This window comes from Pseudotabrizicola alkalilacus (genome assembly GCF_003443995.1).
Taxonomy (GTDB): domain Bacteria; phylum Pseudomonadota; class Alphaproteobacteria; order Rhodobacterales; family Rhodobacteraceae; genus Pseudotabrizicola; species Pseudotabrizicola alkalilacus.
This window is the reverse complement of sequence record NZ_QWEY01000018.1, coordinates 1-57538: the sequence shown is the minus strand read 5'-3', so window position 1 is coordinate 57538 and position 57538 is coordinate 1. Positions and strand designations below refer to the sequence as shown.

Below are 57538 nucleotides of genomic sequence, written 5' to 3'. Positions count from 1 at the left end.
CCCAGGCGCAGACCAAAGCGCCGGTTTCCACAATCGACAGCCCAAGTGCGCTATGGATGTCCAGATATTCCGCCCGTCCGGCCCTGATCAGATCCAGCTCAAGACTTCCGGGCGGCGCGTCAAATCCTGTGTGCAGGATTGCGCTGTTGGCTTTGGAGGCCCCCGATAGAATATCTGCCCCCTTTTCGATCACCACGACCTTGGCACCCTCACGGGCAAAGCGGCGTGCCACCGCACAGCCCACGACCCCGGCCCCGATAACCGCCACATCAAAGCGCGGCACTTTGGGTTTGATCCGGGGCAAAGGCATGTGCTTTCCAATCAGAGGTCGCCGGGGCAGATAACGAAATCGTCTAGACCCTGATGCCTTCAAAAGCGGGCTGACGGACCGACCAAAACGACGCAAGGATTCATCATTGGGTGACTGCGAGTCCAGACCCAGGATCTAGGTCTGCGCGCCGGCAGGGTGTTCAGAAGTATCAGAAGGTGCCTTATCGGGCCAGAAGCGGACGCCGGGGCGGGCGAGGCCACCGCCAAGCGCAAGCACCGTGCCATCAGCGCGCCAGCAGGCGGCTCCGGTCTGGGTGTCGTCAAATGCAATCGCATTCATCCCCCCGCCAATATGCGGAACAACCTTTACCGCGTGGCCCAAAGCCTCAAGCGCAGGCTTTTGCGGGGCGTAGCCTTCTTCCAGCTCCACCTCCTGGCCCTGGGTCCAGATCCGTGGGGCCTCGACGGCCTCTTGCAGGGTCATGCGGTGGTCGATCAGATTGACGATGGCCTGCATCGCCGAAGGAAAGATGCGCAACCCGCCCGGCAGGCCCAGGGCAAACACCGGCTTGCCATCTTGCAGCACCATCATCGGGGCCATCGAGGTGGGCACCCGTTTGCCCGGCACGATGGAAAGCGCCTTGCCTGGGCGCGGATCGAAGTTTGACATGTAGTTGTTGGGGATGATCCCGGTCCCCGGCACCACGAACCGCGCCCCGAACAGCCCGTTGATGGTGTGGGTGGCGGTGACAATGTTGCCATCCCGGTCAGCGACGGTGATGTGGGTGGTGTCCTGACTTTCGCGACCCGGCGCAAAGGGGGCGGGCTGGCCTGCACCGCTGCGGATCTGCGCGCGGCACGCGGCGGCGTAGGTTTTTGAGGTCAGCCGCGCCACTGGCACATCCACAAAGGCCGGATCGCCGGAAAAGGCGCGGCGGTCGGCAAAGGCGATGCGGATCACCTCGGCCAACAAGTGCAGGCCCTCGGTCGAGCCAACGCCCATCGCCGCCACGTCGTATCCTTCGAGCATGTTGAGCATCTGAGTCACATGCACCCCGGATGAGGCCGGGGGAGGCGGGCCTGCGATCTGGAACCCACGGTAAGTGCCGATGATCGGTGCGCGGTCAACCGGGCAGTAGGCGCGCAGATCGTCCAGTGTCACCCAGCCCGCATCAGGCCCGCCTGTTTGCATGCGTGCCGCCAGTGCTGCCCCCAGCGCGCCACCGTGCAAGGCGGCAGCCCCCTCCTGCTGGATCAGGCGCAGGCTTTGCGCGTAGTCGCCCATCACCATCCGGTCGCCGGGGTTGAGGGCCGCGCCGTCGCGCAGCACCAGCCGCGCCATTTCGGGGTCGCGGCCCAGCTCCGCCTCGGACTCCCTGATCGCGCCTGCCAGATAATGCGTGACCACAAACCCGCGTTCGGCGAGCCGGATTGCAGGTTCCACCACATCGGCGAAGGGCAGCTTGCCAAAGCGCGCGTGCATGTTGCACCAGCCCGCAAGGTTCCCCGGTACGGCAACGGCCGAGGCCCCGCTCAGGTTGCGATTGTCTTTGGCATCCATGTAGTGCGCCGGATCGTCTGAAACCGGCTGATAGATTTCGGGGTGCATCGACGCCGCAGCTGATGACAGCGCATCGATCACCAGATGTTGGCCATCGGCCAGCCGGATATGCGACAGCCCGCCGCCCGCAATGCCGACCATCATCGGTTCAACCACGGTCAAGGCCAACAGGGCGGCCACGGCGGCGTCAATCGCATTGCCCCCGGCGGCCAGCATTTCCGCCCCGGCCGCCGATCCAAGCGGATGGTTGGTCACGACAACGCCCCCGCTGCCACTGGCGGGCGATTTTTCGCAGACAAATGGCAGGTGCGGGCGTGTCATGATGGCTCTCGGGTTGGGACGATGCGTGTTGGGGCATGGCCGGAACCAGAGGCTCCGGCCAGAACAAATGCATGGATCAGGCCAGCTTTGCGAGAACTTTGGCCGAAGCCCCGGACAGATCGCCCAGTTTGACGCCGGTATCGCGCACGCTGGCTTCGCGGTCTTTGCCCCTGATCTGGGTTTCGATCGCTTTGCGGGCCTCGGCTTCCACCTCGTCCGGGGACAGCACGACAACGCCGCTTTCATCCGCCAGCACCGCGTCACCCGGCATCACCACGGTATTGCCGACAGACACCGGCACGTTGATCGCCCCGCCCAGATCGTAAATCCGGGTGGTGATCGGCGAGATACCCCGGCACCACATCGGGAAATCTGATGCCTCGATCTCTTCCAGATCGGTGCAGGGGCCATCGACAACCGCACCGACCGCGCCCGCCGCCTTGGCGCCAACGGTCACGCCGCCGCCCCAGCAGGCGTAGCGGTCATCATGCAGGCGGTCGACAATCACGAAATCACCGGGCCGGATCAGGCTGAGCAGGTGATGCAGCAGGGTGGAATCGGGGCCGGGAATGGCGATGGTCACTGCGGTGCCGACAACGCGGCGACGCGGGATCAGCGGCTGAATCTGACGGCTGAGAAAGCCGAACTGCCGCCAATGGCCCAGAGTTGCGGTTTCGCATTGCGCCAGAAGGCTCAGATGTTCCGCCGGGATCTGCGTTGGCATCGGTTTGATCTTGTAGGTCATGTCAGGTCTTTCGATGGTTAATACAGGAAATTCAGCGCCCGAAGGCTTTGGCAAAGCCGACGCTGCGTTCGACCACCAGCACGATGGCCAGCGAGATCGCGATCAGCAGCACTGCCAGAACGGCGACCATCGGATCTGTCCGTTCATCGACATAGCGATAGATCGCGACCGGCAGGGTTTGCAGACGCGGGCCGACGATGAACAGCGACAGCACGATTTCGTCAAACGACAGGATCGCGGCAATGGAGCTGGAGGCGATGACGCCGGGCATCAGCCGGGGCAGCGTGATCTGCATGAAGGTTTGCAGCGGACGCGCCCCCAGCGTCATCGCGGCCTCTTCCAGATCCGTGCCCAGATTGGACAGGGTGGTTTGCAGAATGCGCACTGAAAACGGCAGCGTCATCACCAGATGCGCCAGCACCAGCCCCGGATAGGTTGCCACCAGCCCGGCAGGGGTGAACACCATCAACAGGCCCAAGCCCAGCATCATCGCAGGCAGCACCAGCGGCGCCAGGATCAGATTGCGGATCAGCGTGCGGCCCGGAAACTCCATCCGCACCAGCGCATAAGCGGCGGGCAGGCCCAAAAGCAGGCTGAGCACCGCCACGATCAGCGCGATGATGGCGCTGTTTTTCAACCCGGCCATAAAGGTGGCGTTGCCCAGAACGGTACTGTACCACTTTAGGCTCCAGCCCGAGGGCGGGAACGACAGATAGCTGTCGGCGCTGAACGAAATCACCAGAATGATCAGCATCGGCAGGAAGATAAAGCCGAAGATGGCGATCACGTAGGCCCGGCCAAGAATGGAAAGCAATCTGGTCATGTCAGCGTGTCCTTGTCATCAGGCGGACCAGAAGTGCGGTCACGAGCATGGCCACCAGAAACAGCCCCAGCATCAGGAAGGACAGTGCCGCGGCGGTCGGCCAGTCGAGCGACATCAGCGCAAGGTCATAGACCTCGGTTGCCAGCAGGAACACGCGCCCGCCCCCCAGCAGCGTTGGCGTGATGAAAGACGATACCGACAGCACAAAGCCGATGGTCAGCCCCGCCACGATGGCGGGCAGGCTTAGCGGCAAGATGATGCGCAGAAACACGATATGGGGCGGCGCGCCCAGCGACATGGCGGCATCGTCCAGCCGACGATCCAGCTTGCCCAGACCCGCCATGATGGTCAGAAACATAAAGGGCATGATGCTTTCCGACAGGCCGATGACAACGCCGAAGTAATTGTTGACGATCCGCAAGGGTGCGGCGATCAGCCCAACGCCGAGCAACAGGTTGTTCAACAGCCCGTCGTCGCCAAGGGTGATCATCCAGCCGAATGACCGCACCACTGCCGAAATCAGCAGTGGCGATGCCGCCAGCACCGTCAGCGGCGTCCGCCAGCGCGATGTCATCCGCGACAGGAACAGCGCCATCGGATAGGCCATCGCCAGCGCCACCAGCGAACAGGTGACGGCCAGACGCAGGGTTCGCCCAAGCAGGTCCAGATAATAGGTGTCGTTGAGGATCTTGATATAAGTGCCCAGACTGACAGCCGGGATGATCGCGCCAAAATCAGACTCGTTCAGCGACATGCGGAACAGCCATAGAATTGGCGCGATGAACGACACCAGCAGCACCAGCAGCACCGGCGCAAGCAGCAGCCATGGCGTCAGGCGATTGCGCCCATCAGATGCGGCAAGGGCGCTCATGATGCAAACAGCCGCATGTCGCTTGGCAGCCAGTCCACGGTGACGCGCGCGTCAAGATGGGCCAGTGCGGCATCTGGGCTGTTCGGGCGCAGCTCTGCAATCAGGGTCTGGCCGCCATCCAGCCTGATCTCGATCTCGATCATACTGCCAACAAAGACGCGGCGGATAACCGTGCCGGAAATTTGGTCAGGCGCAGGTGGCCTCAGGCGGATGGCATGGGGGCGGACCATCGCGGCGACACTGTTTCCGGTGGCACTGTTTTCGGGCACATCGGCAGGAAGCGGTTGCGGCAGGGTCTGTCCGTCGCACGTCAGGACAGGCTGGCCGTCAACGAGGGAAAGTCTGGACGCCAGATTGTTCGCCCGCCCGATGAAGTTTGCAACGAACGGCGTTGCGGCGCGATCATACACGTCGGTCGGGGTGCCGATCTGCTCCAGCCTGCCCGCATTCATCACGGCAATCCGGTCGCACATCGTCAGGGCTTCTTGCTGGTCATGGGTGACGAACAAGGTGGTGATGCCGGTGCGCGTCTGGATGTCGCGGATTTCAAAGCGCATCTCGTCGCGCAGGCGGGCATCAAGGTTTGACAGTGGCTCGTCCAGCAGCAGGATCTCTGGCTCGATCACGATGGCGCGGGCGATGGCGACGCGCTGTTGCTGACCGCCGGACAGCTCTGACGGCCAGCGGCTGCCATAGCTTTCCAGCCGGACGGCGCGCAGGGCTTCGGCAACGCGGGCGCGCTGGTCTTCTTTGCTGACCTTACGCAGCCGCAGCCCGAACGCCACGTTCTGTTCAACGGTCATGTGCGGGAACAGGGCGTAAGACTGGAACACCAGACCCAGATTGCGCTCCCACGGGGGGCGCGACACGATATCCTGCCCGCCGATCATGATCTGGCCCGAGGTGGGGGCCAGCAACCCTGCGAACATGCGCAGGGTTGTGGATTTGCCGCAGCCGGACGGACCGAGAAGGCCAATGAACTCGCCCTTGGCAATATCGAATGACAAAGCGTCCACCGCAGGCCGGGCACCGCCATAATCAAAGGTCAGCCGGTCAATGCGGATATGCGGCGGGGCGGTGTCAGCCAAGGGGGAAGGGCGCAGGGTCATGGGTCCGTCCGTTTCGTTATCAGTTGCCGGCCGAGATGATCTGGCGCTTCCAGATCTGGTTCCACTCTTCGGATTTGGTGGCAGCCCAGGCCCAATCGAGCGGCAGGATCTGCTCCAGCTGGCCAGCTACGGTGCGCGCGGTGGCCTCTGGGCTGACGTCGGCCTTTGCGTTGACCGGGGCATAGAACATTGCTTCGGTAAAGGCGGCCTGAGCTTCGGGCGACAGGGCGTAGTTGATGAACGCCTTGGCGGCGGCCTCATTCTTGGCACCTTTGATCAGGTTGATCGTGTTGATCTGCAGGATGGTGCCTTCCTTGGGCAGAACCACGTCCAGTTTGCCCGCAGATTCATCGGCATAGTATTGCGCGCGGGCGTTCCAGCCCGTCGCCAGTGAAACCGTGCCGTTGATGACCAGTGTGTAGGAATCGGGCTTGGGGTCAAAGGTCTGCACGGCAGGCGCCAGTTCAGCCAGTTTGGCGGCCGATTGCTCCACCGACTGCGTATAGTCTTCGCCCAGCATCGCCGAGGTCATCACCATCAGGCCAGAGCCAAGGATCGAGGGCATCGAGGTCACGGCCAGCTTGCCCGCGTATTGCGGATCCCAGAGCACGGAAAGCGAGTCCGGTTTGGTGGTGATGGCCTCTGTGTTATAAACCAGCACGAGGTTGTCAAAGGTGACGGCGGGACCAAAACCTTCTTGCACGGTCGCCTGTGGCAGCAGGTCGGCCAGGTTCGGAATGTCGGCGACCGAAAGCGGCGCAAGCAGCTCTTCCTTGTTGCCGATCAGCGAGGTCGATACGTCAAAGATCACAACATCCGTCTGCACATCGCTGGCCTGCGAGCGCAGGTTGCCCAGCATCACCGACGACGCGTTTGAGGCAAAATAGTTCACCGTGACGCCCGGAAACTTCTCTTGAAATGGCTTGATGACGGCTTCGGTGTATTTGTCCTGAAAGATGCCGGAATAGGCCGACAGCGTGATTTCGCCCGATACCTCGGTGGGCTGCGCGTGGGCTGTGCTGACCAGCAGGGTCGTGGCGGCGAGGGCGCAAAGAAGGCGTGATGTCATGTTAAAGCAGGCTCCTGTTGGATGAAGGCTCTCCGAAAGACCGGAGTTGCCGTTTCGGGCGAGGTACGGAGTGCCCTGACAACCACGGCGCAGCACGAAACAGGCCCCTTGCGGTGGCTGACCGTGCGCTGGCGAAGGTCGGGCGGATCACGTGCCCCCGGCCGTAGTCGGGGCAAATAGCATTTTCTGCGGGCTTCGGTTGGCCCGGTTGATACCCTGATGCAACGGTTTTCCGCCGGGGATGTCCAATCGAATTTTTTTTACAAGCGCATTAAAAAAACTTTGGATGGGGCTGTGAAGAAGATCATGTAATTCAATGAAATCGCTATGAAGTTTGTTTAATGTCTTTCAGACGCAAGAAGCCGGCCCCAAAAAGGGGCCGGAGGTGGGGAGCGTTATTTTGATACTGGTCGTTGCAGGTCTGGGTGCCTAGTAGCCCCGCTTTGCGTCCGCCAGATCGGCCACGGTGCCCGCGTCCTCAAAGGCGCGGATATTTTTGGCAACGATCTTGCTGCCTGTCGGTGCGTCGATCATCGAGGCGACATGCGGGGTCACCGTGATGCGCGGATGGTCCCAGAACGGATGATCCTTTGGCAGCGGTTCGACATGAAAAACATCCAGCGTCGCCCCCGAGATCTGCCCAGACCCCAGCGCATCAATCAGGTCACTGTCCACCATATGCGACCCACGTGCGGCGTTGATGACGCAAGCCCCGCGCTTGAGCCTGTTGAAGGTGTCGGCGTTCAGAATGCCCAATGTGCTTTCGGTCAGTGGCAGCAGACAGACAAGAATTTCGGTGCCTTCAAGAAAGGCGCCGAAAGCTTCGTCGCCTGAATAGATTGTGACGCCTTCGATGGTCTTGGCAGAGCGCGACCATCCCACCACGTCAAAGCCGATCTGTGCCAGCAACTGCGCGGCGGCGGCACCAAGGTTCCCCAAGCCCATGATCCCGACACGCCGCGCGGGCGCGGGGGGCACGATGATCTGGTCCCACAGATGGGCAGCCTGATTGGCCTGAATCTGCGGCAACTCGCGGTGGTGGCGCAGAACATGCAGCGCGATGTATTCCTTCATCCGCTGTGTCAGATCGGTGCCCACGGTGCGGATGATCGGCACATCCTGAGGCAGTTCCTTGTCCGCGAGCACATGGTCGATCCCCGCGCCCAGCGACACGATGGCCTTCAGATTGCGAAACGGCGTCATGGCCCCGGTGGCTGGCCGCCAGACCACAGAATAGGTGATGGAGTCAGGATCGGGCACCTGGTTGATGGGATAGATATCCCAATCCGGCATCAGATCGCGAAGCATCTTGCACCACCATTCGGTCTTGTCATTGGCGGGCAGGGAAACGGCAATGCTCATCGGGTATCCTTGGGCGTTGTAGCGCGCGTGCAGAGAGGCGCTTGAGAGTTGTCTTTATTCAGCCCACGCGGCACGGCAGCGTCAAAGCAAAAATTCTGGTCTGGTCCATAGAAAGTTTTTATGTGAAAATCATGGCCATGCACGATAGACCTCCCCCATGAACTTCAAACAGCTTGAAGCCTTTTACTGGCTGACCCGTCTTCAAAGCTATCAGCGCGTGGCCGATCATATTGGCCTTACGCAACCAGCTGTTTCTGCGCGTATTTCCGGCCTTGAAGAAAGCTTTGGCGTACAGCTGATTGATCGCTCGCAATCCGAGTTTACCCTGACGGAACAGGGCCACGAAGTCGCCGAATATGCCGAGAATTTCCTGAACCTGAGCGAGACTCTGACCAGCCGGTTGAAGGCCAAGCAAAAAAAACGTTATTCAATTGGTCTGGTTGCAATGGTCAGCCAGACATGGGGTGTCACGTTGCGGCGCAAGATCGCCGCCATGCCCGATGCCCCGCTGGTAGACTTCTATGCCGGGGGAAACGTCGATCTGCGCCCGTTGGTCAAATCGGGTGCGCTCGATATGGCTTTTGTGACCGGCGAAGCGGGCTTGCCGCAAATTCCGAACAGCTTTTCGGTGTTGTACCATGTCGGTTGGGCGGCCCGGCCCGATGTTGTGGGGGAAATCCTGCAGCCCCTGACGCCGGATGAGCTGCGCGAACTTCCTCTGGTTCTGTATCCGCACACTTCGCCCTTGTTCGGCCCGGTGGCAGAGCTGATTGAGGAAACGCGTCGGCGGCCAAGTGCCCGCCACACCGGCAACTCTTTGGCGACGATCTGCGATATGGTCCGTTGCGGCTACGGCGCGTCTGCGGTGCCTTTGGCTGCGCTGGAGAATGACATCGCAACCGGCATGCTGGTCGAGATCCCGACGACGGTGCGATTGGCCCCGCTGGATATCCGCTGCGTTCACGTCAACAAGGCGCGCAAAGTGCAGACCGAGCAGATTTTCCAACTGGCCCGGCAGGCCGCCGAGGAATGGGCGGCCGCGCATCCGCGCTATGTAACGTTTCTGCCGCACTGACCATGGGTCGTGCCGCTGTCAGCTCGGGGACAGACAGGTTTTCAGCAGCGTGATCGGATGGGTGATCTGAACGCCCGCGCGCAGGGCCGTCTGACAGCGACAGGAAAAGCCGGTGGCCAAAATGATCTGATCTGTGCCGGTGACATGCCCGGCCCAGTTTTGCGCAAAAATCTTCGATGAGACCGCCTCATTCCGCACCTCGTGCCCCCAGGTGCCCGCCATGCCGCAACAGCCAGTTTTTGGCAGGCTGACCGTAACGCCGGCCCTGGCAAAGATGTCTGCCCAGAACTCGCCCGTGCCGGGGCGCAGGGTGGCTTCTGTGCAATGGGGCAACAAGGTTGCCCGCTGCCGATTTGCCGGGAGTTGCGGGATCCGGTCCGCGATACCGGCCAGCCACTCCTGCGGCAGCAGCACCTGCGGGCCGGGGGTGCCCAAAGCCTCGTGATAGTCGTCGCCGTAGCTCAGCGTGACGGCAGGTTCTATCCCGACGAGAGTCAGGCCGCTGGCTGAAAGCCGGTCAAGATAGTCCTTTTGCCGCCTCGCGGTGCGGCGAAACGCCGAAAGACGACCCAGCACATGCAGCGGCTTGCCGCTTGGATGATATCGGGCGATCCACGGCTGAAACCCCAGCATGGTGACCAGATCTGCCATATCCAGCACTAACTGCGGCTCGAAGAACCGGGTAAAGGCGTCGGGCACGATCACAACGCTGGTCGCAGGATCGGGCAATGTGGCGCCGACGGTGCGGATACCACGTTGCGCCAGCGCCCGCCGCAGGTTCAGCGCAGGCATCACCGGCAGATGGTGCAGGCCCAACCGCCGCATCAGCGCCGCGCCCGGCCCGGTGACCGCCAGATTGAACAACGGTCGCAACCGCTCTCCGAGCGGAAGCAGCGGCTCCAGTGCCGCCAGCGCGTGATCTGAAGGCGGGCGGCGGTGGCGGCGAAACCAGCTTTCCATGAATTTGACGCGGAACGCGGGCACATCCACCTGCGCCGGGCACCCTCTCGCACAGGCGCGGCAGGACAGGCAGCCATCCAGCGCCGTTTTCACCTCTGCCTCGAATTGCGGATCCGCGCGCCCCTCTGGCCCGCCCTGACGCAACCATTCGCGCACCAGACCGGCGCGGCCCTTGGGCGAATGCCGCCGGTCGCCGGTGGCCTTGTAGGAGGGGCACATTATTTCGGCAGCAGATTGGGCAAAGCAGGCGCCGTTGCCATTGCACGCCAGCGCCGGAGCAAAGGCAGCGCGGGTGGCGGGGGCGATCTGGCGGTCTGCCTGCCCCCGCAGCGCCACACCGTCGATCTGCATCAGCGGCGATTGATCCGGGGTTGCAATCTTGCCGGGGTTCATCTGGTTGCCCGGATCAAAAGCGCGCTTGATCTCTTGCAGAAACGGATACAGCGGGCCGAATACAGCGGGCACAAATTCTGAACGAACCCCTTTGCCGTGTTCGCCCCACAAAAGGCCGCCATGCTTGCGGGCCAGGGTTTGCACAGCCTCGGTGATCTTTCGGATCAACGGCTCTTGTGCAGGGTCGGTCAGATCGAGCGCCGGGCGGACGTGCAAGACCCCGGCATCGACATGGCCGAACATGCCGTAGTCCAGCCCCTCGGCATCCAGAATGGCGCGAAACCCTGCGATGAAGGCTTCAAGTTCTTCGGGCGGAACGGCGCAATCTTCGACAAAGGGCAGGGGGCGTTTGGGCCCGGCGGCTTTGCCCAGCAAGCCCACGGCTTTCTTCCGCATCGCCCATATCCGCCCGACCGCATCCCCGAGCGCCAGCGAATGACCGCGCCGCCCGTTGATCCGGTTGGCAAGCTCGGCCTGCAGACGGGCGATGGCCGCGTCAATCTGTGCCTGACTTTCGCCGGTGAGTTCGACCAGCGTGACACCCTTGGCATCGGTGTCGGGGAAGAATGCCGCCACATCGCGCCAGATCACATCCGCACGGGCCAGCCCCAGAACACGGCTATCAATCGTTTCGACCGATGTGGCCCCCATGGTCGCCAGCACACGGGCATCGCGCAGCGCCGACTGAAAGTCATCGTAAAAGATGTTCACCAGCGCCGACAGTTTCGGGATGGGCAGCACGTTCAGCCGGGCTTCGGCAATCAATGCCAACGTGCCCTCAGCCCCGCAGATCACCGCGCCCGCATCAATCCGGCCATCCGGGCGGCGGATATGAGCCAGATCATAACCTGTCAGGCTGCGGTTCATCTTTGGAAAACGCTCTGCAATCAGATCAGCCTGATCTGTGGCGATCCGGTGCAGGGCCCGCATAATCTCGCCCGCATGCCCCGGCATTCCGGGCAGTGCTTCGGGCGGGTGCGCGCCGGTGTGCATGACTTCGCCGCCGGGCAGAACAGCGGTCACAGCCAGTACATGATCACTGGTCTTGCCATACATGCACGACCCTTGACCACAGGCATCGGTGGAAATCATCCCGCCAATGGTGGCACGGGACGAGGTGGAAAGCTCTGGCGCAAAGAACAGGCCATAGGGGGCAAGGGCCGCGTTCAGGTGATCCTTGATGACGCCGGGTTGCACCCGCACCCAACGCTCGGCCGCATTGATTTCGAGTATCCCGGTCATGTGGCGTGAGCAATCGACCACCAGCCCCGCACCAAGGGATTGCCCGTTGGTGCCGGTGCCGCCACCGCGCGGGCGCAGGACGATCTGGCCAAAGCGGGGATCTGTCAGCAGCCGGGCAATGCGCTGCAGATCCGCCGTGCTGCGGGGAAAGGCAACGGCCTGCGCCAGCACCTGATAGATTGAATTGTCGGTGGCCAGCACCATCCGGTCTGACATCGCATCGGACAGATCCCCTTCGAAACCGGCGTTGCGCAAGGCATTCAGGAAATCCGGGTAAAGGGTCATGTCCGTCTTCTTTGCGATGCCGTCAGGGGCGGCACACGTGCCGCCCCTGCGCTTTGTGGATGCGTCAAGCCGCAAAGCCTTTGGCGACGTGATCGCGGATGAAGCCGGCACCGATCTTGACGAGGCGGTCGCTCAGGGCCTTGCCGGTTTCGGCCGAGCAGTGCACGGGATCGCCGCCCCAGACGCCGTGTGGCGCGCTTTCGATCGCTTCGATGGGGGCTTGCAGACGCGCGCCGTCGTATTTGATCGCGGCAAACCCGGCCACCTCTACGCCCATGGCCTTCTGGCCCTTCGGGGGGGCCTGACGCAGATCGAGGCGCAGGATTTCCGGGTAATAATGCAACCCGATCGAGGTCAGCGGGTCGCCGCCGTGGCCTGAGGATTTCGCCGCCTGTTCGGGGCCGAGAATGTCTTTGAGCAGCTCATAGCTGATCTGCCAAAGGTACATCGACGCCACGAACATCCCGTTTTTTTGCCGCCACTTCAGCGACACATCATTGATTGGCCCGACATTGCCGCCATGCCCGTTAATGACAAGGATCTTGGTCAGACCATGCCGCGCGAGGCTGGCAAACATGTCGTCGAGCAAAGCGGCAAGTGTGGCCTGACTGATGGCAATACCACCGTGCGACGAGCCGAAATAGTCGGCCCCACCAAATGGGATGACCGGCGCGATGAAGGTTGGCACACCTTCGGCACGCGCGGCGCGGGCGATGTCCAGCGCCACACATTCGGCAGCCAGATAGTCGCCCATCGGCGCGTGCGTGCCCTGATCCTCCAGCGAGCCCATTGGCAGCAGGATCACGGCATCCTTGTTCAGATACTGACGCGCTTCTTCGCTGGTCAGTTCGGCGATCTTGATCTTGTCGGTCATCATCAGTGTATTTCCTTAAAGAATGTCGTCTCGGATGCAGGCCTTCAGGCGGCCTTCGCCCATGTCGCGCAGGGGCGGCACTGTTTCGGCGCAGGCAGGCAGCGCATAGGGGCAGCGGCTGCGGAACACACAGCCAGAGGGGGGCGTAAGCGGCGAAGGAATCTCGCCCGTCAGCCGGATACGATTGCTTTCATGCTTTAGGCTGGGCTCCGCCGAAATCAGCGCAGCGGTATAGGGGTGTCTGGGGGCAAAGTGGATCTGGTCGGCAGGCCCCACCTCCATCACCTTGCCCAGATACAGCACCATCACCCGGTCCGAGATATAGCGCACCACCGACAGATCATGGCTGATGAACAGCAACGAGATTCCGGTCATGGCGCGCAAATCGGCCAGCAAGTTCAGCACCTGCGCCTGAATCGAAACATCCAGCGCCGAGACCGCCTCGTCGCAGACAATGAATTTGGGCTCGACCGCCAAAGCGCGGGCAATGCCGATGCGCTGTCGCTGGCCGCCGGAAAACTCATGTGGGCGGCGGTCCAGAAACGCCGGGCTCAGACCGACCATGGTCATCAGTTCGGTCAGCCTGTCGGCGCGGGCAGTGCCCATGTGTAGCTTGTGGGTGTCCAAAGCTTCGGACAACACGGCGCGAATGGTCTTGCGCGGATCAAGACTGGCGTATGGGTCTTGAAAGATGATCTGCATATCCTTGCGCAGGCGGCGCAGATCGGCGTGAGAGATGGTGGAAAGATCCTGCCCGTCAAACCGGACCGTGCCGCTATCCGCCTCGATCAGGCGCAGCACCGCCTTGCCGATGGTGCTTTTGCCCGATCCGCTTTCCCCGACCAGCCCCAGAACCTCGCCCGGCTGCACCGAAAGGCTGACCTCGCGCAAGACCTGCATCATCCGCTTGCCGAACAGCCCCTTGCGGCCGACGGGATAGCTTTTGCTCAGGTTCTGAACCTCCAGCAGCGGGGTCATCGGGCGGCCTCCGATCCGGCTTCGGGCGCCCGGAAGCACCGCACCTGACGGTCGCCATCGGCGCTGTTGAACAGCGGCGGCGGGGCATCGGCACAAGACGGGATCGCAATCGGGCAGCGGTCACGGAAAGCACAGCCGGAGGGGCGGGCATCCGGCAGCGGCGGGGTGCCGCTGATCGCGCGCAGCCGGTCACCCCGCGCCGAGTGCAGTTCTTCATGGGACGAGGGCATGCTTTCCAGCAGCGCCACCGTATAGGGGTGATGCGGGGAGTTCAGCACCTGCGACACCGGGCCTTCCTCGACCACCTGACCCGAATACATTACCGCCACGCGGTCGGCGATTTCGGACACGATGCCAAGGTTGTGGCTGATGAACAGCAGGCTCAGGCCATCTGCATATTCGGTCCGCAGGCGCTGCAGCAATTCGATGATCTCGGCCTGAATGGTCACATCCAGCGCGGTGGTGGGTTCGTCTGCAATCAACAGGCGCGGCTCGCAGGTCAGCGCCATGGCGATCATCACACGCTGGCGCATGCCGCCCGACATCTCATGCGGGTAGCCGTCAAACCGCCGGGCCGGTTCGTTGATGCCGACCAGCTCCAGCAGGTCGATGGCGCGGGTGCGGGCGTCAGCATAGGGCATCGGGCGGTGTGACAGGATCGCCTCGACCATCTGGGCGCCAACCTTGTGGATCGGGTTCAGCGAGGTCATCGGTTCCTGAAAGATCATCGCCACATCATTGCCGCGCACGTCTTCCAGTTCTTTGGCAGTCAAAGTGCCAAGATCGACCATCTGGCCCGATTTGCGGCGCAAGCGCAGCGCCCCGCCGGCCTGATGGATCGCACCGGGCAACAGGCCCATCAGCGCCAGCGAAGACAGGGATTTTCCCGAGCCGCTTTCGCCGACAAGGGCCGTGCATTGGTTCGCCCGCAGGGTCAGTGACACGTCCTGGATCACATCAACCGGCCCGCCGGGGCTCATCAGTTGCAACCGCAGACCGCGGATCGAGGCGACCACATCTGCCGTCTCATCTGACGGGGTTACACGCGCCGCTACCGGCACCGAGGTTTCATCCTTGCCACCGCCCAACGCCCCCTTCGGGTCCAATGTGTCGCGCAGCCGGTCGCAGAAGAAGTTGATGGCGTAGATGGTCAATATCAGCGCCACGCAGGGGATCAGGATGCCCAGCGGATCCTGGTTCATGAACTGCCGCGCGCCCCGGATCATCTGACCCCAGGACGGGGCAGGCGGCACCACACCCAGCCCGAGAAAGGACAGCCCGCTTTCGATGGTGATCGCGGCGGCGGCGGTCAGCGAGTATTGCACCGAGACCGGACCTGCGATGTTGGGCAGAATGGTGCCCAGCACAATCCGGTGCGACGGGGTGCCCAAAGCGCGCGACGCTTCGACAAAGTCCAGCGACGAGACGCGCAGCGCCTCGGAAAAGGCGATCCGGGCAAAAGACGGAAAGTACAGAACGGACAGTACGGCCACCAAGGTTCCCGCGCCGGGGCCGAACAGCGTCACCACCAGCAGCGCCAGCAAGATCGGCGGAAAGCACAGCACCACATCCGACAGGCGCGTCGTGACGAACTCGAAAGGCCCGCGGAAATAGGCGCCAATCAGACCCAGCAGCGTGCCAAAGATGCAGGCCAGCGTGGTGGCCACAAAGGCCACGGTCAGCGATACCTGCCCGCCATAGAGCACCCGTGCCAGCCGGTCGCGCCCGAATTCATCCTGCCCCAGCCAATGCTCCCAGCTTGGCAGTGCCAGCCGGTCACGAACCGAGATCTGGACCGGATCTGCGCCAGTAATCAGCGGAGCGGCAAAGGGAATAAGGATCAGCGCCGCCAGCAGAATGCTGGGCAGGATCATGCGCCGGGGAATGGCAGGCAACAGGCGGGTTTTTTTCGGGACAGGGATTGCGGTCATTTCAGGCGAATCCTCGGATCGAGCAAGGAATACAGGATGTCGATCACCAGATTGATGCCGATAAAGATCGCGGCGACCGTCAGGATGATGGCGCGCACCGTCGGGTAATCGCGCTGCTCGACCGCAGTGACCAGCATTCCGCTCAGTCCGGGCCAGTTGTAGACAAACTCGATCAGCACAGTTGATCCCAGCAAAATCCCCAGTTGCAGACCGACGACGGTAATCACCGGCCCCAGCGCGTTGCGCAGGATGTGGCGGCGCACCACCAGACTGCGGCGCAGGCCCTTTGCTGTGGCGGTACGAACCCAGTCATGCCCGCGCATTTCCAGCACGCTTGCCCGTGTCATCCGAAAGATGATCGTCGCCAGATGCAGTGCGACAGTGGTTGCAGGCAGCACCAGCATTTGCAGGTGCTGCGCAGGGTCTTGGGAAAAGGCGACATAGCCCCCGGCGGGCAGCACCCGTAGAACCTGTGCGAAAAAGTAGATGAACAGCGTGCCGACCACGAAACCGGGGATCGAGGTCAAGAGCGCGTTCACTCCGGAGGCGATGACATCGAAACGACCGCCACCGCGCAAGCCCGCCAACGTGCCCACCGGTATTGCCACAATCAGCGCAAGCACTGCCCCCACGCCGATGATCTCCAGGGTGCGGGGCAGGCGCAGCGCGATTGCATCCGCGATGGACGAGCCATCGACAATGGATGTGCCGAACTCGAACTGCGCCGTATTGATCAGAAAACTGAAGTACTGGGCAAGAATGGGCTTATCCAGCCCCATCTCGATGCGCAGATTCTGGATCGCCTCCTGTGTGGCGCTGCCGCCACCCGTTGACAGCAGCAGCTCTGCGGGGTCACCGGGCACGATCACCAGAAGCGAAAAGATGATCGTGCCCACGACCAGCAGCATCACGATCGCCGCCGCCACACGGCGCAGGAGGAATGCCAGCATCTGCCGCCCCTTAGCCCAGTTGGGTTTCGTCAAGCGCGTAGGCGGATGATCCGTTCAGAAAGCCGGGCAGTGCCTCGAACCCGGTGACCGATTTTTTCATCGCATAGGCCTGCACCCGCCAGTTCAGCGGCACTTGCGGCACTTCCTCGAAATAGGCGGCGGCAAGATCCTGATAAACAGCCTTGCGCTTTTCGGTGTCTACTTCGGTGCGGCCCTGCTCCAACAGCCCGTCAATCCGCGCACTTTTGAAGCCAAACGATTGCAGATAGGACGGGTTGCCCGAATACAGCAGCGACCAGAGCGAGTCAGGGTCGTTGTAGATCCCTGACGTGCCATGCACGGCCAGATCGTATTTGCCTTCCTTGCCTGCGGTGACACGGGTGCCCCAATCTGGCAGATCCAGCGTGGCGTTGATGCCGATCATCGCCAGATACGCTTGTACGACCGATGCGGTGTCCTGATGCATGCCATAGGTCGCAGTGGCCAGAAGGCGGCAGTCGAAGCCGTTCGGATAGCCCGCCTCGGCTAGCAACGCCTTGGCCTTTTCAATGTCATACGTCCACTCATGCGCCGGGTTGGACAGATCAAAGGGGGACCCTTGCGGATTGGGCAGGCCATAGAGCGGCACGCCCCGGCCGGCAAAGGCCGCATCCACCACATCCTGCCGTTCGATCGCATAGCCGACCGCCTGACGCACCTTTGCATCGGCAAACGGGCCTTCGGTCACATTGAACAACAGGAACATATAGGGCCCCAGCGTGCTTTTCATCTGCATCGTGTCCGACGCTTCGACAGCGTCAAACTGGGTCCATGGCAGATATTCGATCAGATCCACGTCGCCCGCCTCCAACGCGGCAAAGCGCAGGTTTTCATCGGCGTATGCGATAAAGCGGATGCCGCCGAAATTGGGCCCGCCTTCATCGTAATAGGCCCCATAGCGCTCCAGCTCGATATAGACGCCCTTTTCGGAGGATTTCATCACAAACGGACCGGCGCCGATGTCGTTGCCATCGGTGCTTTCGGCGGAAATGATCGGGCAGCAATAGCTGGCCATCAGATCCATGAAAATCGCGCTGGGTGAGGACAGGGTGATCTTGACCGTCTTGTCGTCAACGGCTTCGACCGCTGTGATGATGGCCAGATCGCTTTTCAGAAACGCGGTAGAGCCTTCTTTGGTGATCTCGTTCAGGGAAAAGATCACATCGGCCGCCGTAACCGGCTTGCCGTTGTGGAACGTGGCGTTCGCCCGCAGCTTGAACACGGCAACCGTTGGCTCTAGCCACTCATAGCTTTCGGCCAGTTCGGGCAGCAGCTTGCCGGACGCATCATAACCCATCAGCCCCCGGTAGATCATCAGTTTGACGGTGTTTGCCGCCCCGCCGGTATTGTCGAACGGCTTGACCGTGGGGGGGAAGGTGGAAAGCCCGAACTTGAGGACGGCGTCCGTGCCTTGCGCCCAGCTGCCGCGCGGCAATGCCATCGCGGTTATGCCAGCGCCCAGGCTGAGCAAAACGCTGCGGCGCGTGGGCATCATGCTCATCGGAAGGGAAGGTGTCATGGAAACCTCGGTTCTGTTGTGTGGAGATGTCGTGGGCTTGTGCCTCGTCTTGGGGTGGATCGAAGCCTTGTGGGGGAGGGATGTCCAATCGAAAAAACTTTTATGGCGGATAGATTTCTTTACCGCTTCGATTTTCCGTCAGGCTGCATCAGTCTGTTCCCGTGTCAGCAAAGTCAACCTGGGCGTTTGAATTTAGGCATAACTTACATATGGTTGTGGGGCACATCTGATATTGGCGGCAAGCAGCCTTCAACACAGGCGCAAGAGCTATGCGCGGCCCTTGGGCCTGTTGTCGTCAGTGCAGATTTGTGGCGCCGGAAGAGGCAGCGCAAGCATATGTGATGCAAGTTCCGGCTGGCAGAGTGTCGGGCATACGCTGACAGCCGATCAAAATTCTTTACGACTGACAAAAGAATTTTCGATTGGACGCGGCGAAGTCAGTCAGGTGTTGATCCACCTGTCGTCCCCATTGTGCAGCCTGCGCGGAGCAGGCTTCCTGACCGGGGGTCAGCGTCGCCCCTTATACAGAACCGGACATATCTGATGACAGTGACCGTTCGCCTAGCCCTTCGCGACTGGGACTATCTGACCCCCCTGCTTTTGGGCGATGTGACCGACCCCAGAATTGACCTGCAGATCACGCGGGTGGGCACGCTCGTTGATGATCTGGCCACGACTGCAGCCTACGACGGGGCCGAGATTTCCTTTAGCCGCTATGTTCAGGACCGGGCGGCCGGGGGTGATGCGGTTCTGGGCGTGCCGCAGTTTCTGATGCGAGGCTTTCGCCACCGCTGTATCATTACCGCCAAGACCAGCCCCATTACCCGGCTGGAGGATCTGGCGGGCAAAAAGATTGGCGTCACCGGTTGGCAGGACAGCGGCAATACCTGGACACGGGCGGCGCTGGCGGATCTGGGTGTCGGGGTTGAAGATGCCCTGTGGTATGCTGGCCGTCTGACAGAGGCGCACCCCATTACCGACCGTCTGGGCCGCTTTGCCCGACCGGGCCGCATTGAAGCGATGCCCGGAGAACAACCGATGATCGCGGCGCTGCTGGATGGCGGATTGGATGCCGTGTTCACCCCCTTCATGCCGAGTGGATTTTTCCGCCCCGATTCGCCCTTTCGTCATGTGCTGCCGGATTTCCGCAGCGCCGAGATCGCCTATTTTGAACGTGTCGGTTACGTGCCGGGGATGCATATCCTTGGCCTGAAAGCCTGCTTTGCCATAAAAAATCCATGGATTGCCAATGCTTTGAGTGATCTGTTTGATGCGTCGCTTGCGATGTGGCTGGAGAAACGCCGCAAATATGCGGAAACGACTCCGTGGATCATTCAGGATATCGCGATGATGGACGCGGCGCTGGGGGCGGATTGGGCCGCCAGTGGCCTGTCTGCCAACGCTGGCATGGTGAGCGATTTCGTGCACCAATCGCGTGAACAGGCGCTGATTGGCCGCGATCTGACGCTGGCGGACCTCTTTCCCTCTGAGCCAGGCGCAATGCGGGGCTGAGGTTTGATATGCTTTCGCAATCCTCTCAGAAGATGCGACGAGGGCTGCTGGCGGATTCCCACGCCGCATAACGCTCATAGACCAATGCAGCCTGATCAGCATCTGATGGTTGCGCTCAGGCCGCGTGATCATGGTTATGGCCGTGCCTTGAAGTGGTAATGAGAAATTGGTATAAGTAAGGATATTATACATTCTCATTGGGGCTGCCATGCAAGAATCAACTGTTACAATCAAAGGTCAGACCACCCTGCCAAAGGACGTGCGGGCTGCTCTCCAACTGCATCCGGGCGACCGGGTCCGGTACATGATCCTTGATGGCGGAGAGGTCCGGCTGGTACGGAGCCGGCCGGTGACGCAACTGGCAGGTCTGCTGAAAAGCCGGACCGACAGGCAGGCCAGCCTTGACGACATCGACGAAGCGATCGCCAAAGGCGCGGTGGGAAAGTGATGCCCCGAACTGCTGAACGCAGGATTGGCCTCGATACCAATGTGCTGGTGCGGTTTCTGGTGCAGGATGATGCCGGACAGGCCAAGGCTGCTCAGGACCTTATTGCCACGCTTAGCGAAGCCGAGCCTGGCTTTGTCTGCCGTGAAGTTCTGGTGGAATTGGTCTGGGTACTTGAGCGGGCCTATGCCCTGTCGCGCGCGGATATTGCCCTGGCGCTGGACGGCTTGCTTGAGGCCCGCGAGCTGGTGATCGAGACCGCAGATCGAGCCGCGATTGCCGTGGACCGCTATCGAAAGGGTGGTCCCGGCTTTGCTGACCAGATGATCGCTTTGGCAGGGCAGGGGGCGGGATGCCAAACGACGGTTACCTTTGACCGCAAGGCGGCGAGCCTTCCCGGTATGCAAGCGCTGGGGACGGTTTCTGATCATTGAGCAGGGAGATTGCGCGCAATTTCCAGTCTTCGCAGCGCACACAGACAGGCTTGACGGCACATCATTTCGATAATACGTATTAAGACGTCTTAACGCGAGGATGTGTCATGCTTCTGCCTTCCGCCTACGATCCCGGTGTCGTTGCCGCCCTGTCTGGCGTTGACGCCAAACAGATCCGTCATGTGTTCTTTGTTGCCTGTGGCGGATCGTTGTCGATCATGCATCCGGCCAAGTTCATGCTGGATCAGCATCTGGATATGCCGTCTGATGTCTATAATGCGGCCGAGTTTGTCGCACGTGCGCCGCGCAGGCTGGACCAGCAGTCTTTGGTTATCTTGTGTTCGATGACGGGCACGACGAAAGAGACCGCCTCAGCGGCAGCCTATGCACGGACCAAGGGGGCGGTGACGATCGGCCTGACGCTTGACGCGAAATCGCCTATGGGGCAGGCCGTCGATCATGTGGTCGGGTTCGAAGCGCCTTACACGACTGGCGTTCCGATTGATGCCAAAGACAGTAACTACGCGCGGATCTATCAGCTGGTTCTGGGTTTTGTCGCCCTTGCCGGGGGCGAGGATCTGACCCAGCCGCTGATCGACAGCCTGCAAGCCTTGCAGCCTGCCATCGACCGGGCGCATACCACGTTCGCGCCGCAATTTGAAAGCTATGCCCCCGGATTTGCAAAAAAGGATGTCATCTACACCGTGGCCAGCGGCGCAAGCTATGGGGCGGCCTATTCCTTTGCCATCTGTGTTCTGATGGAAATGCAGTGGATCAACAGCCATGCGATTCACGCCAATGAATTTTTCCACGGACCGTTCGAGGTTCTGGACAAGGACAGTACCTTTATCCTGCTGAAGGGCCTCGACAGTACGCGCCCACTGGAAGACCGGGCGGATGAGTTCCTGCATCGCTTTGGTGCCGTTGAGAATATTCTTGTGCTGGATGCAGAAACGCTGGATTTGACCGGCATCGACGCGCAGTTCCGTGGCAATCTTGTGCCCTTGATTTTCTTCGACACGCTATGGCGCTTTGCCTACAAGATTGCGGAGCTGCGCCAGCATGAAATGCTGGAAGGCCGGCGCTATATGAAAAAGCTCGCCTACTAGGCAGGTGCAAGGAAACGGGGCCAGGGGCGGCGGATGGAAGATAACGGGCTGGCAGTGCCACTTTACGAAAAGGTCCGGCGAACCATCGTTTCGGGGATCGAGTCGGGTGAATTCACCCCTGGCAGCTTTCTTCCGCCCGAACCCAGCCTGATGGCCCAGTGCGGGGTCAGCCGGGTGACCCTGCGCCGTGCGATTGGCGATCTTTGTGCCGAGGGCTGGCTTCAGCGGCAACAAGGGCGCGGCACGCTGGTCATGCCGCGCAAAGTGCGTCAGACGCTGGTTTCTTTATCCGGGTTTTCCGAAACGATGGGTGGGCTGGGGCGCAAGGCCAGTCACCGCATTCTGGCGCAGACCGATGAGCCTGACGCTCCGGCAATCGCGGCGCGGTTGAGTGCGCGGACTCTGGTTCGGTTTGACCGGCTGCTGGAAGAAGATGGCCGCCCGATGACACTTGAAGCGCTGTGGTTCGACAGAGAGCGGTTTGCCGAGGTCATTCCCGACGTGGCCGCCGGAGGATCGTTCTTTGGCGCCCTGCGCGAGGTCGCGGGTATCGTGCCGGCGCATACCGAGCGACAGATAGATGTGGGATTTGCCACCGATGCCGAACGTGCCGAGCTGGGCATTTTGCCGGGTCAGCCGGTGTTTCGTGTCGAGAAGCTGGTGACGGACAACGCGGGAAAGCCGCTTGCCCTATCCTGTCTGGTGACGCCCGGCCATCTGGTCAGTTTCACGATGAAAAGCTGAAAGGTTCCCTATGCGGGTTTATGATGCGAAGGCCGTTCATGCGGCGCTTCCCTGGGACTATCTGATTGGCGCGTTGCGTGTGGCGCATCTTGCGCCGATGCCGATCTCGGATGTGGTGTTGCAATCGGACCCCGCGGGAGGGCAGGGTCAGTTCGTGACGCTGCCCGGCTGGGCAGCAGGCGGGCCGGTTGTGGTAAAGATGGTCGGGGTTTTTCCACAGAATGCCACGCTGGACCCGCCGCAGCCCGCAGTGCAAGGTTTGGTGGCGCTGTTTGACGGGGCAACCGGCGCGCCGTTGTTGGTGGCAGACGGGGCGGCGATGACAGCACGCAAAACCGCAGGGGATTCCGCGCTTGGGGCCAGCCTGCTTGCGCGCGAGGATGTCGAGGATCTGCTGATTGTGGGCGCAGGTGCTCTGGCACCGCATTTTGCAGCGGCACATCTTGCGGCGCGACCTTCATTGCGGCGGGTGATGATCTGGAACCGGACTCAGGCACGGGCGCAGGCTGTTGCTGCTGATCTGAGGGCGCAAGGCATGAATGCCATTGTGGCCAAAGATCTGGATGTTGCCGTGACGCAGGCAGATGTGATTTCCTGTGTCACAATGTCGGATCGGGCGCTGGTCAAGGGCGCTTTGCTGCGTCCCGGCGCGCATCTCGATCTCGTCGGTGCCTATCTGCCGACCCTGCGTGAGGCCGACGATGAGGCGTTGTCGCGTGGCGTGATCTTTGTCGACAGCCGCCAGAACATGCAGGGCAGCGGCGATCTTTCGCAGGCGGTTGCGTCTGGTGCCATCACATGGGATGCGGTGCAGGCAGACCTGTTCGGGCTGATCCGTGATGGCCAGCGGGGCCGCGCATCGGCGGATCAGATCACGGTGTTCAAGAACAATGGCGGCGCCCATCTTGATCTGTACACTGCTGCGGCCTTGGCACAGTCTGACCGGGCCTGATCGGGCAGTTGCCGTCCGCGACCGTACCGGGTGCAATGCCGCGTCAGATCCTGTGATCCGCCGGGTCACGCCCTTGATTATTTTGAAAAATCGTGCTTCCTACTGGGGTTGGGTTGTCATGGTTCGCCCCCCGGAATGCAGGAAGGAAGTCGGCAGTGGCCTCGATCCCCAAGGCAACAATTGCCGATGTCGCACGCTCTGCCGGGGTCTCTACCGCGACTGCGGGGCGGGTGCTCGGCGGTTATGGTTACACCAGCGATGAAAAGAAGCAGCAGGTTCTGTCGGCGGCGCAGGCGCTTGGCTACCGGCCAAATGCCCTTGCGCGGAGCCTGATCACAGGCAAGACCAGAACCCTTGGTGTGGTGGCGGGCGATATCCAGAATCCGTTTTATGCCTCAGTGTTGCGTGGCATTTCGAATGTGGCCGAAGCGAACAGTTTTGGCCTGCTGATCACCAACAGCGATGAAAGCCAGTCAAAGGAAATCCTGTCTGTCGAACTTCTGGCGCAAAAGCAGGTGGATGGGCTGATCGTCACGCCCAGCGATACACGAAAGGCCAGGCATCTGCACAATTTGCGTGCGTCGGGTGTCCCGCTGGTGCTGATTGACAGGGCGGTGGCGGGTCTGGCGGTGGATCGCGTGGCGACGGACAACATCGGCGGTTCCGAGCAGGCGGTCAGCCGGTTGATCGCGGCCGGGCATACCCGTATCGGAATTGTGGCCGAACTGGTAGAAGAGGTGCCTGGCGGGCTGGAGGTGTTTGTGACCCGCGCCGCGACCGGTGATCCTGTGGAAAGCGAAACGCTGTATCCAAGCTGGCAGCGTTTGCTGGGGTATATCCGGGCGCATCGTGTGGCGGGGCTTCGTGTAGACCCGGCGCTGGTGCTGCGGGCGGGCAGTTATTCGGCTGAGGCCGCACAGGCAGCAACGCCGGGCCTGCTGGCGCAAGCCGATCCGCCGACGGCGCTGTTCACCACCGATGGCACAATGTCTGAAGGCGTCATGCGCGCGTTGACCGGCCTGGGCGTCGTGCTGCCGCGCGATCTTTCGCTGATCTGCTTTGATGATCTGGACTGGATGAGCTTTTTGTATCCGGGCATCACCAGCGTATCGCAGCCAAGGCTGGCGATGGGAGAGGCGGCGGCGCGTATGTTGCTCGAACGTATCCGGGGGGAGGATTGTCCGCCGCGTACCGTGCTCATGTCGGCGGAACTGATCGAACGTGGGTCGGTGGCAAACCGCTGATCAAAATACCAGATCTGGCAAGAACGTGACCAGTCCCGGCACAAAGGTCAGCAGAAAAAGCACCCCCAGCAATGCCAGAAGGAACGGGACAAAGGCCAGGCTGAAATCTTCGATACTGCAGCGGGTGATCGAGCAGACTGTGAACATGACTGTGCCAACGGGCGGTGTCAGTGACCCGATCGCGGTGTTCAACACCAGAATGACACCCAGATGCACCGGGTCAACCTCAAGCGTTTTGCCCAGTTGCAGCAGCATGGGGCCAAGAATGACGATGATCGCCAAGCCTTCAAACACAGTGCCCAGAAGCAACAGGGCAATGTTGATGATCACCAGAACAACGTACTTGTTGTCTGAAATCGCGGTCAAAGCGCCGATCATTGCCTGTGGCACCTGTTCCAGACTCAGGATCAACGAAAACACCGAGGCCGAAGCCACAATAAACATGACCCCGGCGGTGGTTGCCGCTGACTCGGACAGTAGATCAAAGGTGTCCCGCATGGAAATGCGCCGATAGAGAACGGCCCCGACCAGATACGCATAGACAGCGGCCACGGCACCGAGCTCGGTAGGCGTAAACCAGCCGCCCCGCAGACCGAAGATCAACATGACGGGCATGGCGATGGCCCAGATCGCTGCCTTGCCGTGGCTCAGCACTTCACGCGCCGTCGCGCGGGTCGTGCGGCTGGCGGGAAGGTTCTGCTGTGCCGCGGTCCAGCGCACCGTCAGCATCAGCGCAAGGGCGATCAGCAGAGCCGGAACAACGCCCCCGAGGAACAGCTTTCCGATCGAGGTGTTGGTCAGCAGGCCATAGACGATCAGTGCGATCGAAGGTGGCATGACCGGCGCAATCAGCGACGATGCCGCACTGATGACCGATCCGTAGGCGTTGGAATAGCCATGTTTGCGCATCACCGGCACGATGGTGCGCGCGTCGATGGCGGCATCTGCATTCGCCGACCCGGACATTGCCCCCATGAAGACCGAATTCAGTACCGCAATCTGTGCCAGCCCGCCGCGCCAGTGCCCGACCAGTGTGTCGCAAAAGCCATAAAGCCGTTCGGCGATACCGCCACGCGCCATGGCAGCACCGGCCACGACAAACAGCGGAATGGCCAACAGCGGAAAGGATTCCAAACCGCTGGACATGCGTTGGGCGACAATACTGGCCATCATCGGATTTTGGGCGAAATATGCCATAGATGCGCCGAGCATGACGAAGCCAACAGGCAGGCCAAGACCAAGCAGGACAAAGAACGCGATTGCGGCGATGGTCATTTCTGGTTCCCCCTGACCCGCCCGGCAAGCTGGATAATGCGGGTCAGGATAATCAGCGCCATGCCTGCGGCCAACAGCACCGCTACGATCCATTTTGGCCAGCCCAGGGACAGGAATTTCGTAAAGCGTGCGGTTGAAATCTGGGCCCAGGCGGCGTGGATCACCGCTGCGGCGATCAGCATGACCAACAGATCTGCAATCATGCGGGCCAGTTGCCCTGCCCGCGGCGGCAGACGGTCCACGAAAAGCGAGATGCCGAACATCTGCCCGGACATCGCTGCCCCGGTCAGACCGAACCAGACTGTTGCTGACAATAGGATGACCGCAAACTCATGCGCCCACAGGATCGACATCGCCAGAAAGTTCCGGGCGATCACGTCGGCCAGAACGATCACCACCAGCGCTGCGATCAGGCAGGCGGGAATGACGGTTCCGAAAATGTGGAGAACAAGCCGCAAAATCTGTATCCTTGTCATTTGGTCGGCCGCACGAAGTCGCCGGAAACGGCGGCCTCGTGCACTGTTTCCGGATCACTCAGTCCCGGTGGCTGCTGCGCGTGCCTGATCATACAGACCTGCGGGCCAGTTGGGAAAGCTGGTGAAGAAACCTGCCGTTGCCGCACGATAGGCTTCGATGTCCGCTTCGTGGAACGTCACACCCTGGGCCTCGAACTCTTTGCGGATCTCGCCTTCCAGATCCGCTGACGTTTTGGTCAGCGCCTGACCGCCCAGCCGGAATTCTTCCATGAGAATTGCGCGGTCCCCCTCGCTCAGCGCCTGATAGGTCGCTTCGCTGATCACCCAGCCGGTGAACAGGTTGAAATGGCCCGTCAGGGTGATTTCCTTTGCGACTTCGTGCCATCCGGACGCACGCAGTCCGGTCAGCGGGCTTTCTGCTGCTGTGACAGCGCCCTGCGACAGTGCCGCATAGACTTCGGCGGCCTGCACCGTCGTCGCCACAACGCCCATCGGCTCGAATGTCTTCAGCCAAGTTTCGACGGGTGGTACCCGCATCCGCACGCCTTTGAGAGCATCGGGCGTCGGGTAGGCTGCGTTGCCGATCATGTGGCGTGGGCCGTCAAACCAGTTCAGGGCAACGACACGCACGCCCGCACCTGCCGCCAGCTTGTCGTAAAACCCCTGCATCAGGGTGGAGAATGCCAGCCTCTCGCCCTCTTCGCTGTTTGCGATGACGAAGGGCCCTTCAACGATGGACAACTCCGGCACATCAAAGGACGCAAGGAAAGACGCCGAGGTGAAGGTCATGACGGGCAAGCCCTGGCTTGCTTGCTCGATCGAATCCGTTGTGCTTCCCAACTGGGCCGAGGGGAACAGCTGGAAGGCCACGCGCCCTTCGGTGCGCTCGGTAACACGCTCGGCTGCGACCTGTGCTGCCAGCCATGATTCCGAAGTGGGGGCGTTGACGGTTGACAGCTTGATGGTGACGTCCTGTGCCATGACGGCGCCCGCCATGAAAACAGAGGCAGCCATCGTCGCGGCAAAGCGAAGGGGTGTGTGGGGAAACGGGATTGTCATGATCTTCCTCCTGCTGGTTTTTTGTTTCCCGGAAACCGGGACGTTCATCCGGGAGCCATCGTCCGGTGAGCGCAATGTGAGAACGTTCGCAAATAATGACGTGAGTTGTCAATCGCGCAGTTTCAAATCGTGCAGATCGCGACGCCAATTTGTCAGGCGATGGATTGCAGGCAAGCTTGACAAGGCAATAGATCAAGTGCGAACGTTCTCACAATCAATCTTGAGAGTACCACCATAATGCCCCAACCCGTCAAAATTCTCGCATTCGGAGATAATGTCGTCGATTGCTATCGCGATCAGAATGTCATGTTTCCGGGCGGCAATTGCGTGAACCTTGCGGTGTTTGCGCGCCGCGCGGGTGCCGAAACCGCCTATATTGGCGCGGTTTGCGATGATGCTGCGGGCCGGCTTATCCGTGATGCGTTGCGGTCCGAAGGGGTCGATGTGAGCGGGTTGCGGGTAGGGCAGGGGCAGACGGCCTATTGCGTGATCGAGACGCTGGACGGAGAGCGGGCTTTTGTAGGCGCTCATCTGGGTGTGTCGATCATCGCGCCATCTGCGACGGATCTGGCAGTTTTGCCTGGACATGATGCCATTCATACCGGGCGGTCCAGTCATGTCGATGACTGGCTTTCCCACTTTGCGCTCACGACCCGCGTCTCCTACGACATGGCGACCGAGACTGCCGCCGACCGGATCGCGCAGATTGCGCCTTGCTGCTATCTCCTGAGCTTTTCCGGCAGTGGTCTTTCGCGGGATCAGGCGGTGGCTCTGGCAGAACGCGGGCGGAACAGCGGTGCCGACTGGTGCCTTGTCACACGTGGCAGTGATGGCGCGCTTTTGCTGGGGGATGCAGGCCTGTTCGAGACCGCAAGTCATCCGGTGGCCGCTGTCGATACCCTTGGTGCGGGCGATACGTTTATTGCGACGGTGCTGACGGGATTGTTGGAACAGACCGGGCCTGCGACGGTTCTGGCCAATGCGGCGCAGGCCGCATCGGAAACCTGCATGATGCGAGGCGCTTTTGGTTACGCCGCACCCATGGCGGTTGATCTGTCGAGCATGATGACGATTGACGAGATCTACAAGACGACAAAGCCTGCCACAGCGTTGATCTAACGAATGACACGCCTGACTATTGTGTGTCTGCGCTGGTTTCCTGTTCCAGCCAGCGTAAAAACTGCTGCAAGGCGCGGCTGGGGCTGCATATCTGCGGCCAGACTGCAAAATAGCGCCCGTCTACAGTTGTGAAATCGGCTACTGCCGGGCACAGGCGGCCGGACCGGAACTCTGCCTCGGCCAGAAAGCGCGGCAGAAGGGCCACGCCAAAACCAAGGGCCGCAGCTTCGGCCATGTGGGTGAACTGGTCAAACAACATGCCGTGCAGATGCCCGGCATCGCACCCGCGACGGCCAAACCAGTCTTCCCACGCACCCGGACGGCTTTCCAGATGCAAAAGCGGCATCGCCAGGATCTGCTGCGGCTGCAGAGGGCCTGGCACCAAATCCGGGGCTGCCGACGGAATGATCTCCTCTGTCGCAAGTGAGAGATAGTGGACCCCCGGCCAGTTTTCGCTGCCGAAATGGATTGCGGCATCAAAGGGTTCACGGCTGAAATCAAACGGCGCAAGTCTGGTGCCAAGGTTCACGGTAATCTCTGGGTGCTGCGCAGAAAACCGGCGCAGCCGCGGCAAAAGCCAGTGTGTGCCAAAGGCCGGCAGCACGGCCAGGTTCAGGCTGGTCTGGTCCCCTGCCGCCCGGATCTTGAGGCTGGCGCGGGCCAGATGCTGCAGATATTCGCGGCTGGATGCGGCGTATTCCTTGCCTGCAGGGGTCAGCGCCAGCCCCTTGCCATCCCGCTGCAGCAGGGCGACGCCAATCTGTTCCTGCAGCGCCTTGAGCTGCCGGCTGATGGCGGAATGCGTCAGTGACAGCTCGTTTGCGGCGGCTATCGCGGTGCCAAGCCTGTCAACCGCCTCCAGTGCCAACAGGGAGCTGACCGAAGGCAAAAAGCGTCTTGGGGCAATCATGTGAGTTTTTCTCCAAGGTAGTGACCCAATCCTCGCTCACTATTCGTTGTATGACCAGATACAATCGGTTGTGATGCAATGCCGACAGGTCAGAAAATGCTCGATACTCCAAGCTTCCGTCGTGCCCACCGGATCAGCAATCTGGAGATTTCCGAAATCGTCCAGATTTCCGAACGGGCCGCGGCGCGTAAGGTGCAAGGGTATGACATTGTGTCCCTGTCTACCGGCGAGCCTGATTTTCCAACGCCTGACCATGTGATCGAGGCGGCGCACGGGGCGGCGCTTGCAGGCCAGACGCGTTATACGGCGACACTGGGCACGGCGGCCCTGCGTGCAGCCATTGCGGATGACGCGGGCGCGCGTCCGGATGAGGTGATCGTTTCAACCGGGGCCAAGCAAGTGATTGCAAACGCCATGCTGGCCACACTGGACGCAGGCGATCAGGTGGTGATGCCCGCGCCCTATTGGACCAGTTATTCAGATATCGTGACCATGGCAGGTGGTACGCCCGTGATCGTACCTTGTGCCATGACCGAAGGTTTCAAGCTGACCCCCGCCGCTCTGGAGTCCGCGCTGACCCCGCGCACGCGTTGGTTGATGCTGAATGCTCCGTCCAACCCATCGGGGGCGATCTACAGCCGCGAAGAGATTTTGGCGCTTGCTGAAGTGCTGGCGCGGCACCCGCATGTCTGGGTGCTGTCGGATGAGATCTATGAGCATCTCAACTTCGTGCCGTTTTGCCGGTTTGTTGCTGTTGCCCCCGAACTGCGCGACAGGCTGCTGACGGTGAACGGTGTGTCGAAGGCGTGGTCGATGACGGGCTGGCGGATCGGATGGGGTGTCGGGCCGGTCGCGCTGATCAAGGCGATGGGGGCGGTGCAGGGGCAGATCACCTCGGGCGCGTGTTCCATTGCACAGGCCGCTGCCGTTGCGGCGCTGACAGGTGACCGGACCTTGCTGGACACGCGCCGCGAAGTGCTGCGGGCAAGGCGCGATCTGGTGGTGTCGGCGCTGAATGCGATGCCCGGCGTCGACTGCGCGTCCCCCGATGGCGCGTTCTACGCGTTTCCCCGCATTACCGGCGCAATGGCCGCGCAGGGCCATGCCACGGATGCCGATTTCTGCGATTGGTTGCTGGACCATCACAATCTGGCCTTGGTGCCGGGTCGTGCCTTTGGGTTGCCGGGGCACTTGCGTCTGTCCTTCGCCTATGCCGAGACTGACCTGAAAACGGGCCTTGCCCGCATGGCCAGTGCTTTGAACGGGGGAAACTGATGGACCGCAGCGTCATCGTTCACGAAAACTTCCTGCGCCGGGTTGCTGCGCGTGATTTTCCGCAAGGTCGCCCGCCAACAGACGGGCTTGATCCGGCAAAGGCGGTCGAGATCTATCGCGCCGCCTGTTTGTCGCGCGCGTTGGATCGCCAAAGCCGTGAGATGCAACGGGCCGGGCAGGGGTTCTACACGATCGGTTCTTCGGGGCATGAAGGGTTGGCCGCCGTTGCCGCAGCCTTGCGTCCCACGGATATGGCCTTCCTGCATTACCGAGACGCCGCATTTCAGATTGCACGCGCCGCGCAGGTGCCAGGGCAGTCGATCGCGTGGGATATGCTGCTGTCCTTTGCAGCCTCGTCCGAAGACCCAATTTCAGGCGGGAGGCACAAGGTTCTGGGGTCAAAGGCGCTGACCATCCCACCGCAGACGTCGACCATCGCGTCACATTTGCCCAAGGCGGTGGGAGCGGCCTATGCCATTGGTGCGGCTCGGCGGCACAGACCAGAGCATGCCGAATTGCCAGACGATGCCATCGTTTACTGCAGCTTTGGCGATGCTTCGGCGAACCATTCCACCGCGCAAGGTGCGTTCAACACCGCTGGTTGGACCTCGTATCAAGCCATTCCAATGCCGCTGATGTTTGTCTGCGAAGACAACGGCATCGGCATTTCGACCAAGACTCCGACGGGGTGGATCGCGGCCAGCTTCCGGCATCGTCCTGGGGTCAAGTATTTCGCCTGTGACGGGCTGGATATCTATGACACCTATGCAACCGCGCTGGAGGCGGCACAGTATATCCGCACCCGGCGCAAACCTGCGTTTTTGCATATCCGCACGATCCGGCTTTATGGTCATGCCGGGGCAGATATGCCCACCACCTATCTGCCAAAGACCGAAGTCGAGGCCGAAGAGGCGCAAGACCCGCTGCTGCATATGGTCCGGCAATTGTCGCAATCGGGCGCAATGTCACCCGATGACGCGCAGGAGGTTTACGAGTCCACCGCCGCCCGTGTTGCCCGAATTGCCGCCGAGGCGGTGACGCGGCCCCGTCTGCGCGATGCCGCCGGGGTGATGGCCTCGATCATTCCACCCAATCGCAGGTGCCTTGCGACCAACGGTCCAACCACCGAAGCGCGTGCAGCGGCGTTCGGTAGCGATATGAAGCAGATGGCCGAGCCGCAGATCATGTCACGGCTGATCAACTGGGCGCTGACTGATCTGATGCTGTCGCATCGGGAAATCGTGATGATGGGCGAGGATGTGGGTCGCAAGGGCGGCGTGTATGGCGTGACGCAAAAGCTGCAGGCGCGCTTTGGCCCGGACCGCATGATCGACACGCTGCTGGACGAACAATCCATTTTGGGGCTGGCCATTGGCATGGCGCAGAACGGCTTCATCCCGATGCCGGAAATCCAGTTTCTGGCCTATCTGCACAACGCCGAAGACCAGCTGCGCGGCGAAGCCGCAACGCTGCCGTTTTTCTCCAACGGGCAATACACCAATCCGATGGTGCTGCGCATCGCGGGGCTGGGGTATCAGAAAGGGTTTGGCGGGCATTTCCACAATGACAACTCGGTTGCCGTCCTGCGCGATATTCCGGGGCTGATCCTGGCCTGTCCGTCGAATGGGCGCGATGCAGCGATGATGCTGCGCGAATGTGTGCGGCTGGCCCGCGAAGAGCAGCGGCTGGTGGTGTTTCTGGAACCGATCGCGCTGTATCCGATGCGCGATCTGCATGGCGACAAGGATGCGGGCTGGATGTGCACCTACCCGGACCCGTCGCAGACGATTGCCTTGGGTGAAGTCGGCACGCATGGTCAGGGCGAGGATCTGGCTATCGTGACCTTTGGCAATGGTACCTATCTTTCGCGTCAGGCTGAACCGGCACTGACAAGCGCCGGGATCACGACCCGCGTTGTTGACATGCGGTGGTTGTCGCCCTTGCCAGTCGCCGCGCTGACAGCCGCGGTGCAGGGCGCAAAGCGCATCCTGATCGTTGATGAAACCCGCCACAGCGGTGGTGTGGCAGAGGCACTGATGGCCCATTTTGCGGAAAGCATGCCCGGCACTCCGCTGGCGCGGCTCACTGCCGAAGACAGCTTCATCGCAACCGGCCCAGCCTATGCCGCCACCATGCCGTCACCCGACAGCATCATTGCGGCGGCCAAGGCTTTGATGGGGCGCACACTATGAAAACCGCCGTTGTGATCTGCCCCGGACGGGGCACCTATACCAAAACCGAACTCGGCTATCTGAAACGGCATTTCAGGGATGCCGCGTTACTGGCAGATTTTGATGCCCGCAGACAGGCGGCCGGGCAGGAGAGCCTGAGCGCATTGGACGGGGCCACCGCCTATTCCGTGGCGAAACATTCGCGGGGCGACAACGCATCCGCGCTGATCTATGCCAGCACCCTGGCCGATTTCCGCGCCCTTGACGAGGTCGAGGTTGTTGCGGTGACCGGCAATTCCATGGGCTGGTATTCGGCATTGGCCTGTGGGGGTGCGCTATCGGCGCATGCGGGCTTTGACGTAGTCAACACCATGGGCACACTGATGCAGGAACGGCTGATCGGTGGTCAGATGATCTATCCTTTTGTCGATGAAAGCTGGCAACCAGACCCCGCGCGCAAGGCGGATCTGCTGGCGCTGGTGGCCGATATAAATACCCGGCCCGGACACAGCTTTGGCCTGTCGATTGATCTTGGCGGCATGTTGGTGCTGGCGGGCAATGATGCAGGGCTGACCGCATTCGAGGCTGCGGTGCCCGCGGTGCAGGGGCGCTTTCCGATGCGGTTAGCCAATCATGCGGCGTTTCATACGGCGCTTCAGGCCCCGGTGGCCGAGGCGGGGCGAGCCCGTCTTTCACCCGCCTTGTTTGGCCAGCCAAAGCTGCCGCTGATCGACGGACGCGGCCATGTCTGGTGGCCGGGCGCAGTCGATCCCAGTGCGCTGTGGGAGTATACTCTGGGCCATCAGGTGACAGAGCCCTATGACTTCACCCGTGCCATTGCCCATGCCGCGCGCGAGTTCGCGCCCGATCTGTTCATCATCACCGGCCCCGGCACCACGCTGGGCGGAGCTGTTGCACAAAGCCTCATCTTCGCCAACTGGCGCGGCATGGGGTCCAAAACCGACTTTCAGACAGCGCAGACTGCGGCGCCCTTCCTTGTCTCGATGGGCATGGAAGACCAGCGCCGCCTCGTCACCAAAGGAGACTGACATGGACCACGCCGATATCCTCAAGGCCGCAGGGCTGACCGCAGCCGAAATCTCTGGTGGCACCCTGGCTGTGCGCTCGCCGATTGACGGGGCCGTAGTCGCGCATCTGCACGAGACCGACCCTGCCGATATGCCCGCCCTGATCGCCCGTTCACAAGCGGCGTTCAAGGCATGGCGCACCGTTCCTGCCCCGCGCCGGGGCGAGCTGGTCCGGCTGCTGGGCGAGGAATTGCGCGCGGCCAAGGACGCGCTTGGCGCTCTGGTCACCCTTGAGGCGGGCAAAATCACTTCGGAAGGTCTGGGCGAAGTGCAGGAGATGATCGACATCTGCGACTTTGCCGTGGGGCTGTCTCGGCAGATTTACGGACTGACCATCGCCTCGGAACGCCCTGGCCACCGGATGATGGAAACCTGGCACCCGATGGGGCCGGTCGGCGTGATCTCGGCCTTCAACTTTCCGGTGGCGGTCTGGTCGTGGAACGCGGCACTTGCGCTGGTCTGCGGCAATCCGGTGATCTGGAAGCCGTCTGAGAAAACCCCGCTGACCGCGATGGCCTCGATGAAGATCATGGAGCGCGCATTGAAACGGTTTGGCGATGACGCACCCGAGGGGCTGTGTCAGCTGGTGATCGGCGGGCCTGCGGTGGGTGAGGCGCTGGTGGCGTCCACCGAGGTGCCGGTCATTTCGGCCACAGGATCAACGCGGATGGGCGGTATTGTCGGACCGAAAGTCGCGGCACGTTGGGGACGGTCCATTCTGGAGCTGGGCGGCAACAATGCGATGATCGTCGCGCCATCGGCCGATCTGGATATGGCGGTGCGTGCCATTGTGTTTTCTGCGGTGGGAACGGCAGGCCAACGCTGCACCTCGCTGCGCCGCTTGATTGCCCATCGCTCGATCCACGCCGATCTGGTGGACCGGTTGACCAAGGCCTATGCCTCGTTGCCCATCGGTGACCCACGCACCGGCTCCACTCTGATCGGTCCGCTGGTCGATCAAGCCAGTCGCGATAAGATGATGGCGCAGATCGAGAAAGCCAGGTCCGAGGGCGGCGTCGTGCACGGTGGTCGGCCGGTGACCGAGGGCGTGCCGCATGGCGGTGTCTATGTCGAACCCGCGCTGATCGAGATGGCGGCGCAGACAGATACTGTGCGCGAAGAAACCTTTGCACCCATCCTTTACGTCATGGGCTATGACACGTTGGACGAGGCCATTGCCTTGCAAAATGATGTGCCGCAGGGCCTGTCGTCGTGCATCTTCACCTTGAATCTGCGTGAGGCCGAAACCTTTCTTTCGGCAGGCGGTTCTGATTGTGGCATCGCAAACGTCAATATCGGACCCTCTGGCGCGGAAATCGGTGGGGCATTCGGCGGAGAGAAGGAAACCGGCGGCGGGCGTGAAAGCGGTTCGGACGCTTGGAAGGGCTATATGCGCCGCCAGACCAATACGATCAACTATTCGGCGCAATTGCCGCTTGCGCAGGGTGTCAGGTTTGAGTTCTGACCCCAACCTGTGGCGCGCGTCCAGCCGCGAACAGTTTACCGCTGCTCCGCTTGCCGGTGACCGCGAGGTTGATCTTGCGGTAATCGGCGGCGGCTTTACCGGCTGCGCGGCAGCATTGGAGGCGGCCCGTCAGGGCGCAACGGTCTGCGTGCTGGAGGCGCAGACGGTTGGGCATGGCGGTTCGGGGCGCAATGTCGGGCTGGTCAATGCCGGGCTTTGGTTGCCGCCAGAGGCGGTGATGGCCCAGATGGGGGCGGAGCCTGGCAAGCGGCTGATCGACACGCTGGCCAAGGCTCCGCAGCGGGTCTTTGATCTGATCGCGCGTGAAGGGATCGACTGCGAAGCGACCCGCAAGGGCACCTTGCATCTTGCCCACGCGCCCGCCGGTCTGCGTGAACTGCACGAGCGACACCGGCAAGGCACAGCACTTGGGGCGCCGCTGCAACTGCTGGGCCGGGCAGAAACTGCGCGCCGCACGGGGACGAGCGCGTTTCATGGTGCGCTGTTCGATCCGCGGGCGGGCACGATCCAGCCCCTGTCTTATGTGCGTGGGCTTGCACGGGCAGCCGTGCGGGCCGGGGCAGTAGTGTGTGAATACAGCCCTGTCACCCGTCTGTATCGCGAGTCCGGCCAATGGCAGCTGACGTCACAGGGCCACAGCTTGCGTGCGCGTCGCATTCTTGTGGCGACCAATGCCTATCATCTGGGCATCACCGATCCGTTCGAACCGCAAATCGTCGGGGTGCATTACTGCCAGTATGCAACAGATCCGCTTCCAATGTCCTTGCGTCAGACCATTCTGGCCGGTGGCGAGGGGTGTTGGGATACCGCTCTTGTCATGTCCTCCTTCCGGTTGGATCGGGCCGGGCGGCTGATCATCGGCGGAATTGGCAACGGAGACGGGCCCACAGGTAGCGTGCACGCGGCCTGGGCGGCGCGCAAGTTGGCCCGCATGTTCCCTGCGCTGAAAGGCCAGCCCTTTCCTCATGGCTGGAGCGGGCGGATCGCTATGACCGGCGACCATATTCCCAAGATCGTGGCCTTTGGTCCGGATGCCTATGCGTGTTTCGGCTACTCCGGGCGTGGTATTGGGCCCGGCACCGTTTTCGGCACAGAAGCTGCCCGCGCCCTGCTTTCTGGAAGCTCTGAGACACTTCCGCTTGAACCGAGACCACAGCATCTGGAGCGGTTCACCCAAATCCGGGCCGGGTATTATGAAACCGGGGCATCTGTCATCCATGGCCTTTCCGCGCACAGGCTTGGTCAGAGGCCAGACATCCGCTAGACCGCGCCGCAGTCCCCAAGTTCCGGGCGGAACGTTGCGCGCAAATTGAAAATGATCCCTGTTGGCGTCATTTATGCTCGGCTATGCCCGAGCCCCACTTTTCCGGCCTTGTCTTTTCCTGTCGGGGAATGCTCTGTACCCCCTGTCAGGGCAGGAAATATCAGATGGCCGAGAGGACGCCGACCCGAGCGGTTACGATCAAGGATGTCGCCGCAGCCTCCAATGTTTCGCGCGCGACGGCTGCGCGGGCGCTGAATGGCTATGGCTATGTCGGTGAGGCGGTGGCCTTGCGGGTAACGCAAGAGGCGGCCCGGCTGGGCTATCGTGGAAACCGCGTGGCGCAGGCACTGCGGCAGGGCCAGATGCCGATCATCGGCTTCATCCCCGGTGACATTCAGAACCCGTTTTTTGCCCGCATCGCCCATGATATTGACGTGTTGCTTCGCAGCCGTCGCCATAATCTGATCATTGCATCCAGCGAAGAAAACCAAAAGCAAGAGCGCGAGTTGCTGGACAGTCTTTTCGCACTGAACCTGCGAGGGCTGATTGTGGCACCCGCTTCGGCAGAGGGAAATGACCATCTGCAACGTCTGGCGGCCGAAGGATATCCTCTGGTGCTGATTGACCGGGCTGTGCCGGATGTGGCCTGTGATACCATTTCGGTGGACAACGCGAGGGGCGCGCATGAGGCAGTCAACTATCTGATCCGCAACGGGCATCGGCGCATCGGGGTGATCCACGATGACTCGCGGATCATCACCGCGCAGGAGCGACTGGGTGGGTACCGACAGGCGTTGAGTGATTCGGGCTTGCCAGTCGATCCGCATCTCATGGCAGTTTCGCAGTCCACTGTGCAGCATGCAATTGATGCCACGATCCGGCTGTTCAGCCAGCCCGACCGACCGACAGCGCTGTTCACTTTGGACAGTCTGATGACCACGGGCGCGCTCTTGGCGCTGCGGTCGATGGGGCTTTGTGTGCCGCAGGATGTGTCTTTGGTCGGGTTCGACGATTTCGATCTGGCAACCTTTACGGATCCGCAGATTACTGTTGTGTCTCAGCCTGTTGGTCAAATAGGACCGCTGGCTGTGCAGATGATGATGGAACGGATTTCTGGAGGGGACAGCCCGCCCCGACAGGTCCGCTTTCCGACGAGGTTGATCGTGCGCGGCTCTGTCGCCCGGATGTCCCAAAGCGCGCGATAGGCTGCGCCGGGCACCCCCAAGAATTTTCTTGCCAGAATGAAAGGATCATGACTACATCTGAGTATGAGATCGGTCTCTTTTGGTGCCACATCAAGACGAGACCATTTTTTTAACCAGATGTGATACCGATCTCATTCAGGTGGCGCGAGCGGCAAAGGCCGTTCAAATGCAAGGCATGAAAAGGACGAAACATGCTGAATTTCGACAAAGACCGCTTCATCCGAATTCAGAACGGGGCAGTTTCGATCTCTGAGATGGCGCGGCCTCTTGTGCGCAGGCTGCTGGATCAGGGGATTGAGCGGGTGTACTTCATGGGCACGGGGGGCGTGCAGTTGCTGGTGCTACCCGCACTGGACTTGATTCAGCGCCATTCCACCTTTCCAGTCGCGGCCTGTTACCCGGCGCAGGTGGTGGTTGACCCCCCAGCAGGGCTGGATGAAAAGGCCCTGGTGATCATTCCTTCGTTGTCAGGGACAACCCGAGAAAGCGTCGAGCTGATGGCCTTTCTCAAAGCCCGCAGTGTAACGACCTTGACACTGACGGGCCATGCCGACACGCCTTTGGCGCGCGATGCCAGCCACACCTTTACCAATTTCGCCGAAGACGACACATCGTCGGAGTCCTTTTATCTGCAAACGCTCATCCTTGCACTGGCGCTGCTGGCAGAGACCGGCGCGCTGCCGGACCACGACGCCATCATGGGCGAGCTCAAGACCTTGCCGGCCCTGTTGGTCGCGGCGAAGGAGGCCTATGAGCCAAAGGCTGCGGCACTGGCCGAGGCCATTCAGAACGAGCCTTGGCACATCTTTACCGGTGCCGGATCGGTCTGGCCAGAAGCCAACTACTACGGGATGTGCATTCTTGAGGAAATGCAATGGATACGCACCCGCCCTGTCCATGCGGCCGACTTCTTTCATGGCACGTTGGAACTGGTCGAGCCGGGCGTCAGTGTCTTTCTGTTCAAGGGCGAAGACGCCCTACGGCCACTTGCTGACCGGGTAGAACGCTTTGCACGCCGTTACACGGATAAGCTTTGGGTTCTGGACGCGGCAGATGTGGCGCTGCCGGGTGTTTCCCGGCGTGTGCGTACAATGATCTCGCCCATCCTGCTGGCAACCTTGCTTGAACGGTTGAGCGCCCATCTGGAGGTGTTGCGCGACCATCCACTGACCACCCGCCGCTATTACAAACGTGTCGAATACTGACGCGATCCGAAGAAAAACAAAGTCTATGCAACAGAAGGAGAGGAAGATGAAACGGTCCCTGCTGACGGCAATTCTTGCCGTGACGACGACCCTTGGTGCCGGTGGCGCCATTGCGCAGACCCTGATCGCCGATCCGGCGGCTCTGGTGACGCATGAGGGTACGCTGAAGGTGATGACCAAATTCGGCATGCAGCGCCTTGCACCGTATTTTGCTGATCTTGCAAAGGCTTATGAGGCTGCGCATCCTGGGGTGACGATCGAGCTGATCCAGGAAGATGATGACAGCATCAAGAGCAAGAGCAAGACGCTTGTCGCCGCCAATGCAATGCCCGACATCTTCTTTTCCTGGACCGGCACCTGGGGCGGAAACTTTGTGCGCGGCGCGCGCGCGGTCGATCTGACCCCTGTGATCGGGCCGGGCACCGAATGGGGCAAGGCCCTTTCTCCGGCTGCGGTGGATGCGTTCGTCTATGATGGCAAGAACTATGGCATTCCGCTTTACCTGGATGCGAAGTTCATGGGTTTCAGTAAGCCCGCCTTTGAAAAAGCGGGGATCGAGGTTCCTACGGATCTCGACGCACTTCTGGTCGCCTGCGATCAGCTGCGCGCGGCGGGCTACACCCCCATTGCCATCGGCAACAAAGAGCCCTGGGTGGGGGTTCACTATATTGGCCAGCTTCTGGCGTATAACGTGCCCCGCAATGTGCTTGAAGCCGATTTCGAGCCCGCGACGGCCACCTATGACGACCCCGGCTATGTGGCTGCGCTGGAGCAGTTCGGCCAGATTGCCGACCGCTGTACCGTGGGAAAGGCGATGAACGGCATTTCCTACCAGACCGCCATTCAGGAATTGAGCGATGGCAAGGCGGCGATGTACTATCAGGAAATCATCGAATTTGACAACGCCGCCAGTGCAACAACGACACTGAAGCCTGAAGAGTTCGGCTTTTTCCGGTTGCCTGCTCCTGCAGATGCCAAAGGCGATGCCGAAGCGCTGGAAGGTGCGCCCGAAGGCTACATGATCTCGTCTGCGTCAGAGAATGTGGCCCTTGCGCTTGATTTCATGCGCTTTGTGACTAAACCGGAAAACGGCAAGATCCTGTCGGCACCGCCCTATGGCCAGCCGAGTGCGGTCGTCGGCGGTGCGGATGCGGCGACGATGAACCCGTCTGTTGTTGGCGGGCTCGACGACATTGCGCAGGCGTCCTATCTGATCCAGTGGCTTGATACCGTGAACCATCCGCGCGTTGCGTCGGCTTGGTTGTCGGGCATTCAGGCCTATGTGGGCGGGGATATGAGCGCCGAAGCTGTTGTCGCCTCGGTTCGGGCGGCAGCGGAAGCGGCGAAGTGATGAAAGGGGCCGCTGGTACATCCACCGGCCCGGGGCGCGCTGACGGCGCGCCCCATCCGATCCGGCGCGGGCTTGGCGCGCTCTGGTCGCTGCGGTGGGTTGCTGTGGCACTTGGGATCGTGGGCTGGTTTGTCTATTTCCCGATCCTGAACAATTTTGTGGTCAGCACCACGCGACATGACATTTTCACCGGAGAAGTGGCGCAGATCGGCCTGGACAACTACCGCCGTCTGATTGCCGATCCGGTGATCGCAACGGCACTTTGGAACAACACGGCCTATGCGCTGCTGTCGATCCTGTTTCAAGTTTTCGGGGCTTTCTGGCTGGCAGCGATTGTCGAAGGTCTGCGGTCAGACCGCTGGCGTTCGATCTGGCGTGCGGTCTACTTTATCCCCTCGGCCATTTCGACCACGGTCACCGGCCTTCTGTTCTATTTCATCTATCAACCTGGCATCGGCATTCTGGACGGTCTTTTGACCGAGCTGGGGCTGGAGCATCTTTCGCGGGTCTGGCTGGGTGAATCCTCGACGGCGATCTACGCCATTATCGCGATGAGCCAATGGCAGGGATTTGGCTATTCGACCCTGCTCTTTTCGGTCGCCATTCAGAAGATCCCGCAAGAGCTTTACGATGCCGCGCGGATGGATGGCGCAGGGTCGCTACGGCAGGTCTGGTCGATCACCATGCCAATGACGCGCGAGATGACCGGGATGATGATCATCGTCACAGTGACGGGCGCGTTTCAGGTATTCAACGAGGTCATGGTGATGACAGCTGGCGGGCCCAATAATTCAAGTCAGGTGCTGGGTACCTGGCTGTTCGAGCAAGGCTTCAATCAGAACGACATGGGCTATGCCGCAGCGATCGGGTCGCTGATCTTTGGGGTGACCATGCTTTGTGGGGTGGCGCAGCTTTGGTATACCCGTCACCGGAGGGTGCTGGCATGACGGGGGGACACCGTTTCTGGCCTTCGGTCACAAAAGCGATGCTCTGGGCTTTTCTATGTGCCATGGGCCTGCTTGTGATTTACCCTCTGTTCTGGATGGGTCTGGGCGGCTTCAAGTCCAACAGCCAGATCTTCAGCGATCCGTTTGCGCTGCCCGAAAGCTGGTCATTTGCGAACTACCTGACGGCATGGCAGGCAACCCAGGGCTATATGGTGTCAAGCCTGCTGGTCACGCTGATCTCGACGCTGACAACGGTGACCATCAGCGCCTGGACCGCATTTGGCCTGACCCGGACCGAAATCCCCGGCAAACCGCTGGTGGTGGGCATTGTGCTGGGCGGCATGATGCTAAGCCCGACTGTGGCGCTGGTACCGCTGGTGCGCATGCTGCAGGACTATGGCATCTACGACACCCATGCCGCACTGATCCTGCTGTACACAGCGTTCCGGGTGCCGTTCACAACCTTTCTGATCCGCGCTTACATGCTGGATCTGCCGCGCGATCTGGATGAGGCGGCTATGATGGACGGGGCCTCGCCCGGACAGATCTTCCGCAAGGTGATCCTTCCCTTGTGCCAGCCGATTCTGATCTCCTGCGTCGTGCTGCACATTTTGTTTGCGTGGAACGAATACCTGTTTGCGATGATCTTCACCAACAGCCCCGGTGTGCAGACACTTCCCGTTGGCCTGACCTCGATGATGTCGAAACAGGGTACAAACTTCGCTGCCGTTTTTGCGGCGATGACGATCTCGGCCCTGCCGATCGTCATCATCTTCTTTCTGACCCAGCGGTATTTCATCCGCGGCCTGACTCAGGGAATCGGCAAATGACCAGCCTTGCACGCGTGACGCTTCACCCACTTTTTGCGCCCGCTTTGCTGGAAAGGCGCGCGGTATGACGGGCCCCCTGATGATCGCCGTGGGCGACAATTGTCTTGATGTCTATCTGACGCGCAATCAGCTTGCGGTTGGCGGCAATGCACTCAACGTTGCGGTGCAATGGCGCAATCTCGGGCTGCGCGTCCGTTATATGGGGGTTGTCGGTCCGGATGCCGAGGGCGACACCATTCTGGCCGCTATTGCAAAAGCCGGACTTGACCCGGCCGATTGCGAGCGCAGGCCCGGTCATTCGGCCGTGACCCTGTTGCAAGATCGGCTGGGCGACCGGCGATTTTTGCTGGAAGATCTTGGTGTCGGCCTGCACTACATGCCGGGTGTCGAAGGTCTAGCCGCTTTGGCGCAGGCGGATTGGGTGCATCTTGGCACCAATTCTTCGCCAACCTTACTGCGGTATCTGCTCGATGCGGGTCTGAATTTCAGCGTTGATTTGTCCACCGCCTATGCGACCCTGGATCTGGCGGGGGTGCCGTTGGTTTTCGCATCCGGACCTGAAGACAATGCGCAGCCCGTGTCTCCGCTGATAGATGGATTGCTGGCGCGGGGGGCACAGCGCGCCGTTGTCACCTGCGGACGGCGGGGTGCCTATTATCATGATGGTTTCAAGCTGCATCAGGGGGCGGCGCAGCCCATCACAGTGGTTGATACCTGTGGTGCGGGTGACAGCTTTATTGCGACTTTTCTTGCCGATCACATGATAGGGGGCCAGCCTGCCCCCGAGGCGCTGCGCCGTGCCACGATGGCTGCTGCGGTCACATGCATGCACGAAGGCGGGTTTCCTCAAGGGCTCGGACCAATCCCCGACTGGCTGCTACAGAAATATGCCGGGGTTATCGCCTCGGCGGAGGTGTGACATGACACGATTGACCATGCGTCCCGTGGCGATTGCCGCCGACAGTGACAGATCATACTGGTTGCAGGATGTTGATGCACGCGCCGCATCGGCGCCGTTGTCCGGCAGCTCCCAGTGTGATGTTGCGATCATTGGCGGCGGCTATTGCGGGCTGTGGACAGCTCTGCGACTGAAGGAGCAGGCACCTGAATTGCGGGTGACCATTCTGGAGGCCGACATCTGTGGCGGCGGCGCATCTGGGCGCAATGGCGGGCAAGTACACAGTTGGTTCGCCGAAATCGACCAGCTGACGCGGGTTGTCGGAGCCGAAGAGGCGCTGCGCCTGTGTCGTGCCACTGCGGATGCGATCGAAGAGCTGGCGGCCCTGCACTCGTCGGGGACCATCGAAATGGACCTGCGTCTGGATGGCTGGCTGTGGACAGCAAGCTCTGCCGCGCAGGAAGGTGCCTGGAACCCGGCTGTTGCAGCCACTGCCAAGCGTGGCGAAGCGCCCCTGCGTCCGCTTGATGCCGGCGCTATCAGGCGCCGCAGCGGCACTGACAGTTCATATGTGGGCGTCGAGGAGGTGCGGGCGGGCAGTGTCCATCCGGCCAAGCTTGCGCTTGGGTTGCGCGCTCTTGCGCAAAGTCGTGGTGTCGTGGTGCATGAGGCTACACCCGTGCACCATATCGAGGCGGGTAAACTGTGCCGCCTGATCACGCCTGATGGTACGTTGTCGGCAGGTAAAGTGGTTATCGCCACCAATGCCTGGGCTGCGTCCATCCCCGAGCTGCGGCGTTATATGTATGTTGTGGACAGCCAGATCATTGCGACCGCTCCGGTGCCGGAAAAGCTGGAGGCTTTGGGCTGGACCAGTGGCGCGTCGATCTGTGACGCACAGGCACATGTGCTGTATTGGCAGCGCACGCCGGGCGGGCGGGTAATTTTTGGACGTGGCAGTGGCAACGTGGCGTTCTCCGGTGCCTTCGGGCCTGATTTCAACCGCCGCACTGGCCAGACTCACGACAACCTGCGTGAGCTGCACCGGGTGTACCCGACGCTTCGCGACGTTGCGATCACACATGACTGGACCGGCCCCATAGATTGCATGGCCGAGCATCTGCCGGTCTTTGGCCACCTGTCCGGTCAGCCCGATATTCTGTTCGGCGTGGGTTTCAACGGAACCGGCATCGCCCAGACACCGGTGGCAGGGCGCATTCTTGCCAGCCTGGTCCTTGGGCATGATGACGAATGGTCACGCAGTGGACTGGTTGGCCTTGCGCGACGCACGGCGCTTCCGCCTGAACCGATCCGCTATCTGGGTGCCCGTGTGGTGCGCCACGCGATCCGTTTGCGGAACGATGCCGAGATTGAAAACCGCCGCCCCGCTACGTGGGTGCGGGTGCTCTCTTCGCTTGCGCCCGGCCACTGAGACGCGCTGCTGATCATAGGGAAATCAAATGGCAAATCTGACCCTGCGCGCTGTGCGCAAGAGTTATGGCACCATGCCTGTTTTGCATGGCATTGATCTTGATATAGCCGAAGGTGAGTTTGTGGCTTTTGTCGGGCCTTCGGGCTGCGGAAAATCCACATTGCTGCGCTGCATTGCCGGTCTGGAAGACATTTCTTCGGGCGAGTTGCGCATCGGGGATATCGTGATGAATCATGTGGCTCCGGCCGAACGTGGCATCGCGATGGTTTTTCAGTCTTATGCGCTGTATCCGCATATGACGGTGTTCGAGAACATGGCATTCGGGCTGCGGATCGCGGGCAGGCCCAAGGCAGAGATCACAGCCCGCGTGCATGCAGCTGCTGAAAAGCTGCAACTTGTGCCCTATCTGGACCGCCCCCCGCGGGCGCTCTCGGGCGGGCAACGTCAACGGGTTGCGATCGGCCGGGCCATCGTGCGTGATCCGCAGGTGTTCTTGTTTGATGAACCGCTGTCGAACCTGGATGCCGCCCTTCGGGCGGCGACGCGTGTCGAAATTGCGCGGTTAAAGAAGTCCATGCCCGGCACGACGATGATCTATGTCACTCATGATCAGGTTGAAGCAATGACATTGGCCGACCGTATCGTTGTGCTGCGTGGCGGTCATATCGAGCAGGTCGGCCGTCCCATCGAGCTTTACCGCAATCCCGCCAATCTGTTTGTTGCCGGGTTTATCGGATCACCCGCGATGAATGTTCTGCCCGCGCGCGTGGAGCACGCAGGCGAGAGGTCGGTCTTTCGTCTGGCAGATGAGGCATTGTTGCATCTGCCCTTGCAGATGTCGGAAAGCGAGGTCGGCCGCGCGGTTTATCTGGGTATCCGCCCGGAAGACCTTCGTCTCGCCGCAGAGGCAGACGAGCCGCTTTTACAGGGGCGGATCCTGTTGATCGAGCATTTGGGCGAAGTGCAGATCCTGCATGTCGATGTGGGTGCCGCGAAAGAGACGCCGCTGCTGGTCAAGGTTCCCGGGACCACGCAACTGGATGAGAACATGACTGTGGTGCTGGCCGCCGATCCGGACTCAGTTCGTCTTTTTGATGCAGAAGGCATAGCTATGCGGACCCTGCGGGCAGAGTCTGTCGGTTGCTAGACATCTATTGTGTAAGTGATCCGATTTGTGGGGGTGGCGAGCAGTGAACGTTGCAGGGGGCGCATGTCATCATCATACACGATCTTTTCCATGTCAAAGAGCGGCTCACCCAGATTGCAGTTGAGCACCTGACGGTCTGCCTGCCCTGCAAGACGAACATTTATGTGACGTCGCGAGTGCTTGACCTGAACACCGTACTTTTGACGAAGCAGGCCATAAAGCGAAACGTCGTCGTGCAGTTCTTCGGCCAGGCCTGGAAACCGGGCCAGCTCAAAGTAGGATTGATCAATACTCAACGGCCCTTTGCGGGTCCGGATCAGGCGGCGAACCTGTAGGACCAACGTCCCGCGTGCGAGTGCGAGCGCGTCGGCTGTCGGAATATCTGCCGCAATCGTGTCGATCGACAGCAACTGGTTATGGGGGTCTGCGCCCAGTGCAGTATAGGTCTCTGTAAAGCCGTTGAGCTTTACAAGGCTGGTCACAATCCGCTGGACCGAAACAAACGTGCCCTTCCCGGCGCGCTTTTCCAGCACGCCTTCGTCCTGCAATTCACTGATGGCTCGGCGTACCGTAATCCGGCTGACCGCATAAATGTCACACAGCTGGGTCTCGGTCGGCAAAAGGCCACCTTCGGCATATTTGCCCTCTCCGATCTCAGCCAGAAGGCGTTGCTTGATCTGGCTGTAGAGCGGAACTGAGTCAACGCGCGAGAGATTGTCGGCGGCCTCTGCCAGTCTGGCCGGCCCGGTGAAATCGGTCATATGAAAAGGCCTTTCATCAGGCTGCTGTCGGGGCTGCGAAATACCGAAAGATTTTGACACTTCTGGCAGGAAAAATCAATCCTATTGAAAAATATAGGAAAATTAGTGTTGACAGACTCAGGTATCACTGAGAACTTATGTATAACGTTATATAACATTATATCGGAGATAAGATGCTGACCGAGACGATCACCACCCAGATCACCAACGCCCTGAAGGCAGTCGCTGACTGCGGTACAGTCACGGATATTTTCTATGTCGCCTGTGGCGGCTCATATGCGCTGATGCTTCCCAACCAATATGCTGTCGAACGGGAATCCTCCTCGATTGCGGGGCAGGCCCTGAATGCTGCCGAGTTCAAGGCGCGCGCGCCAAAGCGGCTGGGGAAAGGATCGGTCGTGATCCTGTGCTCGCATTCCGGCACCACGCCTGAAACTGTCGAGGCGGCAAAAATCGCCCGCGCCGCGGGGGCGCTGACCATTTCACTGACCCATGTGCCGGGCAGCCCGCTGGATGAGGCGTCTGAGCACACCATCAATTATACGCACGCCCCAATGTCGATGAGTGCCGAGCATTCGCCTGCCGTACTGGCCCGCCTGACCTTTGGCATTCTCGCGGCGCGTGAAGGCAGCAAGCTGGTGGTCGACATTGATGCTGGGCTGGCCAAAATCGGTGGCATCGTTGACAAGGCCATCGCCGACCAGAAAGAAGCGATTGCTGCCTATGCCGAGGCGCACAAGCGCGAGCCGGTGATCTACACCATGGCATCGGGCGCGAACTATGGCCCGGCCTATTCTTATGCGATCTGTATCTATCAGGAGATGCAGTGGATCCACTCCGCCTGCATTCATGCCGGGGAATACTTCCACGGGCCTTTCGAGATCACCGATTTCGACGTTCCCTTTGTGCAGCTGGTCGGCGTCGGTGCTTCGCGCAGCGTGGATGAGCGCGCGCTGGCCTTTGCGCAGAAATACTCACAGCGCATGACGGTCCTCGACGCAAAGGCACTGGGTGTTGATGAGATGCCCGCCTCGGTCGCCGAGTATCTGCAGCCCCTCGTCTTCTCATCGGTGCTGCGGGCCTATGCCGACAAATTGGCGGATGCCAAAGGTCATCCGCTTTCGGTCCGTCGCTATATGTGGAAGATGGAATACTGAGCTTGCCCCGCTGGAGGGGGTAAGCCCCCTCCGGCAAACCCAACAGGAGGAAGAAAGATGAAAAGACTGTCCCGGACGGTTTCGGCCGTCACCCTCGCCCTGCTAAGCGCCGCCCCCGCCTTTGCGGATGTGGAGCTGAAGCTGTTTCATCGTTGGCCAAATGCGCCGTTCAAGCCGTATATCGACAGCGTGATCGCTGATTTCGAAGCGGCAAATCCGGGCATCACGGTTGTGACCGATCAGGTGCTCAACGATTCCTACAAAGACAAGATCCGCGTTGTTCTGGGGTCATCGAACCAGCCCGATATCTTCTTTTCCTGGAGCGGCGAGTGGGCCTTTAACATCGCGCGTGCCGGCCGGTCCATGGATCTGACGCCGGTTCTGGCGGCCAACCCCGACTGGGCCGGGAACATCATCGAGGCCCAGATCGAGCCCTTTACCATGGATGGCAAGGTCTATGGCCTGCCATGGCAGATGGACGGCAAGGCGATCTTTTACAACAAGGACAGCTGGGCGCAGGCCGGTATCACCGAAGAGCCAAAGACCTTTGGCGAATTGATGGCCGTCTGTGCAAAGCTGAAAGAGGCGGGCCAGCTGCCGCTGTTGTTCGGCTCGAAAGCGCCTTGGGCGATCAGCCATTACATCGGCACCTTCAACGAGCGGATCATCCCCGCCGAAGTGCTGGCCGCAGATTACAACCGTGCGACCGGCGAATTCACCCATCCCGGCTATGTGACAGCGCTTGAGAAGTTTCAGGAGCTTTCAACCTGCATGAACCCATCGCCGAATGGGATTGACCATGAGACGGAGCGGAATGGCTTTGTCGCAGGGCGGGGGGCGATGTCTTATCTGCAATATGCAGAAATGGGCTATCTGAAAGACGCCACTTTCCCCTTTGGCTTCTTCATCTTCCCGTCGATCGAAGATGGCGAAGGCCAGCCGGACACGCTGCAGGGCGCACCTCAGGGCTGGATGATTGCCGAAGGCTCGCCGCACAAGGAAGAAGCGGTCAAATTTCTGCAATTCCTGCTTTCACCCGAGATGGGCGCGCGGCTGACCACCGAGACCGGCATCATCAGCCCGATCAAGGGGGCGGTGACCGATCAGTCTGCAACGCCTGAACAGATCGTTGCTTTTGACCAGATCATGAATGCCGGCGACCCCTATATCTGGCTGGACACCGCGCTCGATGCGAATGTCGCAGATGCCTATATGAAGGGGGTTCAGCTGTTGCTTGACGGGCAGAAAACCCCGGCTGACGTGATGGCCGATGTGCAGGCCGCGGCAAAGCGTGTGCGCGACGGGCTCTGACCTTCGCGCAGCCGCACCTTGGCGCGCTCCCCGCTGAGGTGTGCCGGACGACAGGCAGCGGCCAAGGTGCCGCTGCCGGTTTCCGATCTCTGACGATCTATCCCTGACGACCCAGACCCCGTGACTTTTGCAAGGACAGACCGATGCCCGCCAGGCTTACCGACCTCTTGCTTTATACGGCACCATTCCTGATCGTGACGGCGGTTTTCGTGTTCTATCCGCTGGTCGCAAACATCTGGTACAGCTTTTACAGCTTTTCAGCCTTTGACCCGGTGATGCGGCCAGCAGGCTTGGGCAATTACCAGAGGCTTGTGACCGATCCGGCGATCGTGACCGCGCTTGTCAACGTCAGCCTGTATGCGGTGTTGTCGGTGATGTTTCAGGTCGGGCTGGGGCTGGTGCTGGCAGCCATCCTGAGCCAGGCATTTCTGGGGTTCTGGGCAAAGCTGTTCCGCACCCTGTTTTTCATTCCGGTGGTGATGTCGATCACGGTGATCGCCTTTGTCTTCACCTTCTTTTACGATCCGTTCAGTGGTTTGCTGAACATGGCGCTGCAAGCCGTGGGTCTGGGTCATTGGGCGCGGGCGTGGCTGGGCGAAAGCGCCACCGCAATCTATGCCGTTATCGCCGTCTCGCAATGGCAGAGTGTGGGGTATGTGATGATGCTGTTCATCGTCGCCATCCAGTCCATTCCCCGTGATCTGTATGAGGCGGCCGAACTCGACGGTGCGGGGGCGGTGGCGCAGTTCTTCCATATCACCGTGCCACAGGTGCGCGAGATGCTGATTGTGGCCACAGTCGTCACGGTCACCGGATCAATCACCGTGTTTTCCGAACCCTACATCATGACCGGCGGCGGGCCGGGCGATTCCTCGGCCACCCTTGCCACCTATATGTACCGCTCGGCGTTCTTTCGCGACGAGATGGGCTATGCCGCTGCCATTGCCGCACTGATCTTTGTGGCAACCATGGTGGTGTCGCTGCTGCAACTGCGTGTCTTCGGAAAGGCGAAATAAGATGACATCCACATTTGCCCGGCACCCCGGTCGTCTGCTGGTCATTCTGGTGCTGCTGCTGCATTCGGTGATTGTGATCTATCCCTTGTTCTGGATGATCACCAATTCGTTCAAAACCACGCAACAGATCTTCGAGGCATCCTGGACGATGCCGACGGTCTGGGTGGTCGAAAACTATGTAAAGGCATGGCAAGGCGGGATTTCTGCCTATTTCATGAACTCCGTCATCGTGACGGGCAGCACCATTGTTCTGACCCTCGCCCTGTCGTCGCTTGCCGCCTTTGGCATGACGCGGGCCGAAGCGGGCGGTGCGGGGCGCGCGGCAGGTCTGGTGCTGATGGCCTGCATTGGCGGGATGCTGGTGGCTCCCCAGGTCGCTCTGGTGCCGCTTTACAAGATGATGCAGGCGCTGCATTTGCACGATACACATTTGGCGCTGATCCTGATGTATACCGCCTATCGGCTGCCGATCACCGTGCTGCTGATCCGCGCGGTCTTTGTGACGGTGCCCCGCGATCTGGATGACAGCGCCCATATCGACGGCTGCACGTCGTTCCAGACACTGTGGCATGTCTACCTGCCGATGAGCCGCTCTATCCTGCTGACTGCCTCGGTGCTGACGGCCTATCACGCATGGAACGAGTTCCTGTTCGCGATCATCTTTATCGACAGTGACCGGCTGAAAACCGTGCCCGCCGGGCTGATGAACTTCCGCGATGCGTTGATGACAGATTGGGGTGTACTGGTGGCCGGGCTGGTCATTTCGGCCGCACCCATCGTGATCATGTTCATTCTGGCACAACGCTACTTCATGTCCGGCTTTGCCGCAGGGGCGGTGAAGGGATGACCAACCCCGGAGATCTGACTATGACCACCCCCGCGTATGGACTTGTGGGTATCGGCGACAATGTCGTGGACCATTATCTTGACCAGGGCGTTTATTATCCTGGTGGCAACGCGCTGAATGTGGCGGTTCTGGCCCGGCGTTTCGGGCTGCAGGACACCGCCTATATCGGGATCATCGGCAATGATGAGGAAGGCGCGCATGTTCATGCCAGCCTTCTGTCCGAGGGCCTTTCGGATGCCGGACTGCGGGTTGCCATGGGCGAAACCGGCAAGGCGAAAGTGACGCTGCAGGACGGAGACCGGGTCTTTCTGGGGTCGAACAAGGGCGGCTTGCGCAAGCGGCTGACGCTACGGCTGGATGAGGACGACCTGGAACTGATTGCGAGGCTGGGTCATGTCCATTCATCCTGCTTCAGCTATGTGGAGCACGAGTTGCCGCGCATCGCAAAGACCGCGCAGAGGCTGTCTTTTGATTTCTCTGCCCTGCGGGATGCAGCGTATTTCGCGCAGGTCTGTCCCTATGTCACGACGGCGTTCCTGTCCGGTTCCGATCTGGAGGAAGAGGCCGCCTTGGAGCTGATCCGACACATTCACGCGCTGGGGCCCGCTCAGGTCTGCGTGACACAAGGGGAGCGAGGCGCCTTGTTCAGTGATGGAACACATGTGGTCCGGCAAGGCATCATGCCGGCACAAGTGGTTGATACGATGGGGGCAGGGGACGCCTTTATCGCGGGCTGGCTGGCCGCGACGATCGGCGGGACCGATGCTTTTGCAGCCCTTCCCCTTGCCGCGTCAGCAGCAGCGCGCGCCTGTGGCTGGCCTGCTGCCTTTGGCTATCCGCATCCCGCATTTTGACCAGAAAGATCCCAAGGAACCCCCATGGCCAAGCTTGTTCTGTCCGATATCCGCAAATCCTATGGCACATTCGAGGTGCTCAAGGGCATTGACCTCCAGATCGACAGCGGAGAACTTGTGGTCTTTGTCGGCCCTTCGGGCTGCGGGAAATCCACGCTTTTGCGGATGATTGCAGGCTTAGAGGAAATCACCTCTGGCACGCTGGAGCTTGATGGCGTTGTGGTCAACAAAGTGTCGGCTTCAAAGCGCGGCATTGCGATGGTGTTTCAGTCCTATGCGCTTTACCCCCACATGACCGTACGCAAGAACATGGCGTTCGGCTTGAAAATGGCGCGTCTGCCAAAAGACGAGATTGCGCGTCGTGTCGACAAGGCCGCGCAGATGCTACAACTAGGGCCCTATCTGGACAGGTTGCCCAAAGAGCTGTCTGGCGGGCAGCGTCAGCGCGTGGCCATTGGTCGGGCCATCACGCGCGAGCCCCGGATTTTTCTGTTTGATGAGCCGCTCTCGAACCTCGATGCTGCGTTGCGGGTCGCAACGCGGGTCGAGATTGCCGGTCTGCATGAACGTCTGCCACAAGCCACGATGGTCTATGTGACCCACGATCAGGTCGAAGCGATGACACTTGCCGACCGTATCGTGGTGATGAATGCGGGGCGCGTCGAACAGGTTGGCACTCCGATGGATCTGTACCATCGCCCGGCCAATCTCTTTGTCGCTCAGTTCGTCGGATCACCGGCCATGAACATCGTGCGCGGGCGCATCGTGGACGGAAAGCCAGTATCGGACCCAGATGGGCCGCTTCATCTGGGGATGCGCCCGGAACATCTGGTGCTGGCCGATGCTCAACATCCGGCGGTGATCGAAGGCCGTGTCCTGTTGGTCGAGCATCTGGGCGAGGTAACACTTGTGCATGTAAAAACCGCGGCTGAGAAAGCGGTCATTGCCAAACTGGCGGGGGATTGCCCCGTCACGCGCGGCTCTGACATCAAGCTGGGAATCGCGGCTGAAGATGTTCATTGCTTCGATGCCGAAGGACAGCGATTGGGTTGAGCCGTCGCATGAGCGCAACCTGTATCCGACCTGAAAGGCCGCTCCCTGGGCAGCCTCTGGGCATAGCCACCACCGCGCTGTCGCATGTGATCGGGCGCTTGGAGGCCAGCCTTGGCGTGCGGCTGTTCAACCGAACGACCCGCAGCGTTGCGCTCACCGATGCCGGGCGTGAATTTGTTGCCCGTGTCGCACCTGCGTTGACAGAGATCCGCGCCGCGATGGAGACCGTGCGCTCTTGGCGCGAAACGCCGTCGGGAATGCTGCGGATCAACGTTTCGGTGCAGGCGGGGCGGGTGGTCGCGCCACTGGTGTTGTCATTTCTGCGCCACTATCCCGAGATGCAGGTTGACCTTGTGACCGAAGGCCGTCTTGTTGATATCGTCGCCGAGGGGTTCGATCTGGGCATCCGGCCCGCCAATCTGGTGCCGCGCGATATGGTCGCATTGCCGCTGGGTGGCCCCGCACGCCCAGCTGTGGTGGCCGCGGCATGGGCCATACCTGCCACCGACGGATGAACCCTCGCCCCGAGGGTCACCGTTCCGGCTCAGGACTGGTCTACCGGAATTGCCGACATAGTCAGGCTGGCCACCGCACATGACCCCGCAAGTCCTGTCGAGCTGTGCTCGGTCAGGTCACGTGTTCCCGATATCGGTCGCCAGTCTGTCGACAAACTTGCTTATCCGGAGTGATCGCACGGTAGCGGGGTTGAGCAGGGCCACGATGTCAGCGTCCGGAAGCGACCAATCGGGGAGCACCCGCACCAATTTACCCTCGGCCAGGTCGCCTGAAACGCTCCACTCGGATCGTTCGACGATGCCGAAACCATCCAATGCCCAGGCTCGCAGAACTTCCCCGTCGTTGCAGGCATAGACAGGCTGCACCCGCAAGCTTGTCTCGATGCCACCGGGTCCGGTCAGTGGCCAAAGCGTCGCGTCGGCCCGGTTCTCGCGAACCACGCCGACCCTATGGACTGACACGTCTTGCGGGCGTTGCGGAAGGCCACATTGTCTGGCGTAACTGACCGAAGCGACCAGGAATCGACGGTTCGACGCCAGTTTGCGCTGCGTGATCCTTAGATGTGGCAGTCGCCCGACATGAATGAGGACGTCCCAGAGCCCGCTATTGATTGTGTTTACAGGGTCTTCGCTGAGGCTGAGTGTTGGCCGCAGCTCCGGGTTCTCGTTTCCGAAGCGTGCCAGAACCGGAGCCACGCGCAGCCGCCCGAACCCGAAAGGCGCAATCACGTGCAGCGGCCCCTCGACCCGGCCAGCACGGGCAGACATCTCGTCCTTCAGACTTTCGACATTGTCCAGAATGCCTTTTGCGCGCTCGACGAAATAGGCCCCTTCTGCCGTCAGCCAAAGGTTGCCGCGACCGCGTTCGATAAGGCGCAAGCGCAGCCGGTCCTCCAGCAACGACAGTCGTTGCGACACAGCGGGCGGGGTCACATTCAGAGCCCGTGCCGCTGCCGCAAGGCTTGGTGCCGCAGAAAGAGCCGTGAGAAAACGCAAGTCGGATACATCAATCATTAAGGCGCAGCTTAATGTAAGCTTCAACTCATGTAAATATGCCATAAGGGACATCAATGTTAGATCGTCAGAGACAGCTTGAGGATCGACCGATGACAGACCCTGATCTATTGAGCCTGAAGGCTCTGCCGACACCCGCGCTTCTGCTCGACGAGTGGCGGATGATGCGCAACATCACGCGTTTGGCCGAGCGTGCCACTGGCCTGGGTGTTTCACTGCGGCCGCATCTGAAAACCGCGAAGTCGCTTGACGTTGCAAACCGTGTGACTGGCGGCGCGCCCGGTTCGATCACTGTCTCGACCTTGGCAGAGGCCGAAATCTTTCACAACGCGGGCCACTCCGACATCCTTTACGCAGTCGGGATCGCGCTGCAGAAGCTGGAACGCGTGCAAGCGCTGCGTGCTCAGGGCTGCGACCTGGTTGTGATCCTTGACAATCAGGCACAAGCGCAGGCCGTGGCACGGGCAAACGTGCCCGCATTGATCGAAATCGACAGCGATGGCCATCGCGGTGGCCTGCGACCGGATGACCCGGTTCTGATTCAAGTGGGGCGCATCTTGCATGACAGCGGATGTCTGCGCGGGGTTATGACCCATGCAGGCGAAAGCTATACTGTTCGCGGCGTCGAGGCGCATGCCGACTTTGCTGAACTGGAGCGTAAGGCAACCGTCTCTGCAGCAGAAGTGTTGCGTGGAGCGGGTCTGTCCTGCGCTGTCGTGAGCGTTGGTTCGACACCGACCGCCCACGCCGCACGTGATCTGACCGGCGTCACGGAACTGCGGGCCGGGGTCTACATGTTCTTTGACCTTGTGATGGCGGGGATCGACGTCTGCACCCCCGATGACATCGCGCTCAGCGTGCTGACGACCGTGATCGGACATCAGCCGGCCAAGGGGTGGACAATGATCGACGCGGGCTGGATGGCATTGTCACGGGACCGTGGAACAGCCTCGCAGGATGTGGATCAGGGTTATGGTTTGGTTTGCGACGAAAACGGCCTCGTTCTGAATGACCTGATCGTCAGTAGTGCCAATCAGGAACATGGAATCGTCTCCCTTCGCCCCGGCGCAGACAAGCCGATGCCGAACCTGCCCGTTGGAACCCGCTTGCGCATCCTGCCCAATCACGCGTGCGCGACTGCCGCACAGCATGACCGTTACAACGTGCTGCAGCAGGGCGGTGGCCCGATGAAAACCTGGGACCGTTTTGGTGGCTGGTGAGGAGACCGCGACGTGATCCTGATACACGAGGCGCAGTCCTCTGCCATTGTCACGCCCGAACTCGCCTTTGCAGGCTGTGCCCCGCAAAACCGCTTCACCATCAAGTCGGCCTCGAATATCGAACTGGCTGGTTTGAAAGTCGGTGCATATTTTCCTACCAATGATGCAAGGGGGCTGCCAAGACATGCCTCGACGATCTTGTTGATCGACCAGACCACCGGTCGTATTGGTGCTTTGATCGAGAGACCGGCATTCAATTGCTATCGCACGGCTGCGGCGGATGCAGGGGTCTTGGCCCTGTTTGGAACCGGCCATCAAGCGGCCTATGGGGCACGGGCTATCGCCCGCATACAGAACCTGTCCCGTTTACGGGTGGTCGGCAGAAACCCGTCACGTACAAACATCTTTGTCGAAGGCTTGCGGAATTCTGGCTTACCAGCAAAGTCTGCGCCGGCAGAAACCGCTGTCCGGGCTGCAGATATCATCATCTGCGCGACAACCTCGACCGCACCGCTCTTTGAGACCGAATGGGTCCGTCCGGGAACACATATTTCCTCAATGGGGTCGGACTCTCGGGGAAAGCAGAACTGCCCCGTGCCCTTTTTGCGCGCGCTTGTCTTTTCTGTGATCTGCCGGAGCAGTCGTTGCGCATCGGCGAATTTCAGCATGCCGATCCGGACGCCATTGGTGCGGTCCTGTCAGGCGATGCGCCAGGGCGACAGAATGAAAGCGAGATCACCATTATTCGACAGTTCGGGCATATCCATGCAAGACCTCTACATGGCGAAGGCCATCCTCGACCGGCATACAGTGTGTATTGACGCGAGACAGCCGTAGGCGGTTCTGGCTGAACCAGCGTCGCGACGGATGCAGGCCTCCCTGAACATCCGGCTCCGCTCTTTGAGGCGGGCGCTCGCGGGTTACGCAGCGCTTTTCCATTTTAGCGGGGATACGTAAACGATGGTGTCACCGACACTGACCATTACATCGCCGTCCTGAATGTTGATCTGGAGCTTCATCGTGCGGCTTGCCAATTTCGCCAGCTCACCCGTATCTTGCTCAGAGAAACCGATCACCTGAAGGTTTGCAAAACGCGTGGTGCTGGTCTTGATCTTGTCCCACCAAACTTCGGCTGTCCTGCCGCCATAAGGATAGACGATCACCTTGTCAGCCTTGCTGCACGATTGACGCATCACCTTTTCGCTGGGAAGCCCCAGGGTCACCCACACATCAAGTTCGCCGCTCAGGCTCTTTTGCCAGATGTCTGGTTCATCATCGGCTGAAAGACCCTTGGTCATCTCCAGATTTTCATGGGCGTTCAGTGCGAAGGCAATGATGCGTACCATCAACCGCTCGTCTGTCTCCGAGGGGTGCTTGGCAACGGTCAGTTTATGGGTTTCATAGTAGTGCCGATCCATGTCGGAGACCGAAAGCTCGACTTTGTATATGGTGGCATTCTGCGCCATGTTTTGTCCCAAAACTTGAAAGATTGGGATGCTTACCGGGTCTGGTGACTTTGTGAAAGAAGATAACGCCACGAACATCCGGCATGAACGGGAGTGGCGTCTGACAACGGGCTGGCTGGCGGGAATCCTGCGCTCTGCAACAGTTGGTTCGACTGTAATCGGCACAAGGAAGCTGCCATCTATTCCCTTGAAGTTCCCGAATTGTCGCAAGTGCAAATTGAATGTGTCCTGCCTGAACGCAATGTTGTCACCAAGATAATGAGTCCGCGCTTCATCAAAGTAGAAATGTCCTTTCTCGACTCAATCGGGGTGTGGCGGGGCAGGGTGGAGACATCACACATCGGAGGCCTGTCCCGCCACTTGCGCGGC

52 protein-coding genes and 1 pseudogene (1 of these 53 cut by a window edge) are annotated in these 57538 nt (G+C 60.7%); 32 read left to right on the top strand and 21 right to left on the bottom strand.

Annotation, left to right across the window (positions count from 1 at the left end; translation table 11 throughout):
• The 8 genes from D1012_RS20955 to D1012_RS20920 form a co-directional block, all read right to left on the bottom strand.
• A protein-coding gene (locus tag D1012_RS20955; protein WP_118156080.1) for an NAD(P)/FAD-dependent oxidoreductase crosses the window boundary here: on the bottom strand, positions 1 to 310 show its 5' portion. The gene continues 1097 nt to the left of window position 1, outside the view; only the first 310 of its 1407 coding nucleotides appear in the window; it begins with the start codon at positions 308 to 310; the stop codon falls past the left edge of the window.
• A gap of 135 nt (positions 311 to 445) precedes the next feature.
• Complete coding sequence (ggt, locus tag D1012_RS20950) at positions 446 to 2152, bottom strand: gamma-glutamyltransferase (protein ID WP_118156079.1); 1707 nt, start codon at positions 2150 to 2152, stop codon at positions 446 to 448.
• A 76-nt stretch (positions 2153 to 2228) separates the two neighbouring features.
• A complete protein-coding gene (locus D1012_RS20945; protein ID WP_118156078.1) occupies positions 2229 to 2897 on the bottom strand; it encodes an RraA family protein in 669 nt (222 codons plus the stop codon).
• Positions 2898 to 2928: 31 nt separating this feature from the next.
• On the bottom strand, positions 2929 to 3720 hold the full coding sequence (locus D1012_RS20940; protein WP_118156077.1) for an ABC transporter permease: 792 nt from the start codon (positions 3718 to 3720) through the stop codon (positions 2929 to 2931).
• A gap of 1 nt (position 3721) precedes the next feature.
• Positions 3722 to 4591: an ABC transporter permease gene (locus D1012_RS20935; RefSeq protein ID WP_118156076.1), complete on the bottom strand. Its 870-nt coding sequence runs from the start codon at positions 4589 to 4591 to the stop codon at positions 3722 to 3724.
• Entirely contained in the window at positions 4588 to 5700 is a 1113-nt protein-coding gene (locus tag D1012_RS20930; protein WP_118156075.1) for an ABC transporter ATP-binding protein, read from the bottom strand. The genes D1012_RS20935 and D1012_RS20930 overlap by 4 nt, the downstream gene beginning before the upstream one ends.
• Before the next feature lie 19 nt (positions 5701 to 5719).
• Positions 5720 to 6769, bottom strand: a complete 1050-nt coding sequence (locus tag D1012_RS20925) for an ABC transporter substrate-binding protein (protein WP_118156074.1) — start codon at positions 6767 to 6769, stop codon at positions 5720 to 5722.
• A 429-nt stretch (positions 6770 to 7198) separates the two neighbouring features.
• Positions 7199 to 8131: a 2-hydroxyacid dehydrogenase gene (locus tag D1012_RS20920; protein WP_118156073.1), complete on the bottom strand. Its 933-nt coding sequence runs from the start codon at positions 8129 to 8131 to the stop codon at positions 7199 to 7201.
• A 157-nt stretch (positions 8132 to 8288) separates the two neighbouring features.
• On the opposite strand from D1012_RS20920, the gene D1012_RS20915 reads away from it, so the two are divergent.
• Positions 8289 to 9206 carry a LysR family transcriptional regulator gene (locus tag D1012_RS20915; RefSeq protein WP_118156072.1) on the top strand — a complete coding sequence of 306 codons (918 nt, stop codon included), beginning with the start codon at positions 8289 to 8291 and terminating at the stop codon, positions 9204 to 9206.
• Positions 9207 to 9224: 18 nt separating this feature from the next.
• On the opposite strand, the gene D1012_RS20910 is transcribed toward D1012_RS20915, so the two are convergent.
• The 6 genes from D1012_RS20910 to D1012_RS20885 form a co-directional block, all read right to left on the bottom strand.
• Positions 9225 to 12086 (bottom strand): FAD-binding and (Fe-S)-binding domain-containing protein, encoded by a 2862-nt coding sequence (locus D1012_RS20910; protein ID WP_118156071.1) that lies wholly within the window; start codon positions 12084 to 12086, stop codon positions 9225 to 9227.
• A gap of 64 nt (positions 12087 to 12150) precedes the next feature.
• Positions 12151 to 12963 carry a creatininase family protein gene (locus D1012_RS20905; protein ID WP_118156070.1) on the bottom strand — a complete coding sequence of 271 codons (813 nt, stop codon included), beginning with the start codon at positions 12961 to 12963 and terminating at the stop codon, positions 12151 to 12153.
• A gap of 12 nt (positions 12964 to 12975) precedes the next feature.
• Complete coding sequence (locus D1012_RS20900) at positions 12976 to 13938, bottom strand: ABC transporter ATP-binding protein (RefSeq protein WP_118156069.1); 963 nt, start codon at positions 13936 to 13938, stop codon at positions 12976 to 12978.
• A complete protein-coding gene (locus tag D1012_RS20895; protein WP_118156068.1) occupies positions 13935 to 15869 on the bottom strand; it encodes a dipeptide/oligopeptide/nickel ABC transporter permease/ATP-binding protein in 1935 nt (644 codons plus the stop codon). Before D1012_RS20895 ends, D1012_RS20900 begins: the two co-directional genes overlap by 4 nt.
• Positions 15866 to 16819, bottom strand: coding sequence for an ABC transporter permease (locus D1012_RS20890; RefSeq protein ID WP_118156067.1), 954 nt, complete (start codon positions 16817 to 16819; stop codon positions 15866 to 15868). Before D1012_RS20890 ends, D1012_RS20895 begins: the two co-directional genes overlap by 4 nt.
• Before the next feature lie 10 nt (positions 16820 to 16829).
• Positions 16830 to 18377 carry an ABC transporter substrate-binding protein gene (locus tag D1012_RS20885; protein ID WP_118156066.1) on the bottom strand — a complete coding sequence of 516 codons (1548 nt, stop codon included), beginning with the start codon at positions 18375 to 18377 and terminating at the stop codon, positions 16830 to 16832.
• A 543-nt stretch (positions 18378 to 18920) separates the two neighbouring features.
• Between D1012_RS20885 and D1012_RS20880 the strand changes: the two genes are divergently transcribed.
• From D1012_RS20880 to D1012_RS20850, 7 genes are all read left to right on the top strand, one after another.
• Positions 18921 to 19889: a substrate-binding domain-containing protein gene (locus D1012_RS20880; RefSeq protein WP_118156065.1), complete on the top strand. Its 969-nt coding sequence runs from the start codon at positions 18921 to 18923 to the stop codon at positions 19887 to 19889.
• Positions 19890 to 20097: 208 nt separating this feature from the next.
• Positions 20098 to 20337: an AbrB/MazE/SpoVT family DNA-binding domain-containing protein gene (locus D1012_RS20875; RefSeq protein ID WP_118156064.1), complete on the top strand. Its 240-nt coding sequence runs from the start codon at positions 20098 to 20100 to the stop codon at positions 20335 to 20337.
• Complete coding sequence (locus D1012_RS20870) at positions 20337 to 20768, top strand: type II toxin-antitoxin system VapC family toxin (RefSeq protein ID WP_118156063.1); 432 nt, start codon at positions 20337 to 20339, stop codon at positions 20766 to 20768. The genes D1012_RS20875 and D1012_RS20870 overlap by 1 nt, the downstream gene beginning before the upstream one ends.
• A gap of 107 nt (positions 20769 to 20875) precedes the next feature.
• Positions 20876 to 21877, top strand: a complete 1002-nt coding sequence (locus tag D1012_RS20865; protein ID WP_118156062.1) for an SIS domain-containing protein — start codon at positions 20876 to 20878, stop codon at positions 21875 to 21877.
• A gap of 33 nt (positions 21878 to 21910) precedes the next feature.
• Positions 21911 to 22621, top strand: a complete 711-nt coding sequence (locus tag D1012_RS20860) for a GntR family transcriptional regulator (RefSeq protein WP_118156061.1) — start codon at positions 21911 to 21913, stop codon at positions 22619 to 22621.
• A 10-nt stretch (positions 22622 to 22631) separates the two neighbouring features.
• Positions 22632 to 23573, top strand: a complete 942-nt coding sequence (locus tag D1012_RS20855; RefSeq protein WP_118156060.1) for an ornithine cyclodeaminase — start codon at positions 22632 to 22634, stop codon at positions 23571 to 23573.
• 155 nt (positions 23574 to 23728) lie between these two features.
• Positions 23729 to 24817: a LacI family DNA-binding transcriptional regulator gene (locus tag D1012_RS20850; protein ID WP_118156059.1), complete on the top strand. Its 1089-nt coding sequence runs from the start codon at positions 23729 to 23731 to the stop codon at positions 24815 to 24817.
• On the opposite strand, the gene D1012_RS20845 is transcribed toward D1012_RS20850, so the two are convergent.
• From D1012_RS20845 to dctP, 3 genes are all read right to left on the bottom strand, one after another.
• Entirely contained in the window at positions 24818 to 26092 is a 1275-nt protein-coding gene (locus D1012_RS20845) for a TRAP transporter large permease (protein ID WP_118156058.1), read from the bottom strand.
• Complete coding sequence (locus D1012_RS20840; protein WP_158569416.1) at positions 26089 to 26550, bottom strand: TRAP transporter small permease; 462 nt, start codon at positions 26548 to 26550, stop codon at positions 26089 to 26091. Before D1012_RS20840 ends, D1012_RS20845 begins: the two co-directional genes overlap by 4 nt.
• Positions 26551 to 26622: 72 nt before the next feature.
• Positions 26623 to 27675: a TRAP transporter substrate-binding protein DctP gene (gene dctP, locus D1012_RS20835; protein ID WP_233517226.1), complete on the bottom strand. Its 1053-nt coding sequence runs from the start codon at positions 27673 to 27675 to the stop codon at positions 26623 to 26625.
• A 189-nt stretch (positions 27676 to 27864) separates the two neighbouring features.
• Here dctP and D1012_RS20830 point away from each other — a divergent pair, with 189 nt between their 5' ends.
• Entirely contained in the window at positions 27865 to 28746 is an 882-nt protein-coding gene (locus D1012_RS20830; RefSeq protein WP_118156055.1) for a PfkB family carbohydrate kinase, read from the top strand.
• A 16-nt stretch (positions 28747 to 28762) separates the two neighbouring features.
• On the opposite strand, the gene D1012_RS20825 is transcribed toward D1012_RS20830, so the two are convergent.
• Positions 28763 to 29656, bottom strand: coding sequence for a LysR family transcriptional regulator (locus tag D1012_RS20825; protein ID WP_118156054.1), 894 nt, complete (start codon positions 29654 to 29656; stop codon positions 28763 to 28765).
• Between the two features lie 96 nt (positions 29657 to 29752).
• Between D1012_RS20825 and D1012_RS20820 the strand changes: the two genes are divergently transcribed.
• From D1012_RS20820 to D1012_RS20760, 13 genes are all read left to right on the top strand, one after another.
• A complete protein-coding gene (locus tag D1012_RS20820; RefSeq protein WP_118156089.1) occupies positions 29753 to 30931 on the top strand; it encodes a pyridoxal phosphate-dependent aminotransferase in 1179 nt (392 codons plus the stop codon).
• Positions 30931 to 33123, top strand: coding sequence for a dehydrogenase E1 component subunit alpha/beta (locus D1012_RS20815; protein ID WP_118156053.1), 2193 nt, complete (start codon positions 30931 to 30933; stop codon positions 33121 to 33123). The genes D1012_RS20820 and D1012_RS20815 overlap by 1 nt, the downstream gene beginning before the upstream one ends.
• Complete coding sequence (locus D1012_RS20810; protein WP_118156052.1) at positions 33120 to 34151, top strand: ACP S-malonyltransferase; 1032 nt, start codon at positions 33120 to 33122, stop codon at positions 34149 to 34151. Before D1012_RS20815 ends, D1012_RS20810 begins: the two co-directional genes overlap by 4 nt.
• 1 nt (position 34152) lies before the next feature.
• The gene (gene amaB, locus D1012_RS20805) at positions 34153 to 35655 is read left to right on the top strand and encodes an L-piperidine-6-carboxylate dehydrogenase (protein WP_118156051.1); all 1503 of its coding nucleotides are present in this window, start codon (positions 34153 to 34155) and stop codon (positions 35653 to 35655) included.
• Positions 35645 to 36940, top strand: a complete 1296-nt coding sequence (locus D1012_RS20800; protein ID WP_118156050.1) for an NAD(P)/FAD-dependent oxidoreductase — start codon at positions 35645 to 35647, stop codon at positions 36938 to 36940. The genes amaB and D1012_RS20800 overlap by 11 nt, the downstream gene beginning before the upstream one ends.
• Before the next feature lie 164 nt (positions 36941 to 37104).
• Positions 37105 to 38145, top strand: coding sequence for a LacI family DNA-binding transcriptional regulator (locus D1012_RS20795; RefSeq protein ID WP_118156049.1), 1041 nt, complete (start codon positions 37105 to 37107; stop codon positions 38143 to 38145).
• Between the two features lie 191 nt (positions 38146 to 38336).
• Positions 38337 to 39350 carry an SIS domain-containing protein gene (locus D1012_RS20790; protein WP_118156048.1) on the top strand — a complete coding sequence of 338 codons (1014 nt, stop codon included), beginning with the start codon at positions 38337 to 38339 and terminating at the stop codon, positions 39348 to 39350.
• 46 nt (positions 39351 to 39396) lie between these two features.
• Complete coding sequence (locus D1012_RS20785; protein ID WP_118156047.1) at positions 39397 to 40701, top strand: ABC transporter substrate-binding protein; 1305 nt, start codon at positions 39397 to 39399, stop codon at positions 40699 to 40701.
• Positions 40701 to 41648, top strand: coding sequence for a carbohydrate ABC transporter permease (locus D1012_RS20780; protein ID WP_118156088.1), 948 nt, complete (start codon positions 40701 to 40703; stop codon positions 41646 to 41648). The genes D1012_RS20785 and D1012_RS20780 overlap by 1 nt, the downstream gene beginning before the upstream one ends.
• Positions 41645 to 42478, top strand: coding sequence for a carbohydrate ABC transporter permease (locus D1012_RS20775; RefSeq protein WP_118156046.1), 834 nt, complete (start codon positions 41645 to 41647; stop codon positions 42476 to 42478). The genes D1012_RS20780 and D1012_RS20775 overlap by 4 nt, the downstream gene beginning before the upstream one ends.
• Positions 42479 to 42542: 64 nt before the next feature.
• Positions 42543 to 43397 (top strand): PfkB family carbohydrate kinase, encoded by an 855-nt coding sequence (locus tag D1012_RS20770; RefSeq protein WP_118156045.1) that lies wholly within the window; start codon positions 42543 to 42545, stop codon positions 43395 to 43397.
• Position 43398: 1 nt separating this feature from the next.
• On the top strand, positions 43399 to 44808 hold the full coding sequence (locus tag D1012_RS20765; RefSeq protein ID WP_118156044.1) for an NAD(P)/FAD-dependent oxidoreductase: 1410 nt from the start codon (positions 43399 to 43401) through the stop codon (positions 44806 to 44808).
• 28 nt (positions 44809 to 44836) lie between these two features.
• On the top strand, positions 44837 to 45955 hold the full coding sequence (locus D1012_RS20760; protein WP_118156043.1) for an ABC transporter ATP-binding protein: 1119 nt from the start codon (positions 44837 to 44839) through the stop codon (positions 45953 to 45955).
• Here D1012_RS20760 and D1012_RS20755 read toward each other — a convergent pair.
• Positions 45952 to 46716, bottom strand: a complete 765-nt coding sequence (locus D1012_RS20755; RefSeq protein WP_118156042.1) for a UTRA domain-containing protein — start codon at positions 46714 to 46716, stop codon at positions 45952 to 45954. The two genes, D1012_RS20760 and D1012_RS20755, sit on opposite strands and share 4 nt — an antisense overlap.
• 173 nt (positions 46717 to 46889) lie before the next feature.
• Between D1012_RS20755 and D1012_RS20750 the strand changes: the two genes are divergently transcribed.
• The 7 genes and pseudogenes from D1012_RS20750 to D1012_RS20720 form a co-directional block, all read left to right on the top strand.
• Entirely contained in the window at positions 46890 to 47873 is a 984-nt protein-coding gene (locus tag D1012_RS20750) for an SIS domain-containing protein (RefSeq protein ID WP_118156041.1), read from the top strand.
• A gap of 57 nt (positions 47874 to 47930) precedes the next feature.
• Positions 47931 to 49184, top strand: coding sequence for an ABC transporter substrate-binding protein (locus D1012_RS20745; RefSeq protein WP_118156040.1), 1254 nt, complete (start codon positions 47931 to 47933; stop codon positions 49182 to 49184).
• 143 nt (positions 49185 to 49327) lie between these two features.
• Positions 49328 to 50200, top strand: coding sequence for a carbohydrate ABC transporter permease (locus D1012_RS20740; RefSeq protein ID WP_118156039.1), 873 nt, complete (start codon positions 49328 to 49330; stop codon positions 50198 to 50200).
• Position 50201: 1 nt separating this feature from the next.
• Positions 50202 to 51047, top strand: coding sequence for a carbohydrate ABC transporter permease (locus D1012_RS20735; RefSeq protein WP_118156038.1), 846 nt, complete (start codon positions 50202 to 50204; stop codon positions 51045 to 51047).
• A 20-nt stretch (positions 51048 to 51067) separates the two neighbouring features.
• A complete protein-coding gene (locus D1012_RS20730; RefSeq protein ID WP_118156087.1) occupies positions 51068 to 51901 on the top strand; it encodes a PfkB family carbohydrate kinase in 834 nt (277 codons plus the stop codon).
• A gap of 24 nt (positions 51902 to 51925) precedes the next feature.
• Positions 51926 to 52954, top strand: a complete 1029-nt coding sequence (locus tag D1012_RS20725; RefSeq protein WP_118156037.1) for an ABC transporter ATP-binding protein — start codon at positions 51926 to 51928, stop codon at positions 52952 to 52954.
• A 56-nt stretch (positions 52955 to 53010) separates the two neighbouring features.
• Positions 53011 to 53439, top strand: a pseudogene (locus tag D1012_RS20720) (LysR family transcriptional regulator); the annotation flags it as partial.
• 147 nt (positions 53440 to 53586) lie between these two features.
• On the opposite strand, the gene D1012_RS20715 reads toward D1012_RS20720, so the two are convergent.
• Entirely contained in the window at positions 53587 to 54483 is an 897-nt protein-coding gene (locus D1012_RS20715; RefSeq protein WP_118156086.1) for a LysR substrate-binding domain-containing protein, read from the bottom strand.
• 92 nt (positions 54484 to 54575) lie between these two features.
• Here D1012_RS20715 and D1012_RS20710 point away from each other — a divergent pair, with 92 nt between their 5' ends.
• On the top strand, positions 54576 to 55703 hold the full coding sequence (locus tag D1012_RS20710; RefSeq protein ID WP_118156036.1) for an alanine racemase: 1128 nt from the start codon (positions 54576 to 54578) through the stop codon (positions 55701 to 55703).
• Positions 55704 to 55715: 12 nt separating this feature from the next.
• Positions 55716 to 56540 (top strand): ornithine cyclodeaminase family protein, encoded by an 825-nt coding sequence (locus D1012_RS20705; protein WP_199489591.1) that lies wholly within the window; start codon positions 55716 to 55718, stop codon positions 56538 to 56540.
• An 83-nt stretch (positions 56541 to 56623) separates the two neighbouring features.
• Here D1012_RS20705 and D1012_RS20700 read toward each other — a convergent pair whose 3' ends face one another.
• Complete coding sequence (locus D1012_RS20700) at positions 56624 to 57169, bottom strand: YaeQ family protein (protein ID WP_118156035.1); 546 nt, start codon at positions 57167 to 57169, stop codon at positions 56624 to 56626.
• A 93-nt stretch (positions 57170 to 57262) separates the two neighbouring features.
• On the opposite strand from D1012_RS20700, the gene D1012_RS23075 reads away from it, so the two are divergent.
• Positions 57263 to 57538 (top strand): hypothetical protein (locus tag D1012_RS23075; RefSeq protein ID WP_233517224.1); only part of this gene is annotated, 276 nt, incomplete at its 3' end.

What these genes read in the sequence shown, in the direction of transcription:
- D1012_RS20855 (WP_118156060.1), top strand. Translation starts at nt 22,632, where the DNA reads ATGCGGGTTTATGATGCGAAGGCCGTTCATGCGGCGCTTCCCTGGGAC.
- D1012_RS20795 (WP_118156049.1), top strand. Translation starts at nt 37,105, where the DNA reads ATGGCCGAGAGGACGCCGACCCGAGCGGTTACGATCAAGGATGTCGCC.
- D1012_RS20885 (WP_118156066.1), bottom strand. Translation starts at nt 18,377, where the DNA reads ATGACACCTTCCCTTCCGATGAGCATGATGCCCACGCGCCGCAGCGTT.
- D1012_RS20780 (WP_118156088.1), top strand. Translation starts at nt 40,701, where the DNA reads ATGAAAGGGGCCGCTGGTACATCCACCGGCCCGGGGCGCGCTGACGGC.
- D1012_RS20915 (WP_118156072.1), top strand. Translation starts at nt 8,289, where the DNA reads ATGAACTTCAAACAGCTTGAAGCCTTTTACTGGCTGACCCGTCTTCAA.
- D1012_RS20810 (WP_118156052.1), top strand. Translation starts at nt 33,120, where the DNA reads ATGAAAACCGCCGTTGTGATCTGCCCCGGACGGGGCACCTATACCAAA.
- D1012_RS20910 (WP_118156071.1), bottom strand. Translation starts at nt 12,086, where the DNA reads ATGACCCTTTACCCGGATTTCCTGAATGCCTTGCGCAACGCCGGTTTC.
- D1012_RS20880 (WP_118156065.1), top strand. Translation starts at nt 18,921, where the DNA reads ATGACAGTGACCGTTCGCCTAGCCCTTCGCGACTGGGACTATCTGACC.
- D1012_RS20870 (WP_118156063.1), top strand. Translation starts at nt 20,337, where the DNA reads ATGCCCCGAACTGCTGAACGCAGGATTGGCCTCGATACCAATGTGCTG.
- ggt (WP_118156079.1), bottom strand. Translation starts at nt 2,152, where the DNA reads ATGACACGCCCGCACCTGCCATTTGTCTGCGAAAAATCGCCCGCCAGT.
- D1012_RS20920 (WP_118156073.1), bottom strand. Translation starts at nt 8,131, where the DNA reads ATGAGCATTGCCGTTTCCCTGCCCGCCAATGACAAGACCGAATGGTGG.
- D1012_RS20845 (WP_118156058.1), bottom strand. Translation starts at nt 26,092, where the DNA reads ATGACCATCGCCGCAATCGCGTTCTTTGTCCTGCTTGGTCTTGGCCTG.
- D1012_RS20930 (WP_118156075.1), bottom strand. Translation starts at nt 5,700, where the DNA reads ATGACCCTGCGCCCTTCCCCCTTGGCTGACACCGCCCCGCCGCATATC.
- D1012_RS20940 (WP_118156077.1), bottom strand. Translation starts at nt 3,720, where the DNA reads ATGACCAGATTGCTTTCCATTCTTGGCCGGGCCTACGTGATCGCCATC.
- D1012_RS20820 (WP_118156089.1), top strand. Translation starts at nt 29,753, where the DNA reads ATGCTCGATACTCCAAGCTTCCGTCGTGCCCACCGGATCAGCAATCTG.
- D1012_RS20760 (WP_118156043.1), top strand. Translation starts at nt 44,837, where the DNA reads ATGGCAAATCTGACCCTGCGCGCTGTGCGCAAGAGTTATGGCACCATG.
- D1012_RS20895 (WP_118156068.1), bottom strand. Translation starts at nt 15,869, where the DNA reads ATGACCGCAATCCCTGTCCCGAAAAAAACCCGCCTGTTGCCTGCCATT.
- D1012_RS20865 (WP_118156062.1), top strand. Translation starts at nt 20,876, where the DNA reads ATGCTTCTGCCTTCCGCCTACGATCCCGGTGTCGTTGCCGCCCTGTCT.
- D1012_RS20775 (WP_118156046.1), top strand. Translation starts at nt 41,645, where the DNA reads ATGACGGGGGGACACCGTTTCTGGCCTTCGGTCACAAAAGCGATGCTC.
- D1012_RS20730 (WP_118156087.1), top strand. Translation starts at nt 51,068, where the DNA reads ATGACCACCCCCGCGTATGGACTTGTGGGTATCGGCGACAATGTCGTG.
- D1012_RS20925 (WP_118156074.1), bottom strand. Translation starts at nt 6,769, where the DNA reads ATGACATCACGCCTTCTTTGCGCCCTCGCCGCCACGACCCTGCTGGTC.
- D1012_RS20825 (WP_118156054.1), bottom strand. Translation starts at nt 29,656, where the DNA reads ATGATTGCCCCAAGACGCTTTTTGCCTTCGGTCAGCTCCCTGTTGGCA.
- D1012_RS20790 (WP_118156048.1), top strand. Translation starts at nt 38,337, where the DNA reads ATGCTGAATTTCGACAAAGACCGCTTCATCCGAATTCAGAACGGGGCA.
- D1012_RS20715 (WP_118156086.1), bottom strand. Translation starts at nt 54,483, where the DNA reads ATGATTGATGTATCCGACTTGCGTTTTCTCACGGCTCTTTCTGCGGCA.
- D1012_RS20945 (WP_118156078.1), bottom strand. Translation starts at nt 2,897, where the DNA reads ATGACCTACAAGATCAAACCGATGCCAACGCAGATCCCGGCGGAACAT.
- D1012_RS20700 (WP_118156035.1), bottom strand. Translation starts at nt 57,169, where the DNA reads ATGGCGCAGAATGCCACCATATACAAAGTCGAGCTTTCGGTCTCCGAC.
- D1012_RS20725 (WP_118156037.1), top strand. Translation starts at nt 51,926, where the DNA reads ATGGCCAAGCTTGTTCTGTCCGATATCCGCAAATCCTATGGCACATTC.
- D1012_RS20905 (WP_118156070.1), bottom strand. Translation starts at nt 12,963, where the DNA reads ATGATGACCGACAAGATCAAGATCGCCGAACTGACCAGCGAAGAAGCG.
- D1012_RS20860 (WP_118156061.1), top strand. Translation starts at nt 21,911, where the DNA reads ATGGAAGATAACGGGCTGGCAGTGCCACTTTACGAAAAGGTCCGGCGA.
- D1012_RS20890 (WP_118156067.1), bottom strand. Translation starts at nt 16,819, where the DNA reads ATGCTGGCATTCCTCCTGCGCCGTGTGGCGGCGGCGATCGTGATGCTG.
- D1012_RS20900 (WP_118156069.1), bottom strand. Translation starts at nt 13,938, where the DNA reads ATGACCCCGCTGCTGGAGGTTCAGAACCTGAGCAAAAGCTATCCCGTC.
- D1012_RS20740 (WP_118156039.1), top strand. Translation starts at nt 49,328, where the DNA reads ATGCCCGCCAGGCTTACCGACCTCTTGCTTTATACGGCACCATTCCTG.
- dctP (WP_233517226.1), bottom strand. Translation starts at nt 27,675, where the DNA reads ATGAACGTCCCGGTTTCCGGGAAACAAAAAACCAGCAGGAGGAAGATC.
- D1012_RS20830 (WP_118156055.1), top strand. Translation starts at nt 27,865, where the DNA reads ATGCCCCAACCCGTCAAAATTCTCGCATTCGGAGATAATGTCGTCGAT.
- D1012_RS20785 (WP_118156047.1), top strand. Translation starts at nt 39,397, where the DNA reads ATGAAACGGTCCCTGCTGACGGCAATTCTTGCCGTGACGACGACCCTT.
- D1012_RS20770 (WP_118156045.1), top strand. Translation starts at nt 42,543, where the DNA reads ATGACGGGCCCCCTGATGATCGCCGTGGGCGACAATTGTCTTGATGTC.
- D1012_RS20735 (WP_118156038.1), top strand. Translation starts at nt 50,202, where the DNA reads ATGACATCCACATTTGCCCGGCACCCCGGTCGTCTGCTGGTCATTCTG.
- D1012_RS20815 (WP_118156053.1), top strand. Translation starts at nt 30,931, where the DNA reads ATGGACCGCAGCGTCATCGTTCACGAAAACTTCCTGCGCCGGGTTGCT.
- D1012_RS20875 (WP_118156064.1), top strand. Translation starts at nt 20,098, where the DNA reads ATGCAAGAATCAACTGTTACAATCAAAGGTCAGACCACCCTGCCAAAG.
- D1012_RS20755 (WP_118156042.1), bottom strand. Translation starts at nt 46,716, where the DNA reads ATGACCGATTTCACCGGGCCGGCCAGACTGGCAGAGGCCGCCGACAAT.
- amaB (WP_118156051.1), top strand. Translation starts at nt 34,153, where the DNA reads ATGGACCACGCCGATATCCTCAAGGCCGCAGGGCTGACCGCAGCCGAA.
- D1012_RS20710 (WP_118156036.1), top strand. Translation starts at nt 54,576, where the DNA reads ATGACAGACCCTGATCTATTGAGCCTGAAGGCTCTGCCGACACCCGCG.
- D1012_RS20750 (WP_118156041.1), top strand. Translation starts at nt 46,890, where the DNA reads ATGCTGACCGAGACGATCACCACCCAGATCACCAACGCCCTGAAGGCA.
- D1012_RS20765 (WP_118156044.1), top strand. Translation starts at nt 43,399, where the DNA reads ATGACACGATTGACCATGCGTCCCGTGGCGATTGCCGCCGACAGTGAC.
- D1012_RS20935 (WP_118156076.1), bottom strand. Translation starts at nt 4,591, where the DNA reads ATGAGCGCCCTTGCCGCATCTGATGGGCGCAATCGCCTGACGCCATGG.
- D1012_RS20745 (WP_118156040.1), top strand. Translation starts at nt 47,931, where the DNA reads ATGAAAAGACTGTCCCGGACGGTTTCGGCCGTCACCCTCGCCCTGCTA.